At 69.7% G+C, this 57,671-nt stretch carries 43 protein-coding genes, 1 tRNA gene and 4 pseudogenes; 23 read left to right on the top strand and 25 right to left on the bottom strand.

The features are described from left to right. Positions 1–55 precede the first annotated feature (55 nt). The 4 genes from ABIA32_RS16820 to ABIA32_RS16805 all read left to right on the top strand — a co-directional run bounded on the left by ABIA32_RS16820 (position 56) and on the right by ABIA32_RS16805 (position 3,138). Positions 56–541 carry a PTS-dependent dihydroxyacetone kinase phosphotransferase subunit DhaM gene (locus ABIA32_RS16820; protein WP_370095837.1) on the top strand — a complete coding sequence of 162 codons (486 nt, stop codon included), beginning with the start codon at positions 56–58 and terminating at the stop codon, positions 539–541. 93 nt (positions 542–634) lie between these two features. Next, entirely contained in the window at positions 635–1,492 is an 858-nt protein-coding gene (tesB, locus tag ABIA32_RS16815) for an acyl-CoA thioesterase II (RefSeq protein ID WP_370095835.1), read from the top strand. A 111-nt stretch (positions 1,493–1,603) separates the two neighbouring features. After that, on the top strand, positions 1,604–2,947 hold the full coding sequence (locus tag ABIA32_RS16810) for an MFS transporter (RefSeq protein WP_370095832.1): 1,344 nt from the start codon (positions 1,604–1,606) through the stop codon (positions 2,945–2,947). A gap of 114 nt (positions 2,948–3,061) precedes the next feature. Continuing rightward, positions 3,062–3,138, top strand: a tRNA-Pro gene (locus ABIA32_RS16805). A gap of 112 nt (positions 3,139–3,250) precedes the next feature. Here the strand turns inward: ABIA32_RS16805 and ABIA32_RS16800 are convergent. After that, complete coding sequence (locus tag ABIA32_RS16800) at positions 3,251–3,505, bottom strand: hypothetical protein (RefSeq protein WP_370095830.1); 255 nt, start codon at positions 3,503–3,505, stop codon at positions 3,251–3,253. A gap of 273 nt (positions 3,506–3,778) precedes the next feature. On the opposite strand from ABIA32_RS16800, the gene ABIA32_RS16795 reads away from it, so the two are divergent. Further along, positions 3,779–4,867, top strand: coding sequence for a LacI family DNA-binding transcriptional regulator (locus ABIA32_RS16795; protein WP_370095828.1), 1,089 nt, complete (start codon positions 3,779–3,781; stop codon positions 4,865–4,867). Between the two features lie 7 nt (positions 4,868–4,874). Here ABIA32_RS16795 and ABIA32_RS16790 read toward each other — a convergent pair whose 3' ends face one another. The 5 genes from ABIA32_RS16790 to ABIA32_RS16770 form a co-directional block, all read right to left on the bottom strand. Continuing rightward, the gene (locus ABIA32_RS16790) at positions 4,875–6,545 is read right to left on the bottom strand and encodes a glycoside hydrolase family 13 protein (RefSeq protein WP_370095825.1); all 1,671 of its coding nucleotides are present in this window, start codon (positions 6,543–6,545) and stop codon (positions 4,875–4,877) included. A gap of 114 nt (positions 6,546–6,659) precedes the next feature. Beyond that, positions 6,660–9,293, bottom strand: coding sequence for a discoidin domain-containing protein (locus tag ABIA32_RS16785; RefSeq protein ID WP_370095823.1), 2,634 nt, complete (start codon positions 9,291–9,293; stop codon positions 6,660–6,662). A gap of 32 nt (positions 9,294–9,325) precedes the next feature. Continuing rightward, positions 9,326–10,225: a carbohydrate ABC transporter permease gene (locus ABIA32_RS16780; protein ID WP_370095821.1), complete on the bottom strand. Its 900-nt coding sequence runs from the start codon at positions 10,223–10,225 to the stop codon at positions 9,326–9,328. Positions 10,226–10,227: 2 nt separating this feature from the next. Continuing rightward, positions 10,228–11,181, bottom strand: a complete 954-nt coding sequence (locus ABIA32_RS16775) for a carbohydrate ABC transporter permease (protein ID WP_370095819.1) — start codon at positions 11,179–11,181, stop codon at positions 10,228–10,230. Between the two features lie 99 nt (positions 11,182–11,280). Beyond that, positions 11,281–12,669 carry an extracellular solute-binding protein gene (locus ABIA32_RS16770; protein ID WP_370095816.1) on the bottom strand — a complete coding sequence of 463 codons (1,389 nt, stop codon included), beginning with the start codon at positions 12,667–12,669 and terminating at the stop codon, positions 11,281–11,283. A 250-nt stretch (positions 12,670–12,919) separates the two neighbouring features. Between ABIA32_RS16770 and ABIA32_RS16765 the strand changes: the two genes are divergently transcribed. The 3 genes and pseudogenes from ABIA32_RS16765 to ABIA32_RS16755 form a co-directional block, all read left to right on the top strand. Beyond that, positions 12,920–13,924: a LacI family DNA-binding transcriptional regulator gene (locus ABIA32_RS16765; protein ID WP_370095814.1), complete on the top strand. Its 1,005-nt coding sequence runs from the start codon at positions 12,920–12,922 to the stop codon at positions 13,922–13,924. Between the two features lie 220 nt (positions 13,925–14,144). Further along, entirely contained in the window at positions 14,145–17,117 is a 2,973-nt protein-coding gene (locus ABIA32_RS16760; protein WP_370095811.1) for a CBM35 domain-containing protein, read from the top strand. A 243-nt stretch (positions 17,118–17,360) separates the two neighbouring features. Beyond that, positions 17,361–17,476, top strand: a pseudogene (locus ABIA32_RS16755) (WYL domain-containing protein); the annotation flags it as partial. Positions 17,477–17,537: 61 nt separating this feature from the next. Here ABIA32_RS16755 and ABIA32_RS16750 read toward each other — a convergent pair. The 3 genes and pseudogenes from ABIA32_RS16750 to ABIA32_RS16740 all read right to left on the bottom strand — a co-directional run bounded on the left by ABIA32_RS16750 (position 17,538) and on the right by ABIA32_RS16740 (position 19,385). Then, positions 17,538–18,509, bottom strand: a complete 972-nt coding sequence (locus ABIA32_RS16750) for a phosphotransferase family protein (protein WP_370095809.1) — start codon at positions 18,507–18,509, stop codon at positions 17,538–17,540. Between the two features lie 149 nt (positions 18,510–18,658). Then, a pseudogene (locus ABIA32_RS16745) lies at positions 18,659–18,796 on the bottom strand (ADP-ribosylglycohydrolase family protein); the annotation flags it as partial. A gap of 106 nt (positions 18,797–18,902) precedes the next feature. Continuing rightward, the gene (locus ABIA32_RS16740) at positions 18,903–19,385 is read right to left on the bottom strand and encodes a DUF1877 family protein (protein ID WP_370095806.1); all 483 of its coding nucleotides are present in this window, start codon (positions 19,383–19,385) and stop codon (positions 18,903–18,905) included. A gap of 74 nt (positions 19,386–19,459) precedes the next feature. Between ABIA32_RS16740 and ABIA32_RS16735 the strand changes: the two are divergent. Continuing rightward, positions 19,460–19,600 (top strand): annotated as a pseudogene (locus ABIA32_RS16735) (XRE family transcriptional regulator); the annotation flags it as partial. A 107-nt stretch (positions 19,601–19,707) separates the two neighbouring features. Here the strand turns inward: ABIA32_RS16735 and ABIA32_RS16730 are convergent. Further along, the gene (locus ABIA32_RS16730) at positions 19,708–20,382 is read right to left on the bottom strand and encodes a TetR/AcrR family transcriptional regulator (RefSeq protein WP_370095804.1); all 675 of its coding nucleotides are present in this window, start codon (positions 20,380–20,382) and stop codon (positions 19,708–19,710) included. 80 nt (positions 20,383–20,462) lie between these two features. On the opposite strand from ABIA32_RS16730, the gene ABIA32_RS16725 reads away from it, so the two are divergent. Then, complete coding sequence (locus tag ABIA32_RS16725) at positions 20,463–21,254, top strand: ABC transporter ATP-binding protein (RefSeq protein ID WP_370095801.1); 792 nt, start codon at positions 20,463–20,465, stop codon at positions 21,252–21,254. After that, on the top strand, positions 21,251–22,051 hold the full coding sequence (locus ABIA32_RS16720) for an ABC transporter permease (RefSeq protein WP_370095799.1): 801 nt from the start codon (positions 21,251–21,253) through the stop codon (positions 22,049–22,051). The genes ABIA32_RS16725 and ABIA32_RS16720 overlap by 4 nt, the downstream gene beginning before the upstream one ends. Before the next feature lie 304 nt (positions 22,052–22,355). Here the strand turns inward: ABIA32_RS16720 and ABIA32_RS16715 are convergent, their stop codons facing one another. Further along, positions 22,356–22,916, bottom strand: coding sequence for a TetR/AcrR family transcriptional regulator (locus tag ABIA32_RS16715; RefSeq protein WP_370095796.1), 561 nt, complete (start codon positions 22,914–22,916; stop codon positions 22,356–22,358). A gap of 124 nt (positions 22,917–23,040) precedes the next feature. Between ABIA32_RS16715 and ABIA32_RS16710 the strand changes: the two genes are divergently transcribed. From ABIA32_RS16710 to ABIA32_RS16695, 4 genes are all read left to right on the top strand, one after another. After that, positions 23,041–23,568: a cupin domain-containing protein gene (locus ABIA32_RS16710; RefSeq protein ID WP_370095794.1), complete on the top strand. Its 528-nt coding sequence runs from the start codon at positions 23,041–23,043 to the stop codon at positions 23,566–23,568. Positions 23,569–24,055: 487 nt separating this feature from the next. After that, positions 24,056–24,238 (top strand): hypothetical protein, encoded by a 183-nt coding sequence (locus ABIA32_RS16705; protein ID WP_370095792.1) that lies wholly within the window; start codon positions 24,056–24,058, stop codon positions 24,236–24,238. Then, on the top strand, positions 24,235–24,573 hold the full coding sequence (locus ABIA32_RS16700) for a hypothetical protein (RefSeq protein ID WP_370095789.1): 339 nt from the start codon (positions 24,235–24,237) through the stop codon (positions 24,571–24,573). Before ABIA32_RS16705 ends, ABIA32_RS16700 begins: the two co-directional genes overlap by 4 nt. Beyond that, positions 24,485–25,438, top strand: a complete 954-nt coding sequence (locus tag ABIA32_RS16695) for a prepilin peptidase (protein ID WP_370095786.1) — start codon at positions 24,485–24,487, stop codon at positions 25,436–25,438. The genes ABIA32_RS16700 and ABIA32_RS16695 overlap by 89 nt, the downstream gene beginning before the upstream one ends. 561 nt (positions 25,439–25,999) lie before the next feature. Here ABIA32_RS16695 and ABIA32_RS16690 read toward each other — a convergent pair. The 5 genes from ABIA32_RS16690 to ABIA32_RS16670 all read right to left on the bottom strand — a co-directional run bounded on the left by ABIA32_RS16690 (position 26,000) and on the right by ABIA32_RS16670 (position 31,534). Further along, positions 26,000–26,746: a GntR family transcriptional regulator gene (locus tag ABIA32_RS16690; RefSeq protein ID WP_370095783.1), complete on the bottom strand. Its 747-nt coding sequence runs from the start codon at positions 26,744–26,746 to the stop codon at positions 26,000–26,002. Between the two features lie 34 nt (positions 26,747–26,780). Beyond that, positions 26,781–28,328 (bottom strand): beta-N-acetylhexosaminidase, encoded by a 1,548-nt coding sequence (locus ABIA32_RS16685; RefSeq protein ID WP_370095780.1) that lies wholly within the window; start codon positions 28,326–28,328, stop codon positions 26,781–26,783. A 73-nt stretch (positions 28,329–28,401) separates the two neighbouring features. After that, positions 28,402–29,250, bottom strand: a complete 849-nt coding sequence (locus ABIA32_RS16680) for a carbohydrate ABC transporter permease (RefSeq protein WP_370095777.1) — start codon at positions 29,248–29,250, stop codon at positions 28,402–28,404. Beyond that, positions 29,247–30,224: a carbohydrate ABC transporter permease gene (locus tag ABIA32_RS16675; RefSeq protein ID WP_370095774.1), complete on the bottom strand. Its 978-nt coding sequence runs from the start codon at positions 30,222–30,224 to the stop codon at positions 29,247–29,249. The genes ABIA32_RS16680 and ABIA32_RS16675 overlap by 4 nt, the downstream gene beginning before the upstream one ends. Before the next feature lie 2 nt (positions 30,225–30,226). Then, positions 30,227–31,534, bottom strand: a complete 1,308-nt coding sequence (locus tag ABIA32_RS16670) for an extracellular solute-binding protein (protein ID WP_370095771.1) — start codon at positions 31,532–31,534, stop codon at positions 30,227–30,229. 296 nt (positions 31,535–31,830) lie between these two features. Between ABIA32_RS16670 and ABIA32_RS16665 the strand changes: the two genes are divergently transcribed. Together ABIA32_RS16665 and ABIA32_RS16660 are read left to right on the top strand one after the other, a co-directional pair. Then, entirely contained in the window at positions 31,831–33,285 is a 1,455-nt protein-coding gene (locus tag ABIA32_RS16665; RefSeq protein WP_370095769.1) for a cellulose binding domain-containing protein, read from the top strand. A gap of 360 nt (positions 33,286–33,645) precedes the next feature. Then, entirely contained in the window at positions 33,646–33,834 is a 189-nt protein-coding gene (locus ABIA32_RS16660) for a hypothetical protein (RefSeq protein ID WP_370095767.1), read from the top strand. Positions 33,835–34,033: 199 nt separating this feature from the next. On the opposite strand, the gene ABIA32_RS16655 is transcribed toward ABIA32_RS16660, so the two are convergent. Beyond that, positions 34,034–34,921, bottom strand: coding sequence for an NAD-dependent epimerase/dehydratase family protein (locus tag ABIA32_RS16655; RefSeq protein ID WP_370095765.1), 888 nt, complete (start codon positions 34,919–34,921; stop codon positions 34,034–34,036). A 510-nt stretch (positions 34,922–35,431) separates the two neighbouring features. On the opposite strand from ABIA32_RS16655, the gene ABIA32_RS16650 reads away from it, so the two are divergent. Beyond that, positions 35,432–36,667 (top strand): AI-2E family transporter, encoded by a 1,236-nt coding sequence (locus ABIA32_RS16650; RefSeq protein WP_370096168.1) that lies wholly within the window; start codon positions 35,432–35,434, stop codon positions 36,665–36,667. Positions 36,668–36,781: 114 nt separating this feature from the next. Next, the gene (locus ABIA32_RS16645) at positions 36,782–37,369 is read left to right on the top strand and encodes a GNAT family N-acetyltransferase (RefSeq protein WP_370096166.1); all 588 of its coding nucleotides are present in this window, start codon (positions 36,782–36,784) and stop codon (positions 37,367–37,369) included. Positions 37,370–37,600: 231 nt separating this feature from the next. On the opposite strand, the gene ABIA32_RS16640 is transcribed toward ABIA32_RS16645, so the two are convergent. From ABIA32_RS16640 to ABIA32_RS16610, 7 genes are all read right to left on the bottom strand, one after another. Continuing rightward, positions 37,601–40,921 carry a LamG domain-containing protein gene (locus ABIA32_RS16640; RefSeq protein ID WP_370095763.1) on the bottom strand — a complete coding sequence of 1,107 codons (3,321 nt, stop codon included), beginning with the start codon at positions 40,919–40,921 and terminating at the stop codon, positions 37,601–37,603. 140 nt (positions 40,922–41,061) lie between these two features. Further along, positions 41,062–41,982, bottom strand: a complete 921-nt coding sequence (locus ABIA32_RS16635; RefSeq protein WP_370095761.1) for an ROK family protein — start codon at positions 41,980–41,982, stop codon at positions 41,062–41,064. Further along, positions 41,979–43,682 (bottom strand): class I mannose-6-phosphate isomerase, encoded by a 1,704-nt coding sequence (locus tag ABIA32_RS16630; RefSeq protein ID WP_370095759.1) that lies wholly within the window; start codon positions 43,680–43,682, stop codon positions 41,979–41,981. The genes ABIA32_RS16635 and ABIA32_RS16630 overlap by 4 nt, the downstream gene beginning before the upstream one ends. 136 nt (positions 43,683–43,818) lie before the next feature. Continuing rightward, entirely contained in the window at positions 43,819–46,473 is a 2,655-nt protein-coding gene (locus tag ABIA32_RS16625; protein ID WP_370095757.1) for a hypothetical protein, read from the bottom strand. Then, on the bottom strand, positions 46,470–47,405 hold the full coding sequence (locus tag ABIA32_RS16620; protein WP_370095754.1) for a carbohydrate ABC transporter permease: 936 nt from the start codon (positions 47,403–47,405) through the stop codon (positions 46,470–46,472). Before ABIA32_RS16620 ends, ABIA32_RS16625 begins: the two co-directional genes overlap by 4 nt. Further along, positions 47,402–48,292 (bottom strand): carbohydrate ABC transporter permease, encoded by an 891-nt coding sequence (locus tag ABIA32_RS16615; RefSeq protein WP_370095752.1) that lies wholly within the window; start codon positions 48,290–48,292, stop codon positions 47,402–47,404. Before ABIA32_RS16615 ends, ABIA32_RS16620 begins: the two co-directional genes overlap by 4 nt. 73 nt (positions 48,293–48,365) lie before the next feature. Then, on the bottom strand, positions 48,366–49,640 hold the full coding sequence (locus ABIA32_RS16610) for an ABC transporter substrate-binding protein (protein WP_370095749.1): 1,275 nt from the start codon (positions 49,638–49,640) through the stop codon (positions 48,366–48,368). 164 nt (positions 49,641–49,804) lie between these two features. On the opposite strand from ABIA32_RS16610, the gene ABIA32_RS16605 reads away from it, so the two are divergent. The 4 genes from ABIA32_RS16605 to ABIA32_RS16590 all read left to right on the top strand — a co-directional run bounded on the left by ABIA32_RS16605 (position 49,805) and on the right by ABIA32_RS16590 (position 57,320). Continuing rightward, positions 49,805–50,827, top strand: coding sequence for a LacI family DNA-binding transcriptional regulator (locus ABIA32_RS16605; protein ID WP_370095747.1), 1,023 nt, complete (start codon positions 49,805–49,807; stop codon positions 50,825–50,827). 421 nt (positions 50,828–51,248) lie between these two features. Further along, positions 51,249–54,095 (top strand): hypothetical protein, encoded by a 2,847-nt coding sequence (locus ABIA32_RS16600; RefSeq protein WP_370095745.1) that lies wholly within the window; start codon positions 51,249–51,251, stop codon positions 54,093–54,095. A 31-nt stretch (positions 54,096–54,126) separates the two neighbouring features. Then, complete coding sequence (locus tag ABIA32_RS16595) at positions 54,127–55,938, top strand: CocE/NonD family hydrolase (RefSeq protein ID WP_370095743.1); 1,812 nt, start codon at positions 54,127–54,129, stop codon at positions 55,936–55,938. Then, on the top strand, positions 55,935–57,320 hold the full coding sequence (locus tag ABIA32_RS16590) for an L-fuconate dehydratase (RefSeq protein ID WP_370095741.1): 1,386 nt from the start codon (positions 55,935–55,937) through the stop codon (positions 57,318–57,320). Before ABIA32_RS16595 ends, ABIA32_RS16590 begins: the two co-directional genes overlap by 4 nt. Positions 57,321–57,433: 113 nt before the next feature. Here ABIA32_RS16590 and ABIA32_RS16585 read toward each other — a convergent pair. Continuing rightward, a pseudogene (locus ABIA32_RS16585) lies at positions 57,434–57,671 on the bottom strand (IS110 family transposase); the annotation flags it as partial.

Below are 57,671 nucleotides of genomic sequence, written 5' to 3'. Positions count from 1 at the left end.
CGAACACGCACGACCCGGCTTCGACATCGACGAGCCGCGAATCTAGCATCGCGGCATGACCGAGAGCAGCAACGCGCCCACCGATCGTGTCCGAGTTCTGTCTTCGAACGAAGAATCGGTCAGGAGGAGCGAAGAAGCCCGCAGACTCGTCGGACTGGTCCTCGTCTCGCACAGCTCGAAACTCGCCGCCGGTCTGCGCGAGCTGCTCGACCCGCTGGGCGGCGGACTCGTCCGCGTCGAGACGGCGGGCGGCTCGGAGGACGGCACGGCCGAGGGCGGGCTGGGAACCAGCTACGAACGGATCGAGGCCGCAGTCGCGGCGGCCGACGCCGGAGCCGGGGTGCTGCTCCTGCCGGACCTCGGCAGCTCGGTGCTGACCGCCCGGCTGGTGCTCGCCGATCTGGGTCGCGCCAACGCCCAACTGGTGGACGCTCCGTTCGTCGAAGGCGGCGTCGCGGCCGTCGTCGCGGCGTCGACCGGCGCGTCGCTCGCGGACGTGGCCGCGGCGGCACGCGAGGCGCGCACGGTCCCCAAGTTCTGAGCAGCCCGTTCGTTCGAAAGGCACACCGCCCCGCCCGCCTGGGACAATGAACCGAGCATCACACGGCAAGCCGAACAAGAGAGTGAGGGCTCCGTGGGCAGTCCCGTCGACCAGCTGGTGGACCTACTCGACCTCGAGCAGATCGAGGTCAACATCTTCCGCGGACGCAGCCCCGAGGAGTCGCTCCAGCGTGTCTTCGGCGGCCAGGTCGCCGGCCAGGCGCTGATCGCGGCCGGCCGCACCGTCGACCGCGACCGTCCGGTGCACTCGCTGCACGCCTACTTCCTGCGTCCCGGCATGCCCGGCGTCCCGATCGTCTACCAGGTCGACCGGATCCGCGACGGCCGGTCGTTCACCACCCGCCGCGTCCTCGGCGTGCAGCAGGGCCGCACGATCTTCGCGCTGACGGCCGACTTCCACCTGCCCGAGGAGTCCCCCTTCGAGCACCAGACGCCGATGCCGGAGGTCCCCTCGCCGGAGTCGGTGCCCTCGGCGCTGGACGAGGTCGGGTCGGTGCTGGGCGAGCTCCCGCCGTTCATCAGCCGCCGCCAGCCCTTCGACCTGCGCTACGTCGAGCGGCTGCGCTGGACCGAGGAGGAGCTCAAGGGCGTGGAGCCGCGCAGCGCGGTCTGGCTGCGCACCAACGGCACCCTCCCTGACGACCCACTGATCCACACCTGCGCGGTCACCTACGCGAGCGACATGACGCTGCTGGACTCCGTCCGCATCCCGGTCGAGCCGCTCTGGGGTAAGCGGCACTTCGACATGGCCTCGCTCGACCACGCCATGTGGTTCCACCGGCCGTTCCGCGCCGACGAGTGGCTGCTGTACCAGCAGGAGTCGCCCGTCGCGGTGGGCGGGCGCGGCCTCGCGCGCGGGCAGATCTTCGACCGGAGCGGGCAACTCGTGGTCTCCGTGATGCAGGAGGGGCTCTTCCGCCGCATCGCGTAACCGTCGTGGGCGGCGCGGGGGCGTGAGGCGCGACTCGGGGGCGGCTCGGGGGCGCGGGGGCGACTCGGGGGCGGCGTTCCCGTCTCCGGGAGGCGTGGGGGAAGATGCCACGTGCACATAGACCAGCAGTCCGATCCACCCGAGCCGCTGCTCAGCCCGGAGCCCGTCCAGACCGCCGCGCCGTCCGGGCGATCCGCGCGCCTGCTGCGCCGCCTCGGCGGGGCCGCCCGCTCCTCCCTCGCGGACACCACCCCGCTGCGCGAGCACCCGCACTACCGGCGGCTCTGGCTCGGCCAGTCGGTCTCGAGCATCGGCCAGCAGATGACGGCGCTGGCCGTCTCCGTGCAGGTCTACGCGCTGACCCGCTCCGCGTTCGCGACCGGCCTGATCGGGCTCTGCTCGCTGGTGCCGCTCGTCGCCTTCGGCCTGTACGGCGGAGCCATGGCGGACCGGATGGACCGCCGCACCCTCGGCCTGCTCGGCGCGAGCGGCGCGGCCGTTCTCTCCGTGGTCCTGGCCACGCAGGCCCTGCTCGGACTGCACGCGGTCGGCCTGCTCTACGGGGTCGTCGCCCTCCAGTCGGTCTGCTTCGCGCTCAACGCCCCGGCCCGCTCGTCCATGATCCCGCGCCTGGTCCCGCCCGAGCAGCTCCCGGCCGCGAACGCCCTGAACTCGGTCGGGATGACACTCGGCCTCACGGTCGGCCCGATGCTGGGCGGGCTCGCCATCGGGCTGTGGGGCTTCCAGGCCGCCTACCTGTTCGACGCGGTCGCCTTCACGGCCTCCCTCTACGCGATGTGGCGGCTCCCCTCGATGCGCCCGGAAGCGTCCGCGTCGGGGAAGCGCGCCTCGGTCCTGGACGGCCTGCGCTTCCTCCGCGACCGGCCCAACCTGCGGATGACCTTCCTCGCCGACATCGCCGCCATGGTGTTCGGCATGCCCCGCGCACTCTTCCCCGTCCTGGCCGCCACCCTCTACGGCGGCGGTGCGGGCACGGTCGGCCTGCTCACCGCCGCCCCGGCGGTCGGCGCGCTGGCCGGTGCGCTCTTCTCCGGCTGGGTCGTCCGGGTCCACCGCCAGGGCCTGGCGACCAGCCTCGCCGTCACCGCCTGGGGCCTGGCCATCGCGGGCTTCGGCCTGGTCCACCAGCTCTGGCTGGGCCTCCTGCTGCTCGCGGCCGCCGGCGCGGCGGACACCGTCTCCATGATCTTCCGCAACACGATGATGCAGGCCGCCGCCCCCGACGACATGCGCGGCCGCCTCCAGGGCGTCTTCATCGTCGTCGTCGCCGGCGGCCCCCGCCTCGGCGACTTCGAATCGGGCCTCGTCGCCCAGCTCTCCACCCCCTCCATCTCCGCCGCCTCCGGCGGCCTCGCCTGCCTGGCCTCCCTCCTCCTGCTCCTCGCCCGCTACCCCTCCTTCCTCCGCTACGACTCCCGCGCCCCAACGCCGTGACCTGCACGCATCCACACGTAAACCAGTGCACAAGCACGGGCCCGGGTGCTGTATTGTTCTTCCTGTGCCCGGGAGACCGGGGACAGACCGCAAAGCCGCAAGGCAGAGCAGTCTCGGGACGTGGCGCAGCTTGGTAGCGCACTTGACTGGGGGTCAAGGGGTCGCAGGTTCAAATCCTGTCGTCCCGACCAGCGTTTTCGCAGGTCGGAGGCCGTTTCCGCTGGATAGCGGGAGCGGCCTTTTCCGTTGGTGGTCGTATCGTGGTCGTCATGGCAGGTTCCAGCGGCTGATCCCATCTGATGCTCATTCAGGCTGCCTTGCCGTACTGGCCGGTGCCGCCCTGGCGGCGCAGGTCGGCTTGAGGTCGTACCGCCTCTCGGCATGGTCGAGCCCGGTGGCGATGGCGTTGACGGCCTGGCGCGCGGCAGGCCGGGTCAGGTGCTCATAGATGTTGGCCGTGGTCGAGACGGTCGAGTGGCGCAGCGTCTTGGAGACGATGGTCAGCTCGATGCCCCGGGTCTGCCTCGGGGAGACGCCTCCAGCTCCTCGCCCGAGCATCAGGGCACGGCCGCCTAGCAACTCGACCCGATCCAGCGACCCGCGCGACCTTCGTCACGGGCAGTCCGGACGTGTCGTCCTGCGGGGCCCGTGAGAGGCAGGAACGATCACCCGCCCCACCACCTCCGACCACGGCCGGGCCGCTGGAGTTGCAGACAGCAGAGGTCGACTCCTTGCGCAGCACAACGCAAAGAGAGCGCATAAACTCTATTTCTGAGCGTAATTGACGCTACAATCTATGCAACTCTGCGATGAGTGGAGATTATGCGAACCATGACTCGCAGACTCGCCGAAGTGGCCAGGAAAGTGGGCGTCAGCGAGGCGACGGTGAGCCGGGTCCTCAACGGCAAGCCCGGCGTCTCCGACAGCACCCGTCAGGCCGTGCTCACCGCCCTGGACGTGCTCGGCTACGAGCGTCCCACTCAGCTGCGCGGGGTACGGGCCCGCCTGGTCGGCCTGGTCGTGCCCGAGCTGCAGAATCCGATCTTCCCGGCGATCGCCGAAGGCGTCGGCGGGGCCCTGGTCCAGCTCGGCTTCACACCCGTCCTGTGCACCCGGACGGCGGGCGGGCTGACCGAGGCCGAGTACGTGACGATGCTGCTCGATCAGCAGGTCTCCGGCGTGGTCTTCTGCGGTGGGCTGAGCGCGGACGAGTACCAGCAACTGCTGGGCCGGGGCGTGCCCGTGGTACTCCTCAACGCGGCGGTCGACTACGCCGCCATTCCGGAGCGCTTCCTGGTCGACCCGCTGCGTGGCGCCAAGCTGGGTTTCCCGCAGGTCTCGACGGACGACGCGGCCGCGGTCGAGCAGGCGTTCAACCACCTGTGGGCCCTCGGCCACCGGCGGATCGGTCTGCTCGTCGGGCCCGCCGACCACACGCCCTCGCGTCGCAAGGCCGAGGCCTTCGGCCGCCTCTGCAACCGCACCGACGCAGACCCGCGTGGCCGGATCGGCCACGCGCTCTTCTCCTTCGAGGGCGGCCAGGCCGCCGCCGCCGATCTGCTCGGCTCCGGCTCGACCGCGCTGATCTGCGGGAGCGACATCCTGGCCCTCGGCGCGATCCGGGCGGCCAGGCGGGTGGGCCTCTCGGTGCCTGGGGACGTTTCGGTGGTCGGCTACGACGACTCCGCGTTCATGAACTACACGGATCCGCCGCTGACCACGCTGCGGCAGCCGATCGACGCGATGGCCCGCGCCGCGGTCACGCTGCTGGTCAACCAGATAGGCGGCAGCGCGCCCACACCGAAGGAACTGCTGCACGAACCCGAACTGGTGGTCCGCGGGTCCACCGGCCCGGCCCCCGCCGCGACGCCCCGCGCGAATGCGGAGGTCGCGACGCGACCGCGGCTGTCCCGGGTCTGAGCCTCGCTCAGGCCCGGAGCCAGACCGTCGTGTCCGGCGGCAGGTCCCGCCCGCTCTCGGACATCTCGGCACTGGCGAGCAGCAGCTCAGCACCCTCCGGCAGCCGGATCGGGTGTGCGGAGAGGTTGACGAGGCAGCGGAACCCGTCGCCCCGGTGGAAGTCGAGCAGCTCGTCGGCTGCCGTTTCGGTCCAGCCGAATTCCGCGCCGCCACGAAGGTCAGGCAGCTGACGCCGTAGTGACAGCGCCGTCCGGTAGAGCCGCAGGATCGAGTTCGGCTGCCCGTCCAGCGCCTCGGCGGTCTGCGTCGCCCAGGCTGCCGGCTGCGGCAGCCACGGCGCACCCGTCGCGCCGATCGGGCTGAAGCCGAACGGCGGCGCCTGGCCCGCCCACGGCAGCGGCACCCGGCAGCCGTCGCGCCCGGGGTCCGCGCCGCCGCTGCGGAAGAAGAACGGGTCCTGTCGCGCCTCCGCCGGGATGTCACTGACCTCCCAGAGCCCGAACTCCTCACCCTGGTAGAGGTAACAGGAGCCGGGCAGGGCCAGGTTGAGCAGCAGCGCCGCCCTGGCCCTGCGGGTGCCCAGGGCGAGGTCGGCCGGGGCGTCGTGCAGCTGCGGGCTGCGTCCCATGGAGGTGTCGGCGCGGCCGTACCGCGTCACGTGCCGGGTGACGTCGTGGTTGGAGAGCACCCAGGTCGCCGGCGCGCCGACGGGGGCGTGCGCGGCCAGGGTCTCGTCGACGACCGTGCGCAGCCGCCCGGCGTCCCAGGGGCAGTTGAGGTAGTCGAAGTTGAAGGCGGCGTGCATCTCGTCGGGCCGCAGGTAGGCGGCGAATCGCTCGGGATCGGCCAGCCAGACCTCGCCGATCAGCGCCTTGGGCTCGGGGTAGGAGTCGGCCACCAGCCGCCAGGCGCGGTAGATCTCGTGCACGTCGTCGCGGTCGACGAAGGGGTGCGGCTTCGGCGGCGCGGACTGGGTGAAGTCGGGGCCGAAGGAGGGCAGGGCCGGGTCCTTGGCGGGCATGGTCGCCGAGTCGATCCGGACGCCGTCCACGCCCCGGTCGAACCAGAACCGCAGCACCGACTCCAGTTCCTCGCGAACCTTGGCGTTGTTCCAGTTCAGGTCCGGCTGCTCGGCGGCGAAGAGATGCAGGTACCACGAGCCGGGGGTGCCGTCGGGGTTGGGGACCCGGGTCCAGGCGGGCCCGCCGAACTCGGACTTCCAGTCATTGGGCGGTAGTTCGCCGTCCGCCCCGCGTCCCGGCCGGAACCAGAACAGCTCGCGGGCGGCCGAACCCGGCCCCGAGGTCAGCGCCTCCTGGAACCAGGCATGCCGGTCGGAGACGTGGTTGGGCACGATGTCGACGATGATGCGCAGTCCCAGTGCGTGGGCCTCCTCGATCAGCGCCTCCGCCTCCGAGAGGTCGCCGAAGGCTGGGTCGATGCGGCGGTAGTCGGCGACGTCGTAGCCGGCGTCGGCCATGGGTGAGGCGTACCAGGGGTTGAACCAGAGCGCGTCGACGCCGAGCCCGGCCAGGTAGGGCAGTTTGGCGCGGACCCCGGCCAGGTCTCCGACGCCGTCGCCGTTCGCGTCGGCGAACGAGCGGACGTAGACCTGGTAGATCACGGCGGTGCGCCACCAGTGCTCGGCCGGGTCAGTGCTGCGTGTACGGACTGCCATGGGCTGGTGCTCCTCGTCGCGCGGTAGGGGGTGCGGTGTCCGGGACGCACGGTCAGGGTGCGCGTCCCGGACACCGGTTCGGGGAGGTGGCTGTCGACTGCTGCCGGGTGACTGCTAGTCGAAGATCTCGAACTCGGAGAGCTGGGCCGCCTGCCAGCCGGTGTTGTTGCTGACGGCGAGCTGCAGGTATCGCTCGCTGGTCCCGGCCGGAAGGGTGATGGTGACGACGTTGCCGTTCGCCGGGTCGAAGACGTAGCCGGCTGCTGGGACAAGGGTGGTGAAGGTGGCGCCGTCGTTCGAGCCGAGGAAGGCGAGAGTCTGGGTGCGGGTGCCCCAGTTCGAGGGCAGGGTGAGCTTGACCGTCCGTTCCTGCTGTGTCGCGCCGAGGTCGGCGGTGAGCGTCTGCGGGAAGCCGGCGCTGTCCTGGCTCTCCCAGTAGGAGCCGTCGTTGCCGTCGTTGGCGTTGGACGCGGGGAAGCCGGCCAGGGCGCTGCTCGCAGTCAGCGTGGCGCTGAGCGCCAGGTTGCTGGGCGGGGCCACGCCGCCGTCGCCGCCGAGCGGGTCGGTGCTGCCGACGAGCTGCACGGTGGTCGGTGCGCCGCCCTGGTCGCTGGGCAGGGTGAGCGTGCCCTGGGTGATCCCGGCGGCTGTTGGGGTGAAGCCGACGTCGAGGACGCACCAGGTTGCCGTGTCGGTCGGCGCTGCGGCGTCCAGGGTGGGGCCACAGGGGTGAACCGGGTCGGGTGCGACGGTGAAGCCGGAGCTGACTGTCGCCGCGTCGAGGGTGGCAGCCCGGGCGGCGGTGTTCATCACGACGACCTTCTGCACCGGTGTGGCCTGGCCGACCGTCGCGGCCTCGAAGGTGGTCGTGCCGGGATAGGCCCACAGCGGCGCACGCTCGGGCAGGCCGCAGGCGGTACTGTGCTGCCAGCCGGAGTTGCCGCCGCCGTCCTTGAGCGCGAAGCCCGCACCACAGCTGAAGACGCCGGCCAAGCCGACGTCGCTCGCGTGCGTCCCTGAGACGTTGACCTCGCCGGGGGCCTGGTCCTGGAAGACGTAGCTGCCGACGCCGCGCACCCGGTTGTCGTCGAAGCTGACGTTGCTGACCGGGTTGCCGCTGCTCGGCGGGGTGGTCACGGCCGGGCCGACGTAGGCGTTGGAGTTCTGGAACATGAAGGCCGAGTAGGGGCTGTCCAGGATGGTGTTGTCGCGGATCTCGGTGGGCGCGGTCATCGGGCCCTGCTGCGGGTCGAACCAGATCGCGCCGACGCCGTAGTCCCAGCCGGGGTCCCACTGGCCGGTGCGGACCAGGGTGTTGCCGGTGATGCGCAGCGGCCCGCTCATGCGAACCGAGCCGAAGCGTTGCCCGATGCCGATGCCGCCGCCCCGGGTGACGGTGTCCTGGAGCAGGTTGTCGCTGATGACGTCGTCCGCGCCGGAGCCGTAGACGCCGATGTTGTTGGCCAGGCCCGGCGAGTCGACGGTGTTGTGGCTGAGCGTGTCCTGGGTGTCGCCGTAGTTCTGCGACCACAGGGCCAGGCCGTCGTCGCCGGTGTTGCGCAGGAAGTTCTGGGTGATCAGCGTGTGGGTGACCGGTCCGGCGTAGGCGTCGAGGTTGACGCCGTCGGCGGTGGTGTCCTGGATCCGCAGGTGGTCCAGGGTCAGTCCGGTGCTGGGGCCGACGATCCAGGCGCCGACCTTCTCGTTCTGGATCCAGACGTGGGAGATGCGCGAGTCGCTGAAGCCGCCGTTGAAGCCGGTGTCGGCGCTGTTGCTGTCGTCGCGGACGTCGACGTTGCCGAAGACCGCCAGGCCGGAGATGTCGACGTGGGTGCTGGGCGGGTTCTGCCTGCCGGCGAAGGAGACGTTGTGGCCGGTCAGGACGGTGTACCACTCCCCCGCGCCAGCGATGGTGACCTGGTCGACGTTGAGCGGGCGGCTGAGCGCGTAGGTCCCCGGCGGCAGGTAGAGGCCCTGTCCGGACGCCGACGCCGCGTCGATGGCCGCCTGCAGCGCGGTGGTGGTGTCGGTGGAGCCGGTGTTGTCCACCGCGTACGGCGCGGCCGTGGCGTCGAGGAAGCCGGCCGGCTTGGCGGTCGGGGCGGCAACCTGCTCGAAGTCGGCGGTGTTGACGACGTACCAGGGCGCGTTGTCGCCCGCGTCGATCTGGAGCTTCACCACCGTGCCTGCGGGCAGGGTGCGTCCGAACTGGTAGCGGACGTCGTTGTAGAAGTCGTGCGGGACCTGGCCGTCCGGCTTGCCCACCCAGGGGTTGTTGCTGAAGGGGTAGTTGCCGTAGAGCCAGCTGAACTGCGAGGTGAGCTGGAGCGCGGTCTCGTGTCTGCCGTCGACGTACAGGTCCAGCGGCGCGTTGATGCCGCCGCCGTGCAGGGAGTCGGGGAGCGCGTAGTGGAAGTCCACGGCGTTCGCGGGCCGGGTGAGGGTGAAGCTGACGTACCTCCCCTGCCCGGCCAACTGCACGGCGGTCCGGCCGGTGGCCTCGGCGGCGAGGGTGCCGTAGTGGAAGTCGGGTCCGAGCACGGTGCCGTTGGTGCGGGCGTGCGGGCTGGTGGCGGCGTTCTGCTCGGTGAAGGGGACGGCGGCCCCCGCCTCGGGCCTAGCGGGCTCGTCGGCGGCGGCGCGGGCGGCCCCGGCAGGGAGCAGCACCAGCGGTGCGGCCAGCAGCAGTGCGGCGAGCGCGGGCAGGTCGGTTCTGCGCCGCCGACCGGCGGCGCTTCGGAGTGTCATCGCTGTGGGCTCCTTGTGGCGGGAGGCGGGGGTCAGCCCTTCATCGCGCCGGCGGTGAGTCCGGACATGATGTTGCGCTGGAAGATGAGGAAGAACACGATCGTCGGCACGCTGGCGATGGCCAGGGCCGCGACCAGCACGTTGAGCGGGATGCCGACGCTGAGCTGTCGCAGACCGGTGTTGACCGTCTGGGCCGAGTCGTCCGTCAGGACCAGCAGCGGCCACAGGAAGTCCTTCCAGACCCCGACCACCGCGAAGATGGACACCACGCCGAGAATAGGGCGGGACATCGGCAGCACCACCGACCAGAGCGTGCGCAGCGGGCCGGCCCCGTCGATCTCGGCGGCCGCGAGCAGTTCGCCGGGGATGGAGTCGAAGAAGCGCTTCAGCAGGAAGATGTTGAACGCGTTGGTGACCGACGGCAGCCAGATCGCCCAGGGGGTGTTGAGCAGGCTGATGTGCAGGAAGGGGAGGTCGTTGGCGGTGAGGTACTCGGGCAGCGCGATGACGGCGGTGGGGATCATCAGCGTGGCCAGCATCGCGAAGAGCACGACGTTGCCGAACAGGGGGCGGAGTTTGGAGAACGCGTAGGCCGCCGCGACGTCGAAGACCAGCTGGAAGCCGAGCGCTCCCAGTGCGTAGCCGGTGGTGTTGAGGATGAGCCTGGCGAGGTTGGCGTCGTTCCAGGCGGTCACGAAGTTGTGCAGGTTGGTCCCGGGCGTCAGCGAGGGTGGGGTCTGGATGATCTGCTGCGGGGATTTCAGGCCGCCGCTGACCATCCAGTACAGAGGGAAGAGGAAGACGAGCGCGAACAGCGCCACCAGGCCCCAGAAGCTGACCCAGTACAGGGTCCGGCCCAGTGGGCGAGCCAGCTGCGCCTGGGAGATCAGGGTGCGGGGGGCCGCCTGGAGGGACGGGTTCTTGGTGCGCATCTCTACTCCTCCTCGCCGGTGCGACGGCTCAGCCACATGTAGCCGGCGGCGAATCCGATCAGAACCAGCAGGAGCACCACGCCCAGTGCGGAGGCGCTGCCGTAGTTGTTGTAGTTGAAGGCGTACTGGTAGATGAGGAAGACCACGGAGGTGGTGTCGTTCGAGCCGCCCGTCATGACGTACGGCTCCATGAAGACCTGGGTCGTGCCGATGATCTGCAGGAGCAGCATCAGCGAGAGGATCAGGCGGGTCTGCGGGATGGTGACGTGCCAGATCCGCCGCCACAGGCCGGCTCCGTCTATCTCGGCTGCCTCGTACAGTTCGCCGGGGATGCCCTGCAGGGAGGCGAGGTAGATGAGCACGGTGCTGCCCATGTTGATCCAGGTGGAGAACGCGACCAGGCAGATCACCGCGGTGGTGTGAGAGGACTGCAGCCACTGCACGGTGGGGAGGTGCACGGCGTGCAGGGCGGCGTTGAACAGGCCGCTCTGGTCAGGGGTGTAGAACCACTTCCACAGGAATGCGGCGGCGACCGGCGGCAGCATCACCGGAAGGTAGACCAGGAGCCTGAAGTACGACCTGGCGTGCCGCATCTCGTTGATCAACACGGCGGTGAAGAACGGCACCGCGTACCCGAAGACCACCGCGATCAGGGTGAACAGTCCGGTGGTCCGCCAGGAGCTCCAGAAGTCGGGGTCGTTGAAGACCCGCTGGTAGTTGCGCAGTCCCACCCAGCTCGTCTGCCCCGCGAAGTTCGTCTTCTGGAAGCTCATGATCACTTCCCGGATCATGGGGTACCAGGAGAACAGCGCGAAACAGACGATCGCCCCTGCCAGGAACAGATAGGCCGTCGCGTTGCTGCGGACCCTCCTGCCCACCGCCCCACGCGGCCGCGGTGCGGCTGCGGCCGGTACCGGGCCGGCGGCTCGGTCCGGGCTGAGATTGGTCGTCACCATGTCGAACTTCTTCTGGGTCGGGCCCCTGGCCGGGGCGGCTGGGCCCCGCCGTCGCCTGTCGCGGCGGCGCGGCTTCTTGGCCGGTGACGCGGAGCGGGATTACTGGGCGTTGGCCAGGATGCCGTTGGCGCTGCTCTTGAAGGTGTCCAGGAGCTGCTGGAGGTTCGCGTTCGGGTCGGTCAGCGCGGCGAAGACAGCCTTGTCGCCCTGGGCGTAGAGGGCCTGCGCCTGCGGCGGCTCGACGAGCAGCTTCATGGACGGCAGGGCGGCGACGTAGGCGGCGAAGTTCTGCACGGGCAGGTTGGCGAACTTGGCCATCGCGGTCGCGTCAGCCGATGCGGTGGCGCCCGTCCAGAGGTCCGGCTCGGGCAGGCCGACCGGCTCCTTCTGGTCGGCCCGGCGCGGGTAGTTGAAGTTCAGGCCCTGGCCGGAGGTGAGGAACTCGTAGTTGAGGAACTTGATGCCGGCCTGGATCTGGGCCGGGGTGTCCTTCTTGTTGAACATGTAGCCGTCGCCGCCGACCAGGGTGGCCTGCTGTCCGGGCATCGGGCCGACGGCCATGGTGTCGTAGGAGACGTGGTACTGGTCGTGGATGGTGGTCAGGGTGACCGGGTCGCCGACGTACATGCCGAGCTTGCCGGTGGCCATCATCTGCAGCAGGTCGTTGTACTGCAGGCCCTGCTTGGTGCCCATGACGTTGTCGGTGAACCGCATCTTGTGCAGGAACTGCAGCACGGCCAGGCCGCCTGCGTCGTCGAAGTTCGCGGACTTGCCGTCCGGGGTGACCATGGTGCCGCCGCGCGAGTAGAGCTCGGCGGTGAAGTGCCAGCCGCCGGTGTTGGCCGCGCTGTAGTCGGCGTAGCCGACGTTGCCGCCGCCCAGCTTGCTGATGGCGATGGCGTCGGCCTCGACCTGGTCCCAGGTGGTCGGCGGCTTGTTCGGGTCCAGGCCGGCCTTCTGGAACAGGGTCTTGTTGTAGACGAGGCCCAGGCTGTAGTTGCCCTTGGGGATGCCGTAGAGGTGGCCCGAGTCGGTGCCGCCCTGGCGGTAGATGTTCAGCAGCGCCGGCTGGATGTCGGACAGCCCGTGGATCTGGCTCGCGTACTGCTGGATGTCGGCGGCCTGCCCGGACGCCACAACGTTCGCGCCGTCGGTGAAGTAGCTGTAGAAGACATCGTCCATCTTCCCGCTGGCCAGCTTGGCGTTGAAGGTGGCCGGGTCGTCGCAGGGAGCGGTGTCGTCGCCCTTGACGGTGATGGTCGGGTTGAGCTTCTCGAACGCCGCGACGTCCGCTATCCAGTTGGCGCGCGGCTGCGCCTGGGTGGTGGGCGGCATGCAACCGACGGTAATGGTGACCGGACCGTCGGCGGTGCCGGTGGGGGTGGCGCCGCCGGAGCTGCCGCAGGCGGTGGCGGTGAGAGCCAGGCCGGTCGCGAGGGCGACCGCCGCGGCGGTGCGGGCTCTGCCGGCTGCTCTGATTCCATTCATCTTCGGTCCCTGAAGGTGAGGTTATGATGCGGGGGTGGCCGTGCTGCTGGGCGTGCTGCGTACAAGAAGAGGCAGGTCAGGGCCGCGCTCCTCAGCGAGAGCGGCGGTCCCGGCCCGGTGTGCAGCACAAGCTACGGGCGACCGAGATCGCACGCAATAGAGAAACTTATATGCGCAAAAAATAGACATCCTGCCGAAAGTTGATGTCGCATCAGCGCAATCCCGCGCAAAGATATGACATAGTGCCCGCATGACTCGCAGACTCGCGGAAGTGGCCCGAAAGGTCGGCGTCAGCGAGGCGACGGTGAGCCGGGTCCTCAACGGCAAGCCGGGCGTCTCGGACAGCACCCGCCAGGCCGTGCTCACCGCCCTGGACGTGCTCGGCTACGAGCGTCCCACCCAACTGCGCGGCGTGCGGGCTCGGTTGGTCGGCCTGGTGCTGCCGGAGCTGCAGAACCCGATCTTCCCCGCGCTCGCGGAGATGGTCGGCGGCGCGCTGGTCCAGCTCGGCTTCACCCCCGTCCTGTGCACCCGCTCGGCGGGCGGGCTCACCGAGGCCGAGTACGTGACGATGCTGCTCGACCAGCAGGTTTCCGGGGTGGTCTTCTGCGGCGGCCTGAGCCTGGAGGAGCACGGCCACCTGCTGGAGCGCGGCGTCCCCGTCGTGCTGCTCAACGCGGCCGTGGACTGGGCCGGCTTCCCGCAGGTCTCCACCGACGACGGGGTCGCCGTCGAGCAGGCGTTCAACCACTTGTACGCGCTCGGCCACCGCCGGATCGGCCTGCTGGTCGGCCCGGCCGACCACATCCCCTCGCAGCGCAAGAGCGAGGCCTTCGCCGTGCTGGCCCGGCGCCACCGGACGGACCCGGCCGACCTGGTCGGCCACGCGCTCTTCTCCTTCGAGGGCGGCCAGGCCACGGCCGGCGACCTGATCCGGGCCGGGGCGACGGCGCTGATCTGCGGCAGCGACATCCTCGCGCTGGGCGCTGTGCGCGCGGCCCGGCGGGCCGGTCTTGAGGTGCCGCGGGACTTCTCCGTGATCGGCTTCGACGACTCCGCCTTCATGAACTACACCGATCCGCCGCTGACCACGCTGCGCCAGCCGATCGACGCGATGGCCCGCGCCGCGGTGCAGCTGCTCGTCAACCAGATCGAGGGCAACGCGCCGACCCCCAAGGAGCTGCTGCACGAGCCGGAGCTGGTGGTGCGCGGATCCACCGGGGTCTGCCGCCGGCCGGGTGTGCAAGAGGCGTAGCAAGGAAACGACGGAATTCCGGCGGGAATTTCACGACGTGCACGGAGTTCCTCCCTGCGGCCCGTCGAAACCAGCAGCTCAGCAGTAATTGCAAGAGTTGTCGGGCGAGTTGACAGCACATCAGCCGTTTTCTTCGGCCGGTGCGCTGTTCATTGTGCGGAATTGTCGGCGGGACTACCGTGCGGTCCATTCACCCGGCTCCTCCCCACCCTGGAGCGACATGCCTGCCACTCCCCTCGGGCTCCGGCGCGCCCGCGTGCTTCCCGCCGCCGTGCTCGCCGTCCTCGCCCTGCTGCTGACGCTAGCTGTCAGCTGGTCCGCCCCACCCGCGCACGCCGCGGCCACGGTCTACGAGGCCGAGAACGCCGCCCTCTCCGGCGGCGCCGTCGTCGCCACCGACCACACCGGCTACACCGGCACCGGCTTCGTCGGCGGCTACACCGACAGCAACAAGGGCACAGCCGACACCGTCTTCACGGTCAACGCGACCGCCACCGGCAGCTACACCTCGACGCTGCGCTACGCGAACGGCACCGGTTCGCCGATGACGCTCTCCGTCTACGTCAACGGCACCAAGCTCGGGCAGATCTCGCTGCCCGCCACCGCCGACTGGAACACCTGGGGCACGGTCGCCACCACGGTGAGCCTGACCAGCGGCAGCGACACCATCGGCTACAAGTTCGACTCCACCGACAGCGGCAACGTCAACCTCGACAACACCACTCTCGCCCCGGTACCCGCTCCCCCGCCCGGCCAGTACGAGGCCGAGAACGCCGCCCTCTCCGGCGGCGCCGTCATCGCCACCGACCACACCGGCTACACCGGCACCGGCTTCGTCGGCGGCTACACCGACAGCAACAAGGGGACAGCCGACACCGTCTTCACCGTGACGTCCTCGGCGGCCGGGGCCACCCCCGTGACGCTCCGTTACGCCAACGGCACCGGCTCAGCGAAGACGCTGTCCGTCTACGTCAACGGTGTCAAGGCTCAGCAGGACCAGCTCCCGGCCACTGCGGACTGGAACACCTGGGGCACCGTCGTCGACACGCTCACACTCACGGCGGGCAGCAACACCATCGGCTACAAGTTCGACTCCACCGACAGCGGCAACGTCAACATCGACAACATCACCGTCGGCAGCCCGGCGTCCAACAGTCCGTCACCGACGCCCAGCCCGACCGGCACCGGCACCGGCGGTGGCTCCGCGCAGGTCTACCAGGCGGCCACCGCGTTCTGGACCGGCGGGCCGACGCTCGCCACCAGCCTCGCCGGCTACACCGGCGGCGGCTACCTGACCGGGTTCTCGGCAACGGGGGCGGTGGTGGACTTCACCAGCGACGTGCCGAGCGCCGGCAGCTACCCGATCGCGCTCTCGTACTCCAACGCCACGGGCTCGACCCAAACCATCTCGCTCTACCTCAACGGCGTGAAGAGCAGCCAGATCTCCCTCCCCGGCGGAACCGGTTGGCTCAGCGCCACCCAGAACGTCACGCTGCGGTCGGGCCTGAATCTCGTCGCCTATCGGACCGACTCCGGTGACAGCGGGAACATCGCGATCAACAGCCTGGCCGTGACCGGTGGCACAGCGCTCGCCGCGCAGGGTGCGACTCTGCCCTACACCGAATACGCCGCCGCATCCGCCCAGACCAACGGATCCGTACTGCCCTACAGCACCAGCTACCCGAGCCTGCAAGCCGAGTCCACCGGCCGCCAGGCCGTCCAGCTCACCGCGACCGGCCAGTACGTACAGTTCACCCTGACCAAGCCCACCAACGCGGTGGTCCTGCGCTACTCCATCCCCGCCAACGCCGACGGCTCCACCGCCACCGCGCCACTCGCCCTGTACGCCAATGGCAGCAAGCTGCAGGACCTGAGCCTGACCAGCCAGTACTCCTGGCTCTACGGCGGCGGCTACACCGACACCCACACACCCAGCAACGGCGTCGCCCACCACTTCTACGACGAGACCCGCGCCCTGATCGGCAACTGGCCCGCCGGCACCGTCCTCAAGCTCCAGAAGGACGCCGCCGACACCGCTGCCTCCTACACCATCGACGTGCTGGACGCGGAGCAGATCGATCCCGCTTTCACGATGCCCGCCACCGGCTACACCTCCGTCACCAACTACGGTGTCACGCCGAACAGCGGCGCGGACGACACCGCCGCGATCAACAACGCCCTCAGCGCGCTGTCCGGCACCGGCACCGGCCTGTGGTTCCCGTCGGGCACGTACCTGATCTCCGGGCGGATCAACTTCGCCAACGTCAGCATCCGTGGCGCGGGCGAGTGGTACACCACGATCACGTCCACGGCCGTCAACGGCGCGGGCGGCCTCTACGCGACGGGCGGCAGCAGCCAGATCGCCGACCTGACCATCGCCGGTGACCAGACCTCCCGCAACAACGACTCCGGTGCCGCCGGCATCGAGGGCACCTTCGGCTCCGGCTCGCTGATCTACGACGTGTGGATCGAGCACGCCAAGGTCGGCATCTGGGCCGTCCCAGGCAACGGCCTCTACGTCGTCGGCGATCGGATCCGCGACGTCTTCGCGGACGGCCTGCACGTCCACGGCGGCAGCAGCAACACCCGCGTCGACCAGACCGAGGTGCGCAACACCGGCGACGACGAACTCGCGCTCGACACCGAGGGCGGCAACGTCACCGGCTGCGCCCTGACGAACAACACCGTCAGCAGCCCGATCCAGGCCAACGGAATCGGCGTCTACGGCGGCGGGAACAACACCGTCTCCGGCAACCTGGTCTCCGACACGGTCGCCTTCGGCTCCGGGATCACTATCAGCACCCGCTTCGGGGCCGGATTCACCGGCCCCACCACCGTGAACGGCAACGCCCTGGTCCGGGCGGGCTCGTACAACACCAACTGGGGCTCGGCGATGGGCGCCCTGTGGATCTACGCCAACCTCTACGACATGACACAACCCGTCACCGTCAGCAACAACAGCATCAGCAACGCCAGTTACCAGGGCGTCCTGCTCAGCTACGCGAAGCAGATCAGCAACCTCACCCTGGACCACCTGTCCATCAACGGAGCCGGGACCTACGGCATCGACATCTCCAGCGTCACCGGCAGCATGACCGCCGACAACGTCACCGTCACCGGAGCCGCCTCCGGCGGCCTGAACAACCCCGGCGGCTACACCATCAACCGGGGACCGGGCGACAGCGGCTTCTGACCCGGGGCGCCATGCGGCGGGGTGACATGTCCAGATGCCGCCGACCAACCAGCACAGCCGCTGTACGGTCCCCGAGGTCGTGGCCATTGCTGCGCTGTTCGGTCTCAGCGACCACGCCGACTGCCGAGCGGTGACTGCCTGGCTCAGAGCGGGGCCGGACGTCCGGGAGCGATCCCGGCCGTCCGGCTCCTGCGCACGTCCAGCCGGCTCTCCGCCGTCGTCACCACCCACGTGACGTTTGGCCATCGCCGACCGGTCTCGATCAGGTACCCGACCGCGACGGCCAGCGCAGCGAGCGCAGGCTGCACCCGTACGGGATCGTCGCCCATTCGGGCCGGTGGTACGTCACGGCCACGGACCGGCATCAGGTGACCAGCATGGTCTTCTCGTAGTCGGGGCCGCGTCCCGGACCGCCTTGGCTCAGCCCAGCGCGTGCATCAGGGAGGTGACATAGGCATCCAGCCGCTCCTCCACGGCTCGGGTCGTCAGCTCGGTCCGTCCTGCCTCCCGCCACGGCTTCGCCACCCACTGCACTTCCTCCGAGAACGCCAGCGGCTCCCGCACCTGCCAGTACAGCCGCTCGTCCGCGGCCGCGGCCAGCATCCCGCCGGCCTCCTGGTACGCCTCGATGAAGCGCAGGCCCCACGCAGGGCCATGCAGCAGCGCGAGATTGGTGGAGCAGTGCGCCACGTCGAGGTCCGCCGGGCCCCAGGAGGCCGCCGCCCAGTCGACGACGCCGGTGATCCGGGCACCGGCGGCGCCGGCGGGGTCCTCGGGCGGCAGGTCGAACAGCACGTTGCCGGGCTGGAAGTCCCGGTGCAGGAACCGCCCTTCGTAGCGCGGCGCGGGCTTGCGGATCACGTCGATCGCGGCGGCCCAGACCGCGGCGTCGGCGCCCTCGGGGGTCACGACCGTGTCGGCGGTCGTCAGCGCCACGTACTCCCGGGGCCGGACGGCCGGCCGCACCGCGTGGACTGCCACGAGTTGACGGGCCAGCAGGGGCAGACGCGTCTCGAGCCCCTCGTCGTCGAGGACCGTCCGGCCCGGCAGGTGGGTCATGAGGAGCGAGGGGTACTCGCAGTGCGCGGCGGTCGGATCGACGGCGACGAGTCCGGGAGCCGGCACGCCGGTGCCGGTAAGCGTGGTCAGGGCGTCGGCTTCCCTGTGCAGGAGGTCCTCGGCCGGCCCCTGCCGGGTCGGGTCGACGAAGGAGCGCAGCACCAGGTGCCGGGTACCTCCGTCCCGCGTGCCGATGGCCAGCCTCCGCATCTCGGCGGTGGCCCCGCCGTGCAGCGCCTCGGCTCCGACGATCCGCTCGCCGGCCACCAGATGCCGGCTCACCCAGGCCCGTGTCAACGGTCGGACAGTCGCCGCCTCATCATGATTGGTCACCGTGCCACCTCATCATCCGGACGGCGGCACACGCGAACCCTTACGGGCCAGAGCCCTGTCACCGCGCGACCGGCCGCGACCGCCGCGAGGCACGCTGTACGGCCGTTGCGCTCATGTACGGGTGGACGCTCCCGCTGCCACCGCGCCGTTCACGGTGACGAGGTCACGGAGGCGTCGAGCCGCGCCGCGAGCCCGAGCAGGTCCGTCAGGTACAGCACGCGTCCGCCGGAGCCCGGCAGGGGCACGTGCAGCGGGGCGGTCCAGCGGTCCGGGATCGCGTGCAGTCCGTCAGCGCCGGCTGCACACGATCGAGGGGCGGTCCCACCAAGACCGCTCCTGACGCGCCACCTAGGCCGTGTCCGGCGAATCGCTGTCGGGACAGCTGGACGGAGGTCAGTACCAGAACGCCTTGATGACGGCCTGGCCGGCTCCAGCAGCTGCTCGGTAGAAGCGGACGAGACCTTCGTGGTGGCTCAGGCAGATCTCTCGGGCGAGTGTTGGGTTGCCCCAGCTTGCAGAGATCGCGGCACCTGAGGCCTCCCAGAGTGTGAAGAAGGAGGCGGCGTCCAAGAAGGCCGCCGTTTCTCCGACGTGCTGCGGCCGCAGGATCAGGAACGAGGGGCCGTCCTCGCGGGGAACGAGTTCACCGCCGAAGATCGGCAGTCCGCTCGGGATCCCAGGGTCGGTGGGGCCGTCAGGGGTGCCGGTGTAGAGGTGGTTGACGCCCGCGAAATCCTTCTCGATCGAGTCGGCGATCCCTGCGGTGTACTCCTCCTGGTGGTCGGCCCAGGCCGCCAGCATGAAGGACTCGACCCACGCGCTGTCCGGGTGGATCTCCTCTGGTGGGGCAGCCCGAAGGTGCATGTGGAAGCTCACTGGGTTCGCCTTCGTAAGGTGGTCCGGTTCGACGCCCGGAACCTATCGGAGAGCCCTGACAAGCGATGCCCTGGCTGCTGACGCCGCACCTGGCCCGGCTGGTCGGTCACGACAGTCTGTTGCTGCACCTGCGCCGCGCCGAGGACAGCGGACTGTTCGACCGGTTCCGAGACCACGCCGAGGAGCTGTGGGAGCGCGGCACACCGATCGCGTGAGGCGTGTTGAGGGCGCGGAGCCGCGACGAGACGACGTGCGGCGACGCAAGGGCCCCGTGGACGGCGTCCACGGGGCCCCAACAGGTAGCGGGCATCCCGTGGTGCTGTTACCGCGCGGGGCGTTGGGCGTAGGTGAGGACCGTGTCGCTCAGCAGCGTGCGCATCTGGGCCAGCAGGTCGGCCGAGTCCCGGGCGACCTGCGCGGGCGGGTGTCCGGCGACCATGCCGCGGCTGATCGACTCCAGCAGGGTCGAGTGCACCCAGCCGAGCTGGCCGGCCACCAGACCGGGCAGGCGAGCGGCTCGGATCTGGTCATCCGTCGTGACAGCAGCCGGCGTCGCCTCGGACTCGGCATGCAGGGTGGCTTCCAGATCGGCGACGGACTCCTGGCGCAGGTGCGACAGGGCGGATTTGAGTGTCGGTGAGGCGTCCACCACCTTGGCGAATCGCCCGTAGCCGCCGACCAGCCCCAGCTCGGGCGCGCCCGCGCCCACCGCCTCGCCGAGCCCGCGCAGGACAGCTTCCGCGGCCGACTCGCCCACCCCGCGTTCCCGCACCATGCGCGACATCCGTGTGACGCTGCGGCGAGTGCGCTCGAGGAAGAGGTCCTCTTTGGCCGGGAAGTAGTTGTAGACGGTGTTGACCGAGACGTCGGCCGCCGCAGCGATCTCCGCCATCGTCACCGCGTCGAAGCCGCGGTCCAGGAAAAGGCCCGCGGCCGTCTCCGTGATGTGCTGCCTGGCCTGCCGCTTCTTTCGCTCCCTGAGTCCTTCTGCCGCCATGCACCCAGCATAGCTTTCCTGGGGTCCCAGAAAGTTTGGTGTAGTTGCAAAATTTCAATGACTCTGTTTTTCTGGACAGCATGGCACTCATCGAGACCTCCGGGCTCACCCGGACCTTCCGCACCAAACGCGGGCCCGTGCATGCGGTCCGGGGCATCGACCTGACGGTCCCCGCAGGCGAGATCCTCGGCTTCCTCGGCCCCAACGGAGCCGGCAAGACCACGACCTTGCGCATGCTCACCACACTGCTCCCGCCGACCGGCGGAACCGCCCGCGTCGTCGGCTGTGACCTGGCCGCCGACCCGGGCGCGGTGCGCCGCCGGATCGGCTACGTCGCCCAGTCCAGCGGAGTGGATCCGCACACCTCCGTCCTCGAGGAACTGGTCACCCAGGCCCGGCTCTACCGGCTGAGCAAGGCCGACGCCCTCGCCAGGGCCGAGGAACTGCTCCACGACCTCGACCTCACCGAGCTGGCGGAGCGCCGCACCGGCGCACTCTCGGGCGGCCAGCGGCGCCGGCTCGACATCGCGATGGCGCTCACCCACCGCCCGGCACTGCTCTTCCTGGACGAGCCCACCACCGGGCTCGACCCGCGCAGCCGGGCCGAACTGTGGCAGCTGGTCCGCCGTCTGCGCGACGAGCACGGCACCACCGTCTTCCTCACCACCCACTACCTCGACGAGGCCGACGCCCTCGCCGACCGCATCGTGGTGGTGGACCGGGGCGTCATCAGCGCCGAGGGCACCCCGACCGCGCTCAAGGCCCGCTACGGCAGCTCCGCCGGCGCCACGCTCCAGGACGCCTTCCTCGCCATTACCGGCCACGACTTCACCGCCGAAACCGTCCCCCGACCGACAAGGAGCCGTGTATGAGCGCCGCCGTCATCCCCCTCGCCCCGCAGGCCGACCCACCGCGTTCCTCGCTCACCGCCGACACCGCCCTGATCTTCAGCCGCTACGCGCGCCAGACCCTGCGCTCCCGCTACCAGATGGTCTTCGGCGTCCTGCAGCCGCTGCTCTACCTGGTCTTCTTCGGCCCCCTGCTCACCGGCATCCACCTCGGCTCCACCGGCAGCTCCTGGCAGGTCCTCGTCCCCGGCCTGCTGCTCCAACTCAGTCTCTTCGGCTCCGCGTTCACCGGATTCTCGATCATCATCGAGAAGAACCACGGCATCGTCGAACGCATGCGGGTCACCCCCGTCAGCCGCCTCGCCCTCCTGCTCGGCCGCGTCCTGCGGGACGCCTGCCTCTTCGTCACCCAGGGCGTCCTGCTCGTCCTGGCCGCCCTCGCCATGGGACTGCACGCACCCCTGCCCGGCGTCCTGATCGGTTTCGCCTTCGTCGGACTGCTGACGCTCTCGCTGGCCTCGCTCTCCTACGCCGTCGCGCTCAACGTCGACCGGCCCCAGGAGTACGGACCGCTGGTCAACGCCTTCACCATGCCGTCCATGCTGCTCTCCGGCCTCATGCTGCCGATGACCTTGGCCCCGGGCTGGCTGAACGCACTCTCCCACCTGGTGCCCTTCCGCTACCTCGTCGACGCCATGCGCGACGCCTACCTCGGCCACTACGCGACACCCGCCGTCCTCGAAGGCGCCGCCGTCGCCCTCGCCCTCGCCGCCCTCTCGCTCACCATCGGCACCCGGGTCTTCCGCAAGGCAGGTGCCTGAAGCAGGCCCGACGCACCGTCGACCGGGTCTGCGCCCCAATGAGGGCAGCCGTTTCCCGACGTGACTCGCCGGGGCGGCGAATGAATCGGAGCCGGCCCGCTGAGACCAGCTGGGGGCGCCCAAGTGCCAGCCGGGGGTGGACGGGGTGGACGACAGGCCGGGGTGGCGAAGGGCAAACCAACACCATCCGGCCGCCACGGTTCGTGTACCCGGCCTCCTTCGCGCAGAACTTCCCTGATCGGCACGCCCTTCCAGCCGCGCGTGTTGCCGGGGTGTTCCTGCGGCACCGCCCCTTCCTGACCCGTCAGTTGCCGACCGCTCCCACCAACGTGACCATGACCCTGACCGCTTCACGGTCCGTCAGCTCCTGTTCCCGGCAGAGCGAAAGCCAGGTCGAGAACGCCGCCGCATGGCCGATCACCGCCCGCCGGACGGGCTCAGCCGCCGTCGGCCACGCATCGGCCAGCACCTCGAGGTAGCGCCTGTCCCTCGCCTCCCAGGCCTCGCGAATCGGGTCGGGCGCCGCGTGCAGGTCGCGGCTCACCAGCGTCAGCATCCGCTCGCCCGCGCGGTAGAAGCGGTAGAGGTCGGCGAGCCCGGCCGTCAGCCGTTCGACCGGATCCTCGATCGCGCCCCACTCCTCGGGCTGGGGCAGCTGCTGCCGCGACAGCCAGTGCCCCGAGCAGGCCTGGAACAGCGCGGTCTCGTCGGGGAAGTGCCGGTAGACGGTCAGCCGGGTGACCCCAGCGCGCTCGGCGATCGCCGCGATGCTGGTCGACGCCGGTCCCGTGGTGCCGTGCAGATGCACGGCGGCTTCGACGATGCGCTGCCGCGTCCGGCCCACGTCCTCGGCACGCTTGCGCATCTCGTAGCCACGCGTTTTCGATGAACGCTGCTTCTCACTCACCTGTTGACGCCCTGCGATCCGAGACGGACACTTTTTAGGAGAACGCCAGTGTATCTCCAAATTGCATGGAGGAGTGATCACCATGACAGAGCCGCTGGCACCGCCGCTCACCATCGTCCGCCCCGGCGAGGGAGGTGAGGGCTACCTCGGCTCGATCGGGGTCGCCTTCAAGCTCTGGGGCGCCGACACCAACGGCGCGGTCTCCGTCGTCGAACACCCCTTCCCGGTCGGGGCGTTGGTGCCGCCGCACCTGCACACCCGGGAGGACGAATACTCGATCGTCACCGAGGGTGAGATCGGCTTCCGTTCCGGCGACCGAGAAGTCGTCCTGGGCGCCGGCGGCTACATCACCAAGCCGCGCGGGGAGCTGCACACGATGTGGAACGCCGGTCCTGTCCCGGCTCGGATGATCGAGATCATCAGTCCGGCCGGCTTCGAACACTGCTTCCGCGAACTGGCCGAGATGCTCGCCGACGGGCCTCCGCCGACCGAGGACGCGATACCGGAGCTCGCCGCCAGGTACGGGCTCCAGTTCGGGCAACCCGACTGGCTGCCCGACCTCATCGCGCGGTACGGCCTGACCCCGCCGTTCGGCGCCCGACCGAGCTGACGACCCGGTCTACTCGCCTGGGCCCGGGGCTCGGCCCGGCCCGCTGACACGGGCAGGCGTGGAGAGGACCGGATCCTAGTGCGGTGCCGCGTTGATCCTTCGGGGCGGCCGGGTTGGTCGGGGTGGTCGGGGTGTTTGCGGGAGCGGACGGTGATCCCGGTCTTCTCGTCCACGCTGAGCACCACGGCGTTCGGCGGACGGTTGCGGTACAGGTCACACACATCGGCCGCGCGAACGAAGAACTCCGGGTCGGCCGGGCGGGTCAGCCAGCCGCGCACCAGATGTGGTGTGAGGTCGACTGAGTCGAGAATGCGCCCGACCTGGGAGGCGGAGACCGCGAGCCCGCCCAGGCGCAACTGCCTGGCCAGCAGCCTGTGGGTCCAGGGCTCTCCGGGGTCGGCGGCGTCTCTGCCGATGATCTCGCGGTCGGCACCGGTCCGGTGCACCGGTGCCGACCGCTGCCGCCGGGTCGGGCAAGATAGGCGTCATGGCCAGACCGAGCGCCGCCAAGGCGGCGGCCCTGCACCAGCGCCTGACCACTTATGCTCGACGCTGGCCGCAAATCTCTGAGATCAAGGTCCGCTACCGGGCCGGATACGCCTACATCGACTCCACCGTCGAGGACGAGGACCGCGACATGAGGCCGAGGACGGAACGCTCGCGGCCATGATGGCCACCAGCAGTTACCCGCAGCCGGTCGCCGGCGACCTGGTCAACACCGACGCCTTGCTCGGCCAGGACGGATTCGTCGGCATGAAGACGGGCTCCGATGACGCGGCAGGGGCTGCTTCATGTTCCGGTCCCAGCTACCCACCGAGCGGCGGCGTAACGGTGATCGGCGTGGTGCTCGGGCAGCGAGGACGCGACCTGATCGCCGAAGGACTGTCCGCGTCGAACAGACGAGGAGTAGGTAACGATGCACAACCAGGAACAGCCCATCGCGACCCAAACGCGCTCCGACGCCGCGTCGGCGGGGCTGAATGCCGGATCGGGTCGTCGAAATGAGTCGGCCTCGCTCCACGGGCGGGTCACCCGACTGAAACCGGCCCTGTGGTTCCTGCTCGCGCTCGCCGGCCTCTACGGCCTCGCGGTCTGGAGCGTGATCGGGCAGTCAACGGAGAACGCGCTGGTCGCCGGGCAGACCGGCCGGGCGTCGATCCTCCACTGGAGCCTGGCAGCCGGCCTGCCGCCGCTGAAGCGGGGGTCGGCGGCGATGGCCGCGGGCGTCGTCCTGATCGCGGCGGTAGCGCTGCTACGCCGACGTTGGCGCGAGGGCGTCGCCGGGATCGGGATCGCGGTGGCCACCGTAGCGACCGCGACGACGTTGCACGCCGTCCTGCCCCGGCCCGGGCTCGTCTCAGCGTCGCAGGGACTCACCGGCGCGAGTTTCCCCAGCGGTACCACCGCCATCACGGCCGGACTCGCTCTCGGGGCCGCAGTCGTCGTTTCCCCAAGTGCCCGACCGTACGTCGCGGCCCTCGGCGCACTCTGGCTCGCCGTCACCGCCGGCGCCGTGCAAGCACTCTCCTGGCACCGGCCCAGCGACGTCCTCGGCGCCACCCTGCTGGCCTGCGTCTGCCACGCCACGGCCACCGCCCTGCTCCCACGCGGCGAGCAGGGTGAGCGGGGCGAACGTGGCGAGCGGGGCGGCACAGGCCGCTCCCGCGCGTTGCCGCCGCTGGCCCTCGCCGCGGCAGCAGCGCTGCCGGCGAGCGGGCGCGAGGATTCCATCGCGCACCCGCTGGTGTTCGCCGGTGTGGCCTTCACGTGCGCGGCGCTCGTCTGGATCACCGCGACGGGACACTCCTCCCGACCCGGCCGCAGGACAGAATCCACGAAGCCTGATACCGCGGCCGGTTCGAGCCTGTGACATCCTCCCGCCCGGGGTTGCGGGCGAGCACCGTCGCACGTGGAGCGGGTCGGCAAGGGCTGTCCGGTACCGGTCGGAGTCCGGAGCCTGAACGGGGAAACACTTCCGGCCTCGGCCCGGGCACTGGCAACATCCGGATGGTTTAGAGCAAGGTCCGCTACCGGGCCTTCGGCACCCCCGCATCCGCCCTCGACGGCACCGCCGGACTCTACCTCGGGGACCCACCCGCCTCACCGATCAGACGCCTGAGGGATCAACGCGGCGCTGCACCAGGGGGCCGCCCTGAGCCGTCACCTGGCGGCCGAGGGCATCGTCGTGAGTGACGTGAACCGTCCCGATCGGGCCACTCGCCGCCGGGTCGGCAAGAGTGACGCCGCCGATGCCGAGGCCGCCGCCCGCGCCGGGCTCGGGGGCCGGGCAACGGTGTCGCCGAGGAGCAAGGACGGCCCGGTGGAGGACCTGCGGGTGCTCAGGGTTGTTCGAGGTCGTCAAGGACTCCGCGGTCCGTTCCCGGACCCAGGCCATCAACCACCAGCTCAAGGCCGTCCTCGCGGCCGCGCCTCAGCCCGAGTCCGCGTCGAAGCGGAGCTTGGAGGTGATGCGGTAGCGGTCTCCGCGGTAGAAAGCCTGGGCGAATTCGACGGTGCGTCCCTGGGTGTCCCTGGTCGTGCGCTCGACCTGGAGCAGAGGCGCGTAGACCGGGCAGTCGAGGAGATCGGCCTGGTCAGGGTTGGCGACGGTCGGTTCCAGGGTCTGGACGGCGTCCATGACGGTGATCTGGAAACGGTCGCGCAGGAGCCGGTAGAAGTTGCCGGATTCCACGTCGCGCGGCTGCAGGCCGTGGACCAGTTCGGCCGGCAGTTCCAGGCTTTCGATGGACATCGGTTCGTCGTCGACGATCCGCACCCGGGTGATCCGCAGCACCAGGTCTGTCAGGGCGAGCCCGAGGCGGGCGGCCCGCGTGTGGCCCGCCGGGGCGGTGGTGAAGGAGATCACGCGGCTGCTCCACTCCCCCTCGGCGGGGGGCACCGCCAGCGCGTTGGTGGTGGTGCCGGTCATCTCCTGGGTGACCTTGTGGGGGGCGGTGAAGGTGCCGCGGCCGTGTTGGCGGACCAGCAGGCCGCTGCGGATCAGGTCCTCGACGGCCGCGCGGATGGTGGGGCGGGACACGCCGAGTTCCTGCGCGAGGTCGCGTTCGGCCGCGAGGCTGGTGCCGGGCCCCGACTGCTCAATGACGTCGAGGAGGTGGGCGCGCACCAGGTCGCGCTTGGCGGTCGCGCGGGTGGCTGGTCTGCCGTTGCTGGTCATGGTCCTATCGTCCCGGAAAGGTGAGGATGGGTCGTCATCGCGCGGCGGCGGGCAGGCGTCCGACGGGGACGCCGAGGGCGCGCAGGCGGTGGCGGTGGTGGTCGAGGCGGCCCAGGAATTCCTCGAGCTCGCGCGGGCCGGTGGACCAGGCGGTTTCGGCGAGCGCGCAGAGCCGAGGGTAGGCGAGGTAGTCGGTGTGCGCGGGGGTGGGCGCGTACTCGGTCCACAGCTGTGCCTGGACGCCGAGCACCCCCGGGGCCATTCCGGCGGGGTCGCCGACGGGGAGGGCGCCGCCGCCGAGGGGGTCGAAGGCGTGGACGTCCTCGAGGGTGACGATCTCCCCGGGCTGGCCCTGCGGCTCTTCCGGCTGGGTGCTCTGCGGGTAGTCGAGGTAGGTGGAGGTGTGCGGGGCCATGATGACCTGGTGGCCGTGGGCCACGGCCCGGGCGCCGTGGTCGGGATCGCGCCAGGCGGTCAGTGCCATCGCTTCCGGGAGTCGGCCGGCGCTGTGGCCGGTCTCGTCCCAGCAGGCTGCCCGGCGGTCGTGGGCGGCGAGGAAGTCGTGCATCTGCCGCAGGAACCATCCGTGCAGTTCGTCCACTCCGCGGAAGCCGAGGCGTGCCGCCCGGCGGCGGGCTTCGGGGCTGGTGTGCCATGCGGTGGTGGGGCACTCGTCGCCGCCGATGTGCACGTAGCGGGCGGGGAAGACGCTCATGGTCTGGGCCAGGACCTGGCGGCAGAAGTCGAGGGTGTGGTCGTCGACGGAGAGGATGTCCTCGCTGATGCCCCATCGGGTCCAGACCGGCAGGGTGCGGTCGGGATGGTTGCCCAGGTTGGGGTAGGCGGCGAGGGCGGCGCGGGTGTGGCCGGGCATCTCGATCTCGGGGACGATCGTGACGCCCCGGGCGGCGGCGTGGGCGACCAGGGCGCGCAGTTCGCGCTGGCTGTAGTAGCCGCCGTGCGCGGTGCCATCGAGGTGGAAATCGCCGGGAGGGCCGATCTGGGACTCGGTGCGCCAGGCGCCGATGTCGGTCAGTCTGGGCAGGCCGTCGACCTCGATGCGCCAGCCCTGGTCGTCGGTCAGGTGGAGGTGCAGGACGTTGAGTTTGTGCAGGGCCAGGCGGTCCACGGTCTCGAAGAGGTAGTCCAGGGGCATGAAGTGCCGGGCGACGTCCAGGAGGAGTCCGCGCCAGGCCAGGCGTGGCCGGTCGCGGATGCTGATGCAGGGCCACCACCACGCGTCGGCCGGGGCGGTGTCGGCGGCGAGTGCCGCGGGCGGCAGGAGCTGGCGCAGGGTCTGCACGCCGTTGAGCAGGCCGGCCTCGGCGGGCGCGGTCAGTTCCACGCGTCGGGGCCGGATGTCCAGTCGGTAGCCTTCGGCGCCGAGCTCCAGCTGGTGGGAGGGGTCCAGGCCGAGCCGGATCACCGGGCCGGCGTGGGTGCGGGCCCGGCCCGGCCCGAGGTAGCCGGCCAGCAGGTCGGCGGCGGGTTCCGCACCCGGTCCGGGTTCAAGGCGCAGGGCAGAGCCGATGACGAACCGTCCGGGATGAGGGGTCAGTTCGCTGGGTCGGGGGATGATCACGTGGGCCTTTCGGTACGGAAGCCGGGGGCGACGGGATACTCCGCGCGGCGGGGTGCCCGCGGGCGGCGAGGGGTCAGTCCTTGACGGCGCCGGCGGTCATGCCGGCGACCAAACGGCGTTGGATGAGCATGAAGAAGACGATGACCGGGAGCGCGGACAGAGTGGACGCGGCGATCAGGCCGCCGTAGTCGGTGCCGGTGGCGGTGCTGAAGGAGACCAGCCAGACCGGGAGGGTCTCGTGGGCCTGGTCCTTCATCAGGACATTCGCGAAGAGGTAGTCGTTCCAGGCGGTGATGAACGCGAAGACGCTGGTGGCGATCACGCCGGGCATGACCAGGGGCAGCAGGATCCGTCGGGTGATCGTCATCCGCCCGGCGCCGTCGACCATGGCGGCTTCTTCCAGTTCGACCGGGATACCGTGAAGGAAGCCGCGCAAGGTCCAAATGGTGAAGGGCAGCACGATGGCCGCGTAGGTGAGGACGAGGGCCAGCAGGTTGTCGAGCAGGTGGGCGCTCTTCAGGCTCAGGAAGACAGGGATGACCAGGGCGGGGAGCGGCACCATCTGCACGACCAGCACGGCGATCAGGAAGGTGCGGCGGCCGGCGAAGCGCAGCCGGGTGAGCGCCACGGCCGCGAAGAACGCGACGACGACCGCGAGGACGACCACGGCGGCGGTGACGACCAGGCTGTTGCGCAGGTCGGTGAGGAAGCCGGGCTTGCCGATGGCGTCGGCGAAGTTCGCGAAGCTGAGGGGGAACGGCAGGAACTGCGGGGCGGGGCTGAGGATGTCCCCGTAGGGCTTGAAGGCGGTGTTCACCATCCAGTACACCGGGAAGATCCACAGCAGGCAGAACAGCGCGGCGGCCGCGTTCAGCGGGACTCTCCGCAGCGTGGGTCGCCCGGAGGCGCCGAAGGGGGTCACAAGTCTTCTCCCGAGCGCACCAGTCGGCGCACGTAGTAGAGCGTGAGGACCAGGAGCAGCAGGACCGAGACCACCGCGATCGCGGCGCCCTGCCCGAAGGAGTTGCCGCTGAACGCCTTGGTGAAGGACCAGATCCCGAGCGTGGTCGTGCCGCCGCCGGGGCCGCCCTGGGTGAGGATCCAGATCTGGGTGAAGATGTTGAAGTCCCAGATCACCGACAGGATCGTGACCAGGACCAGGATCGGCCGCAGGAACGGCAGGGTGATCACCCGGAACACCGTCCAGGCGCCCGCACCGTCGATCGCCGCCGCCTCGTAGTAGCTGCGCGGGATCTGCGAAAGCCCCGCGTACAAGGTGAGCGCGACGAAGGGGACGGACTGCCACACCACCAGCAGCCACACGATCGCGAAGGCGGAGAGTGCCGAGGTGGTCCAGTCGTGCTGGGTCAGGTCGCCGAAGAGTCCGGTCTGCGTGAGCAGCCAGTTGACGACGCCGTAGACGGGCTGGAACAGCCACTGCCACACCAGGGTGGCCGCGACCGGCGGCATGGCCCATGAGGTGATCAGGCACAGCGTGACGGCTGTCCGCATCCGCGGGCCGAGCCGGGCCATCATCAGCGCCACGAGCAGTCCGATGACCAGGGTGCCCGCGACCAGCGCGGCGCAGAACGCGCCGGTCCGCGCGAGGACCGGCAGCAGTTGCGGGTCCTGCCACACGGCTTGGTAGTTCGCGAGTCCGGCCCAGGTGATGACGCCGGTGAACAGGGCGCGCAGGCCGTAGTCCTGGAAGGAGATGATCACCAGCCGGACCAGCGGGTAGCCCAGGACCAGCGCGAGCACGGCGGTGGCGGGGAGCAACAGGAGGTAGGGCAGGGCGTGGCCGTGCCGGCGCGGTCGCCGGGCGCGACGGGGCGGGCGGGCCGCCGCCCCGGTGGGGGCGGGCGGCGCGGTGTGCGATTCGGTGGTGGTCGCCATGGTCACGAGGCGGCGTTGAGGGCCTGGTCGAGGTGGGCGTCGAAGTCCTTGGCAGCCTGGGCGACGCTCTTACGGCCGGTGGCGATGTCGGCGAAGAACTGGTTGATCGACAGGTCGCTCTCGATGGTGGCCCAGCCGGGGGTGGCCGGGGTGCCGACGCTGTTCTTGGCGGCGTCGAAGAATGCGGCGGAGGTCGGCGGGAGCAGGCTCTGGGTGGAGTCCAGCAGTTGGGTGGAGACCGGCGTCCAGTGGTCGGTGCCGACGATCGCGCTGGTCTGCACGGTCTGGCTGGTGGCGGCCTTGAGGTAGGCCTGGGCCAGTTGCTGGTTGGGGCTCTTGGCGGCGACGGCCAGATCCGAGCCGCCGAGGAAGACCGGCTGGGTGGCGCCCGCGGTGGCGACGCTGGGGAAGGCGAAGGTCCCTAGCCGGCCCTGAAGTGACGGGTTGTCCTTCAGGATGGTGTTGATGCTGGTGTCGACGAGGGTGGCGGTCTTGCCCTGGGCGAACATCGCCGCCTGGTCGGGGGTCTTGTTGTCGGTGTTGCGGGAAGCGACCGAGGAGTAGGTGTTCTGGAAGCTCTTCCAGGCTGTCAGGCCCTGCTGAGCGGCTGGGGATTCCAGCTGACCGGTCCACTTGCCGCCGGCGTCCTTGGTGGCGAGCTGCCCGCCGGCGTCCCAGACGAACTGCAGGGCGGCGTACCAGTAGCGGCCGGGCAGGTTCATCGCGGAGAAACCGGGGGCGGTGTCGTTCGCCTTGATCTTGTTGAGGTCCTGGGTGAACTCGGCGAAGCTGGCCGGCGGGGCGGTGATGCCGGCTTTGGCCCAGACGGTCTTGTTGTAGATCACGGCGCGGTTTCCGGCGAACAGCGGTGCGGCGAAGACCTTGCCGTCGACGGTGGCCGGGCCGACCAGGCCCGGCAACCAGGTCTGGCCGGCGGACAGGTCAGAGCGCTGGGCGGTGATGTCGGCGAGGGCGCCGGTGGCGGCGAAGAGCGGGACGTCGGTGTTGCCGATCTCCAGCACATCCGGCGGGTTGTCCTGGGCCAGCGCCGTGCTGATCCTCGTGTTGATGTTGGCCCACTCCTGGATCTGGACCTTGACCCTGGCACCGGTGGCCTTCTCGAAGGCCGTGTTGATGGCGTTCGTGGCCTGCGTGCTGAGATCGCCGTCCATCATCCACACCGTCAGCGTCCGCGTCCCGCCGGAGGCGCCACCGGTGGCGGCGGAAGAGCTGGAGCTGCTGCCGCAGGCAGCGGTCAGCAGAGCTGTCGACACAGCACAGGAGACGGCTGCCAGAGATCTGATGCGCACGGGAGTCCTCCTTGGGACAGGGTGGCGGCTGATGGATGCAGAGACTCACACATGACCATTGGTTAGGTCAAGTGGTCTGCGCCGCATCGCCGGCACCGACCCGGCATGCCGTCAGGACTAGACCAGTCTTGGCCAACTGTCTGCACATTCGGGGCCTTGACAAGTGATTGACGACGCATCACTTTTGACGACGACAGCCCGCACGGCTACTTACCAGTGGTAATTCACGGCGATGCCCACGGGCCCCGAAGCCGTGCGCCGATGCCCCCCTTTCCCCTTCCCCACAAGGAGAACCGATGGCTCACATCCACCCCCACCAGCGCATGGGCCGCAGGCGCCTCGCACTGCTCTGCGCCGCCTCGCTCGCCGGTGTCGCAACGATGCTCTATCCCGCGGTCCACCAGGCCCACGCCGACACCGTCCCGGCCATCACCGTGGACTACAGGACGACCACCACGTCCGCCTCCGCGAGCGAGATCGACCCCTGGCTCGAGGTCGTCAACTCCGGCACCGGAAACGTCGACCTGAGCGCCGTCACGTTGCGCTACTACTTCACCGCCGACACCACCGGCTCGTACACCTTCCAGTGCGCGTGGGCCCATGTCGGCTGCGCCGAGCTCACCGGCACCGTCGTCGCGATGGCCAACCCCACCGCCACCGCCGACCACTACCTGCAGATCAGCTTCTCCGCCAACGCTGGCAGCCTCGCGCCCGGCGCCAACACCCAGGATCTGCAACTGCGGCTGTACCGGGCGGACTGGCAGAACGTGAACCAGGCCAACGACTACTCGTTCAACCCCGCCGACACCGCCTACACCCCGTGGAACCAGGTCACCGGCTACGTCAACGGCAACCTCGCCTGGGGCATCGAGCCCGGCGGCGGCTCCACCCCCAGCGCCAGCGCCTCCGCGAGCGCGAGCCCGTCGGCGTCCGCGAGCGCCTCGCCCAGCAGCTCGGCCACCAGCACACCGCCGCCCGGCGGCGCCCTGTTCGACGACTTCACCTACACCGGCCCCACCGACCCGAGCCTGGGAACCCACGGCTGGTCGGTGCGCACCGGCTCCGGCGGCCCCGGCGTCCAGAACAGCTGGTCGGCCGACGGCATCAGCTTCCCGGCCGACACCACGGCGCAGGGCGGGCACGCGATGGACCTGACCGCCAGCACCGACGGCACAAGTGCGGGCACCAAGCAGGCCGAACTGGACACCAAGGCCCAGAAGTTCTTCGAGGGCACCTATGCCGCGCGGGTGTACTTCAACGACAAGCCGACCACCGGCGCCAACGGCGATCACGTCAACGAGACGTTCTACGCCATCACTCCGGACAACTCGCTCTACAGCGAGAACGACTTCGAGTACCTGCCCAACGGCGGCTGGGGCGGCCCGGCGAACTCGATGTACACGACCACCTGGTACAGCGCCGACGCCATGGACCGCGTCACCACCGACACGATGGGCAGCCTGCAGGGTTGGCACAACCTGGTAGCCACCGTCATGGGCGGCACAGTCACCTACTACATCGACGGCAAGCAGGTCTTCTCCAGCACCGGCAAGTACTACCCGCGCCAGCCGATGACCATCGATTTCAACGAGTGGTTCATCGACCTGCCCTTCACCGGCGCCCGCAGCTGGGACCAGAAGGTCAACTGGGTGTACTTCGCGAAGAACGTCGCCCAGTCCCCTGCCGACGTGCAGAACGCCGTCAACAGCTACTACACCAACGGCACCCACTTCACTGACACCGTCCAGTAACCCCGATTACCGACCTCGCCGGGGGTCGAGGGGCCGCAGGTTCAAATCCTGTCGTCCCGACCGCGTTTTCGCAGGTCGGAGGCCGCTTCCACCGAATGGTTGAGGCGGCCTCCTCCCTTGGTGGTCGTCTTGTGGTCGTGCACGCTCTCAGCGTGGTCCACCTCGGGTGGAGACGGTCGACTGGCGCAGCGTCTTGGACACGATGCCGTCCAGACCTGGCCCGGCCCCTTACTCGCCTGCCAAGTGCGCCGACGGCGACCTTCAGATTCTGGGTGCAGTGAACCTGCGGCCGCCCTCGCGCGTAGGAGGCGGTGGAACGTGCCGGGCAGTCAGCAACCGTGCAGCGCTGGAGGGTGCGAGATGTGGATCCTGAGGATCATCGGAGCGGTCCTGGTGGTGCTCGGCGGGGTGTGGATCGCGCAAGGGATCGGGGCGTTGCACGGTTCCATGATGACTGGGCACCCCGGGTACGCGGTGCTGGGGGCCGTGGCCGTGGTGGTCGGGCTGGTCCTGCTCGCCCTGGGCTGGATTCGCCGCCGACGGGAGTGACGTAACTCTGGTTGACGGTCCTCGGCCCGTCGACCAGGTCGGGCCGACTGCTCAGGCCGTAGGGGTGATCGCCCTCGCGATCAGCATGTACATCGCCGGCCTCGGCGCGTTCGTGGTCGCCGGGATCAGCGCGCTGACTGCCCGTCACGGCACGTCGGCCGGGTGCCCCTGGCGGGACGAACGCCGACCATGCCGCCCGCTAGGACGGTGCGCCTGCCTCTTCCGTGACGCCCACTTCGTCGCGCCATGAGTGCTCGGGTGTGAAGCCGAGCAGCCGACGTGCCTTATCAATGGAGAACAGACTCTCGTTCCCTTCGATCTCGCGGCGTAGCGGCAGGTCCGGATAGGCCGCGGTGATCAGGTCCTTGGTGGGCCGGGTCATGACCGTGTCGGGGCTAGCGATCAGGAAGACATCCATGCCGGTCGCGGTGTACTCCAGTGCCTTGCGGACCGCCTGTGCGCCATCTCGGGCGTCGATGTAGGACCACAGGTTCCAGCGGCGCCGGTCGATGTCGCTCTCGAAGGAAGGGAAGGCCGCGTAGTCGGCGACCTCCATGACGTTGGAGAAGCGCAAGCCGATCATCTTCAGCTCCGGGTCCCAGCGGCAGAACTGAGCCGCCATCTGCTCCTCCAGCACCTTGCCCAGCGAGTAGGTGCTCTCCGGGCTCGGCGGGTACTCCTCGTCGGCGGGCAAGTACGGCGGCGGGGTCTCGAACGGCAGGCCAAGGACGGTCTCGCTGGACGCCCAGACCACGTTGCGGATCCCCGCCTGGCGGGCGGCGGCGAAGACGTTGTAGGTGGCGGGGACGTTGTTGCGGAACGTCGCGGCGTTGGTGGTCAGCCCCGGAGCGGGGATCGCCGCCAGATGGACCACGGCGTCGAGCCCGCGGTGCCGGTCGTCCACCGCGGTCAATGCCTCCACGGTCTGGCCGTAGTCTCCGAGGTCGACCCGCACGAACGGGCAGAGCGGCTCGGCAGGCGCCACGGCGTCGAGGACGACCACCGACCAGCCGTTCTCCACAAGATCTCGTACACAGGCCCGGCCCAGCTTGCCGCTCCCGCCGGTCACGGCCACACGACGCGTCATCCGTCTCCGCCTCTTTTCCCTGCCGTCCTACACCAACGGGCTCACGCCTCAACTCGGCGACAGACTACTCGCGACGCCGCCACGTGGCGGGTGCGGTGAGCGTTGGCTGCCCGCGACGCCTGTGCGGACCTGCAGGCCGTGGCCGTGGTCGGGCGGAGCTCTCCGGCGGGGGCCGTCAGGGGCGGGACCGGCTCGGTGACGTGCTGGATCCCAGGAGAGTCGACGCGATCCGTCGCTGCGCGCGTGGCGTCGGCTCAGTCCGCTGTCGGACCGTGGGGGCCCCGCGCCACGGTCGTCCGAGGGGAAGCATCCGCCGCGAAGCTCCGGCCGCTTCAGGTCGTCGCGGCGCATATCCGCATATCCCCCGAGTGCGCGATCGTGCGCGGCATGCGTCACCCGAGTTGCTTCGTATCATCAGAAACACGGACCAAGAATCGGCCTTGAGCACTGCCGCGACAGGAAGCGGGACGGCGTGCCCCGCTCAGGGCCCTGGAGACGGCGGTGGCCAGGGTGAGTAGCGGTTCGGGGCGGGCCCCAGGCGGAGCAGGCCGCAGACGAGGGCGAGCGGTCCCCGGCGGCGGTCGGTCCCGGCAGGCGGTACTGGGGAGCCGTCCGCGGCGGGCACCGCGTCCTGTGGTTCGGGTCACCCGGCTGGAGAGCGGCGGCCGGGTGGACGACGACCGGGTGACGGTCCGGCAGGGTGAGCAGGTGCGCCGGGGCGTGCGGATTTCGGCGGCGTACTCCTGGCGGCTGCTGGCGGTGGGTGCGCTGGTGTACGCGATCTACACGATCGTGGTGCGCTTCCAGCTCGTCGCCGTGGCCGTGTTCGTCGCTCTGGTGCTGACCGCGCTGCTGCGCCCGTTGGCCGGCCTGCTGGCTCGTCGGCTGCCACGCCCGATCGCGGTGGTCGGCTCGTACCTCGGCGCGCTGGTGATGCTCGCGGCGCTGGGGTCCTTGGTCGGCAACTCGGTGGCCGGGGAGTCGGCCAGACTGGGCCAGGAGTTCCGCGGCGGACTGCGTCGGATCGAGAACTGGCTGGAGGGCGCCCCCTTCCACGTTCGGCCGAGCGCGCTGACCGGGCTGCAGGGCAAGATCGGGTCATTCATCGGGCAGCACCGTTCGCTGCTGATCAGCCAAGCGCTGAGCAGCGCGGGCCAGGTCGTCGCGGTGGTCACCGGACTTGCTCTGGCCCTGTTCTGCTCGGTGTTCTTCATCCACTCGGGCGAGGGGATGTGGCGCTGGCTCCGCGATCAACTGCCACCGGCCGTCCGCGGCCGCTGGGACCGCGCGGGCCGGGCGGCGTGGCGGACCTTCGCCGGCTACACCCGGGGGCTGATCATCGTCGCCGCCGTCAACGCGGTGATGGTGGGCATCGCCCTGCACTTCCTCGGCGTCCCGCTGGCCCTCCCGTTGACCGTCCTGGTCTTCTTCGCGAGCTTCGTCCCCCTGGTGGGATCCCCTATCGCGCTCGCGGTGGCCACCGTGGTCGCGCTGGCCGGGAAGGGGCCGGTCACCGCGCTGATCGTGCTCGCGCTCATCGTCGGGGTCGGCCAGATCGAGGGACATCTGCTGCACCCGCTGGTGATGAGCTGGGCCGTCCGGCTTCATCCCGTCGCCGTCGCCGTGTCGGTCATCGCGGGCAGCATCGTCGCGGGGGTCATCGGGGCGGTGGTGGCGGTACCGCTGGTGTCGGTCGTCTGGGCGGTGCTCGGCGAACTGCGTTCCGAGCCCCGCCACACCGAGTGAACCCGAGCGGTGCTGGCCGCCCGGGAGAGGTTCACGCAGACCGGTTCACGCGGACCGGACCGGGATCGGATATTCGGTGTTCTGCCCGCCCCAGGAGGACGCAACATGGTGCGCATGACTTTGGCCACTCCCATACTGCACACCGCTCGCCTGCGCCTGCGCCCCTTCACCGACGCCGACGCGGATGTCCTCTTCGCGCTGCACAGCAGCACCTACGTGATGCGCTACTGGGATTCCCCGCCGTGGAACGAACGGGCTCGCGCCGATCGCTTCATTGCGATGTGCCGGAAGATGGCGGACGAAGGTACCGGGGCGCGCGTGGCCATCGACCGTGCTTCTGACGGGGCCTTCGTCGGCTGGTGCGGTCTGACCGGATGGAACCCGGACTACCGCAGCGCGTCCTTGGGCTACGTCCTCGACGAAGCGATGTGGGGCCACGGCTACGCGACGGAGACCGCGCACGCCCTGCTGCAGTGGGCATTCGACACACTGGACCTGAATCGAGTTCAGGCCGAGACCGATACGCGCAACGTGGCATCTGCCCGGGTTCTGGAGAAGATCGGATTCGTGCGGGAAGGGACGTTGCGGGAAGACTGCGTCGTGAACGGCGAGGTATCCGATTCGTGGGTGTTCGGGTTGATCAGGCGAGAGTGGCCGGTCGGTGGCCGTGCCGATCCCCAGGTAGGCGGCCTGGTCGGCTAGGGCGACGGGGGCGCCGTTCTGCCGGGTAGGACGGTGAACACGGCCCCACGTGGGCGGGGCCGAACCGCCGCCACGGATCACCGTGATCTCCGTGGCGGGGCTCGGCTTCAGGTTGGGACGCCGCAGTCGGCGGAACCCTGATCCGCTGTCAGCGTTGTGCGGCCGAGCTCGTTTGGTGAGCCCGGTTCGCCGGGGCCGCCCGTAGCTCCTCCTCGAAAGCGGTTCCGGAGGTCACCCGATCGTCAGGCCGTTCGACCCGCTGGTGATGGTGTAGCTGCGCCCGCTGAACGACAGTCCGGAGAGCGTTCCGTTGATGCCCCGGGCGATGCCGGGGTCCCTCAGCCCGGTCTGCTGGCCGTCGGGGGCGTATCCGAAGAGATCGGTGATGATGACTCCGGCGAACGCTCCGCCCTCCGTGCCGTTGTAGACCTGGGGGTCGTCGCCGGCGATGAGTCCGACGTCGGGCGCCGTGGAGCTCGGGCCGGTCACCGGCTGGTACCAGAGCTTCAGGGCGGGATCGGAGTGGGCGGCGAAGGTGTTGCCTGAGGCGTAGATCCCGGAGAGCTCGGTCGAGGACAGCGCCCGGCTGTAGATCCGCGCGTCGACGATCGTGCCGACGAACTGGCGCGTCATGTCCGACGCGCAGTTGCCGACCATCGCGCCGAGGCCGGTCGACGGCGCGATCGTCCCGGTCTGCGCCTTGGCGGCCTGTTGGACTCCGTCGACGAAGATGCTCATCGTCGAGCCGTTGAAGGTGGCCGCGACGTGGTGCCACCCGGAGGGCACCGGGTTGGTCGTCGTCAGCTCGGACCAGTTTCCGCCGCCGGTGTAGAGGAGGAACGACAGCCGGCCCCCCGCGCCGCCGCGGAAGGCGTATCCCGCGTTGGCCCCGAAGGACTCCTTGTTGATGATGCTGCCCTCCCAGATGTTCGACGGCCAGGAGGAGGCATTGATCCAGGCCGCCAGGCTGATCGCGCTGGTCGGGTTCAGCGCTGGACTGTCCGGAACGGGGCTCGGCAGTCCGAGCTGCATCGGTACGTGCAGCACCATGGCGGGGTCGTCGCCGGCGAAGGGGTCGCCCGCGGCGTGGGCGGCGGAGATCTCGGTGGCCGACAGCGCCCTGCCGTAGACCTGGGCTCCGTGGATCGCACCGTGGAACTGCCGCGTCGTGTCCGAGGGGCAGTTGCCGACGATCAGGTCGACGTTCGACGGGGTGATCGTCCCGGTCTGCGCCTTGCTCGCCTGCTGGACGCCGTCGACGTAGATGATCATCGTCGAGCCGTTGTAGGTCGCCGCGACGTGGTGCCACCCGGGCGACACCGGGCTTGTCGTCGCCAGCTCCGTCCAGGTGCCGCCCGTGTAGAGGACGAGCGACAGCAGACCGCCGGCGCCCCCGCGGAAGACGTATCCGGCTTCGGCCTCGAAGGCGTCCTTGCCGATGATGCTGCCCTGCCAGACGTTCGTCGGCCAGGAGGAGGCATTGATCCAGGCCGCCAGCGTGATCGCGCCGGTCGGGTTCAGCGACGGTCGGTCGACCACGCGTTGGCCGAACCGTCCCGGCACCAGTTGGTGCGCCTGCCCGAACGGGCCCTGGCTGGTGACGCCGCTGAAGGTGTTGAGCTGGGACAGCGCCGAGGCGTAGTCGCCGAAGCGGGCGAAGGTCTGCGCGGTCAGGGCGGGCCAGGATTCGTAGGCGCCGGTCGAGCCGTGGTCGGGACGGGAGATGGGTGCTTCGCTGTCCTGCAACGACAGGGCGCGCATCCAGTTCCCGTCGAGCAGCTCGTTGTTCACGAACGCCTTCATTTCGTTCTTCTGTGTCTGGCTCAGGTCACCGGCCAGCGCGTTGGACCCGATGCAGAAGTCGACGACGGTGCGCACCGGGACGAGCGTCCCGTCGGAGTGCCGGCAGCTCCACACGCCCTGACCCGATACGTAGAGCGCGAGGACGTTCGGCAGCAGGTTGCCGGCCGCTGTCGTCAACGAGCCGGCCTGGCCGGGGTTGTTGGACCGCGTCTGGAGGTCGGCGATCTGACGCATCAGCCACACGTTGCCGGCGTTCAGCGAGGCAACCTGGTTGGTGTACTTCGGCAGGACTTCGAGCAGGTTGATCGGGGCTCCGTAGTCGGCCAGTTGCTGTCCGCTCGGTACGAAGTTCTTCCAGTACGTGGCGGCGGAGGTGAGCAGTTGCAGGACCGAACTGGTCCCGACCGTCGCGCTGAGATAGGCCCAGTCCCCGGTGAGCTTCACGTAGTTGAGCGCGGTGCTGGAGACGGTCAGGTCGTTGGCGCTGTAGTAGTTCCCGACCTTGTTCCCGGTGAGGGTGTCGATGCCGTAGCAGGTGTGGATGTCCTGGGTCAGGAAGTACGAGGTGATGGCCTTGAGCATGGCCGGGTCCAGCAGGGCCAGCAGCGCCGAGCAGTACGACGTGTCCCAGAAGAACATGGTCGTCCCGCCGAATTCGTTTGCGCCGGTGGTGTAGATCCGGTCGAAGCCGGAGAACCCGCCGGAGGGACGCCCGAGGAAGCTGTTGAACGCGGGCCCGAGGTTGGTGCGTTCGGCGGCCAGCACCGACATGACGCTCATGTAGTAGAGCCGGTCGATGGCCGGGTGGTCGGTCGCCAGCGTCGGCAGGGAACCGGAGTAGTGGGAGTTCCCGGGGGTGAAGGCGTCGTTCCAGCGGTTCGACCAGCCGGTCTCGGCCGCGCCGAAGACGCTCGCGAACGAGTTGATCGACGCGTTGGCGGCGGACAGGGTGGCGCTCGCGTCGGAGGAGTTGGTGAGCGGATTGCCGGTCGAGGTATCGCCGATCGCGATGGCGACGCGGAGCGTGGTGACGGCGCCGGCGGCGATCGTCAGGTTCCAGGAGGCCGTGCCGCCGATGCCGCTGACCGAAAGTCCTTGAGGCGACGGGGACAGCGCGACCGCCGTGACGGCCGGCCCGGTCTTGTCCGACACGAGCAGGTTCTGGTTCGGCGCGGCGCCGACGAGCTGGGCGGTGAAATTCTGGTCCGACGGTCTCGGGATCTGCCAGTTCCACCCGGTCGTGTATTTGCGGATGAGGGGGTTGAGGGCCAGCGAGACGGTCGTCGAGAGCTGGGCTGCGGTCGGGTTCGTGATGTCGATCGTGATCAGCACCTGGTTGGCTTCGAAGGCCATCCGGGTTCCGGACTGGACGCGCAGGCCGGCGGCCGTCTCGGCGAGCCGGTGGATCTGGTAGGGATACCAGCGCACGAACTCCGAGGCCAGGGCCGCCCCGTCGAAGGTCAGGTCGAATGCGGAGCCGCCCTGCGAGTAGGGCGCCATGGTCAGGCGCTGAAATCCGGTGACGTTGGAATCCGCTTCCAGGCCACCCCAGAAGTTACTGGTCTCGGGCTGGTGAACGGTCCCGCTGACCGGCAGCCAGTCACCGGCCATCGAGTCGAGGCTCGGTGGCGATCCCGGCGATGCTGCCCGGGCTACGGACGTCAGTCCGGGCAGCAGGTTGGCGGCGAGAACAGCCAGCGCCCCGGCTGCGCTGCTCCCCAGGAATGTCCGACGGCTCAGTTCCGACATCAGGATTGCTCCTCGACTCGATGGTCTGTGGCGGGTGGAGCGCAGGCTGTCGGGATCCGACCTGAAGGGTCGGTCCCTTACCCGCCGCCGGATGCGGCGGCGGGTACGGCGGGCGGGTACGACGGGTGGGTACGACGGGTTCAGCCCGTCCCGATCGGGGCCGTTACGAGATAGGCCGCGCCGAGCAGTGGCGCCTCGTCCGGGAGCTGGGCGGGCTGCAGGGCGATGCGGTCGGTTCGGGCGGGCTCGGATTGGGCGAGTCCTGTTCGCAGCGGCTCGGCAATGAGGTCCCAGGACGCCGCGATGGAGCCGCCGACGACGAGAACTGTCGGTTCGAAAGCTCCGAGCACCGGTCCGAGCGCTGTTCCCAGCGCGCGGAAGGTCTGGCTGAAGACGTCGGCCGCGGCACGGTCGCCCTGCCGCGCCCGGTGTGCGATCTCCCGGACGTCCGGCGGTGGGACGTCACCTGTGGCCTGGGCGTAGGCCCGCCGCAGGGCACGTCGGGACACGGTCTCTTCGAGGGGCTTGTCTGCGTACCGCAGGAGGTGGACCCGACCGTCGGGCGGAACTCCGGGACCGTGCCGAATGGATCGGCCGTCTCGCATGAAGCAGGAGCCCACGCCCGTGCCGAGGGTGATCCCCACGGCTGTGCGGTGCCCCCGCGCTCCCCCGGCCCACCACTCGCCGAGCGCGAACGCGTCCGCGTCGTTGCAGAAGCTCACGCTGGGGAGGCCGGGCAGCAACGGCGTCAGGGCGGCGCGGAGATCGAAACCACGGAGCGCGTCGAACTTGCCGACGCCTTCATATCGCCCGATGCCGTCGTCGTAGTCGAAAGGTCCTGGCAGCGCGATGGCCCAACGGTTGCCACGCTGCGCCGGCAGGCGCCCGCCGCAACGGGCGATGGCCGACACGATCTCTTCGGCACTGCCGTCGCCGTCCAGCGGCTCGCGAATGGATCGGCCGAGCGGGAGGCTGCGGGTCTGCAGGTCCACGATCGCCGCGGTCACGTGGGTGCCGCCGACGTCCATGACCGATATGACGGTCCCGTTGCCCGGGTTCATCGCACGAGGGCCTTGACGTAGCGGACCGGGGCCGTGCCCAGGGCACGCACGCGGTAGGCGCCGACCGAGGCGGGAATGGTCAAGGTCTCGGCGTAGGCCAGCACGTGGCGGTGTCCGCTGGTCGTCTCCAGCGCGATGCCGTCGCCTTCCACGACGTTGATGACATGGAACCGGCCGTCCGTGGCGTCGTCCACGGCGGCGTCGGCGGCCAGTTGGAGGCGCCGGACCTCGAAGAACATCTCCGGCAGTCGGCCGATGACGTCCTCACGCCAGCCGTCGCCCGAGCGCAGCGTCCGCGGTTGCTGGACCAGATCGCGAGCCACGGCCTCCCCCGACCGGGCGGGGTCGAGATTCTCGAACGCGTGGCCGACGTGGACCGGGCGCTGATTGCCCTCGCGGTCCTTCCGCAGCCAGTCGTAGAACCGGAGGCTGTACAGGTAGGGCGTCGCACTGATCTCGAGAACGACGTTGCCCTCGCCGCTGCCGTGCGGGGTTCCGCCCGGGATGAGGAAGAGCTGATGCTGCTCGGCGGGAAAGGTCTGGACGTACCGCTCGATGTCGAAGGGCTCGCCGTCGTGAACCGCCCGGTCCGCTTCGCGCCGGAAGGCGTCGAGGTCGGCGTTCCCGTGCAGGCCGAGGAACACCTGACGGTCCGGTCCGCCGACCATCATGTAGTAGGTCTCGTGTTGCGTGTAGGGCCAGCCGAAGACCCGCCGCATGTAGTCCGGTTGCGGGTGGCAGTGGACGGACAGGTTACCGCCGCCGAGGGTGTCCAGGTAGTCGAACCGGATCGGGAACGACGTGCCGAACGTGGCGTGCACGGACTCCCCGAGGACCTCCTCGGGGTGCAGGGCGACCAGTGCCTGCAGCGGGACCTCGACTCGCGCGCCGTCCGAGGCGCCGACGAGGATACCGCTCTCCGGAGCGATGAGCTCGTAGCCCAGAGCGGTGTTGGCGGCTCCGTTGTTGAAGCCGAGTCGGTCCTGGGCCCAGTGTCCGCCCCAGGAGGTGGTGTTGAAGGTGGGCCGGGTTCGGAACGGCCGGGCGGCCAGGTCGACCAGCGCGGCGCGCAGCGTCGGCCCGTCCAACCAGGCCGGTTCCTCGGGGTCCTGGGTGTCCAGCCACAGGTCGATGTCGCCGATGACCGCGTCGCGATGCCGGTCCAGCACCGGCCAGTCGATGTAGAACAGGCGGCGCGTGGTACCCGCCCCGGTGCCGGCCGGCTGTCCGAGATTGCGGCCCGTCCCGGCCGTCACCTGCACCTCGGCATACCGCTTGGGCAGATCCGCGTACCAGAGCCGGTCGTGCGGGACCAGGGCCGCCCCCGGCCCGAACACCACGCTCACAGCGTGGGGAGCGGCCACGACGTCCGGCGTGCCCGCGAAGAAGTCGGCCAGCCCTGCCTGGGAGAGCGGGGCGAAGTCGGGGTCGTCGGGCAGCACCGCTGACGCGGTGAAGTCGAGGATGTCCTGCCATGCGGCGAAGTGCCCGCGCATGTCGGTCTGCTTCGCCGGGAGCTCGCGGGCGGCCAGAGCGTCACAGATCCGGGCAGCGACCACCTCCCAGTCGACGGCCACCGGCCCGTCGACGGCCAGGACCTGACCTGCTACGAGTCCGGCAACAGCCTGCCGGTATCCGACGCCGACCTCTCCGGTGATGCCGTGACAGGGTTCGGGTTCGTAGCCATGAACTGGCGACATGGCGATGTCAGCCTTTCTTCGATGATTGCCAAGGTGTTCCATGGGGCCGTCCGGTGCGCCGAGCGGTCCGGCCGGCCGACGTCCTGTGTCCGCGCGGCCGGGCGTCCGCGTGACCGGGCGCCCTCGGTCGCGCCGATCAGGCGGCGGGGCCGAGATCGGTGAGTGTCCCGACCCCGTCGACGGTCAACGTGCCGGGCAGTGCGGCAGGCCCGCCGGCGGCGAACGACGGGTTGACCCCGAACAGGGCGGACAGCACCGCTTCGGCGCCGGCGGCGCCCGCGATGCAGTCGCGATTCGACACGGCGCGCTCGGCGACCTGGGCGCGGGGCTGTCCGCCCGGGCCGGTGACGATCTCCATGGCCTGACCCCACACCCCGCCCGACGCTGCGGACGAGAGGTCGCGCAGGAGCGCGATGGCTCGGTCGCGGTAGCCGAGGCGCGCCAGGCCGTGGGCGGTGACGCCGGGCCAGGCACAGAATGCGCCGGCCGCGCCGTGGTCGGGGCGGTCGGAGGCGGCGGCGATCGGATCGTCGGGGCTCAGTGCCCGCATCCATCCGCCCACCAGCAGGCGGTCGGTGACGAAGTCGGCCATCTCGCGCCGTGCGTCGTCGCTGAGGTCGCGGTACAGGGCCGCAGAGACGAGGCCGAAGTCGAGGCAGTGCCCGATGGTGTCGGTCCCGTCCGGGCGACGTACCTGCCAGCGGCCCGATCCGGCGTACAGGTCCAGCACGGCGTCCGCCAGCACCCGGGCCTCGGCTTCGGCCCGGTCGGCGTCCTCGTGGCGGCCGCGCTGCCGGTACAGGGCGGCCAGCGAGCGCGTCGCACCGACGTAGGCCCCGTTGAAGGAGGCGACGACCCCGGTGTAGGAGGGGACGCATTCCAGCAGGCTCCACGGATCGTCACCGAAGTCGGCGAGCACGCCTCCGGTCGCCGGCCTGCGCTTGTCGCGCCAGCCGAACCCGAGGCGCTCCAGGTGTTCGAAGACGGTCGCTCCGCCGGTCGACTCGTCGAGGAAGGCGGTGTCGCCGGTGATGCAGACGTAGTGCTCCAGCAGCCGGAACAGCGCGTAGTCGTTCGCGCTGTAGGCGTTGCCCAGGGGCCCGCCGCTGCGGGCCTCGATGCCGAAGGAGTCCCGGTAGGGACCGGCCAGGACGCGCAGCAGCCAGGAGCGCAGCCCGGCCGGTTCCAGCAGGGCGTACATCCGGCTCCACTCGCTGTGGTCCCAGAAGTACGTGGTGGTCGGTCCGAGCCGGGGGCCGCCGGTGAGGAACACCGGCTCGCCGGGGCGGATACGGATGTTGCGCATGTACAGGGCCTGCAGCGCGCCCAGGTAGTACGTGTTCGCGAGGCCGATGTCGTCGGTGGTGAAGGTCGGCAGGTGCCCGGAGAAGTCGGGGTTGCCCGGGGTGAACATGTTGGTCCAGTGCTGCCGCCAGCCGTCCTCCCCCGCGCGCATCGCCGTCTCGAAGTCCTCGGCCGCGGCGCGGGCCTCGGCTTCGACGATGTGGGCATCGGTTCCGTAGGCGCACACGATTCCGATGGTCACGCTCTGGCCGGGTTCGATCCGGGAGGTCCAGGTGGCGCGGCCTCCGGCGCCTGCGACCTCGAGGCTGGACGGCGCCCCGGCGAAGGCGTAGACGGCGCGCGCCGATGACCGGGTGTCCGCGATGCTGACCGTGCCGTCTTCCGGGCGGGACGTCCAACGGCGCGAATCGGTCCAGTGTCGGGTACGTGCGATGTCGTCGTCGCCGAGGCGCAGCACGACGTGGTCGGCTTCGACGTACGCGCTGACGCGGTGCCAGTCCCCGGCGGAGAGCTCGGTGTCGGAGCACTCCCGCTCCCCGGTGATGCCGACCCACAGGCGGCCGTTCTCGACGCCGATCTGCAGGGAGTCGGGGTGGTTGCCGTGGGTGAGGACGGTTCCGGACTGCCCGGCCGAGTCGAGCCGCAGGTCGAAGGCGATCGTCAGACCGGGTGCGAGGGCGAAGGTGTCCAGATTCGCCTCGCCCTCGGGGGTCAACGCGATCGCCTCATCGGCCCGTAGGACCACGCGGCCGTCCGCGGCCTCACCCCGCAGCGCACGGACCGTCGCCGCCACACCGATCCGCCGCTCCGGCTCCTTGTCGTGGCTGACGTGCGCCGGGAGCGCGTCGTCCAGGAGCATCGGGCCCAGGTCCTCGTCGCGCTGGATCCCCGGGACGCGCGGCTTGCCGAGTCGGAGCCGCCGCGATGCCGGAGACAGCAGGTAGGACTCGCCGTGTCCGCGGGTGGTGGCGCGGATGCGCTCCAGCGCCATGAAGTCGTGGTGGTCGCCGTGGTTCCACGGCACGTCGTACAGCCAGCCGAAGCCGACCTCGGTGTGGGCCGCCATCGCGAACAGGTCCTGGGACAGGTCGACCGTCCTGACTTCGCGGCCCTCGTTGGTGACCACGATGCGCCACAGCAGCAGATCCCGCGACAGTGCCATCCGGGTGTCGGTGCTGAGCAGCAGCCCGTCGCCGCGGTGCTCGCGGATGACGCCCCAGGGCCTCCACAGGAAGCGCTGTGCGGCGGGGGTCCGGCCGTCCACGCGCAGCTCGCCGGTGTGGTACCCGAAGGTGAACGGCGGCGCGACCAGCCAGGACATGGAGCTCAGATCGTAGTTGACATGGCCCTGGCCCTGCTGGTTGCGCAGTGACGGCAGGTGCGCGATCTCGTCCAGGCCGACCCAGTGTCCGGCGACGTCGTCCAGGTCGGGGATGCCGGCCTTGGCGACGGCGTCCTCGGATCCGGCGGCGGTCTGCGTGGTCACTTGGAGGCTCCCGAGGTGAGTCCGGCGATGAACTGCTTCTGCAGGGCGAGGTAGCCGGCGACGGGGATGACCGCTGCCAGCAGCATCACGCCGAACAGCTGGGCGTAGTTGGTGGAGTACTGGCCGACCGAGAGGTAGAGCCCCGTGGTGATGGTCTGGCCGCGCAACGGGCCGAGGATGAACTGCGGATTCATGAAGTCGTTCCAGATCCACAGCGACAGGAAGATCGCGACGGTCGCGGTGGCCGGTCGGAGCAGCGGCATGACGATCGTCCACCAGATCCGCAGTGACCCGGCGCCGTCCACGGTCGCGGCCTCGATGATCTCGCCGGGAATCGAACGCAGAAAACCGGAGTAGACGAAGACCGCGAAGGAGAGGTATCCGCCGCCGACGTTGGCCAGGACGAGCCCAGGATAGGTGTGGTCCAGGTGCAGGAACGTCAGGATGCGGATCGTGGGCAGCAGGACCACTGCGGGCGGGATCATCAGGCCCGCCGCGAAGCCGGCCAGGACGATCCGCCGGAAGCGGGCCGAGCGGCGGGACAGCCAGAAGCTGAAGGCCGCGCCGAGCGGGATGATCAGGAGCACCGAGGCGATGACGGTGACCGCGGAGTTGGTCAGGCCGATCTCGATGATGCGGTCGGGTCGGGCCAGAGCGTCCGTCAGGTTGTGCAGGGTCGGCGGTGCGGGCGGGGCCGCCGGGTTCCGGATGATCTGGTCCTGCGTCTTGAAGGCGTTGACGAGGGTGAGGTAGATCGGACTGACGAGGGCCAGCGTCAGCAGTCCGGCCGCGACGAGGTGACTCCTGGCGGCCCAGGCGCGTCGGTTGGCGCGCGGCGCGGGGGCGGGGCGGGCGGCGGTTCGGCTCTGCGATGTCGCTTGCTGGGATGTCTCTCGCGGCGATGTCGGCCGATGCGAGGTCGATGCGGTCACAGTTCCACCTCCCGGCGGCGGAGCAGGCCGGTCACGGACAGCGCGATGACGGCGGAGACGGCCAGGAGCAGCATGGCCACGGCCGAGGCGTAGCCGTAGCGGTCGTCGGTGAAGGCGAGCTGGATGATGTAGAGGGCGGTGGACTGCGTGGAGTCGGCCGGGCCGCCCGAGGTGAGCACCGCGATGATGTCGTAGAGCTTCAGCATCGTGATCAGTGAGATGGTGACGCTGATGGTGGTGCCCGGGGCCAGCATCGGGAAGGTGATCTGCCGGAACCGCTGCCAGCGGCCGGCTCCGTCCACCATCGCGGCCTGGTAGAGCTCGACCGGGATCGACTGCAGCGCGGCCAGGTGCACGACGGTGGTGAAGCCCGTCAGTACCCAGGCGGCGACGAGGCCGACCGAGAACATGGCCAGGTGCGGACTGCCGAGCCAGGTGATCGGCTTGCCGATGATCCCGGTGGAGACCAGGACGTTGTTGAGGATGCCGTCCTGGGCCAGGATGTAGCGCCAGACGAAGCCGACGATGACACCGGAGAGCACCTGCGGCAGGAAGGCGACGGTGCGCATCATCCGGAAGCTCAGGGACGTCTTGTTGAGGAGCATCGCGAATCCGATGCCGGCGGCGTTGGCGACGACCGTCACCGCGCCTGCCAGCACGAGCGTGAAGCCGAGGCTGGCGGCCAGGGCGCTGTCGTGCGTCATCTCCGTGTAGTTGGCGACGCCGACGAAACGGGCCTGCGCCAGGAGCGGGTTCTCGTCTGTCAGGCTCTGCCAGGCGCTCATGATCACCGGAACGAGGATGAACAGGACGTACAGGCCCAGCGCGAGAACGGCGATCGTACCGAGGGCGGGGTCGCCGCGGCGTGGTCGGACTCGGGTGGTCATGGTTCTTCCCTTGGGGGAGGTCTGTGGGACGGAGACCGGCACCGGGCGTCCCGCCCGGCGCCGGTCCTGGAGGTTACTTGGTCGCCGTGTCCCAGGCGGCATCGAGCTTGGCCATCTGCCCGTGGACGTCGTCGGAGGTGAAGAGCGCCTGGCTGGCCGCGTAGAAGGCGTCGTTCAGTCCCGAGGGCATGGAGTCGTCGTTGGTCGCCCAGCCGAACGCCGAGACCTTCGTGTTCTGGTTGGTGACGTAGGCGTAGGAGTCCTTGAAGACCTGGGTGACGTTGACGTTGTAGTCGGCCAGGGTCTTGCCCTTGAGCATCGGGAACGCGCCGTCGCCCTCGATCAGGGCCTTGTAGTTGGCCGGGTCCAGGGACCAGGCCTCGGCGAACGCGGTCGCCTTGGCCGGGTCCGAGGTCTTGGCGCTGATCGCCATGGATCCGCCGACCGCGAACGGCACCACGAGCGACCCGTCCTCGGTGGGGGTGAGGAAGGCACCGAAGTCGTCGGCGTGGTCCTTGGGCACCGAGCCGAGGAACCAGCTGCCCATCATGTACATCGCCGTCTTGCCGGCGGTGAAGTTCGTGATCGAGTCGGCGTACTTGACCCCCAGCGCGCCGTCCTCGAAGTACCCGTCCTTGGCCATCGTCCGGTACTTGGTGGCCGCCGCCTCGACGTTGGCGTCCGTGAACTTGACCTTGCCGGCGTATCGCTCCTGCAGCCAGTTCGGGTCCTTGCCCAGCACGTCCGCGGACAGGATCCCGACCAGCGGCATCGACGCGGCGAACGGATCACCGCCGCCCAGCTCGATCGGGGTGATGCCGGCCGCCTTGAGCTTGGCGCACACCGCCATGAACTCCGACCACGTCCTGGGCGGCGCGGTGATGCCCGCCTTGGCGAACAACTTCTTGTTGAAGAACACCTCGGGGATGATCTGGGAGTTGGTCGGCGGGATGTAGACCTTACCCTTGTAGGCGTTGCCCAGCGGGAGCATGAAGTTGGCGTTGACCCAACTCTGGTCGTACGGCTTGAGCAGCCCCGCCGTCGCGAACGTCGACGGCGTGATCGACTGGAGGAGGTCCGGGAACTGTCCGGATGCCTGCAACTGCTTCGCATAGGCGTCCCGGTCGGTGCTCGGAGCCACGATCTTCTTCACGGTGACGCCGGGGACCTGCTTCTCGGCGTTGGCGATCGAGGTGTCCCAGAACTTCGCGGTGAGGCTGGGAGTCTCGAAGGTCAGGTAGTTCAGAGTGGTGCCACCCGTCGTACCGCCGGTCGACGCGGCAGAGCATCCGGTGAGCAGGGCGAGCCCCGTGGCGAGGCAGACAGCGGTCAGACGGTGGTGCCGCATGGAAATCTCCTGGGGGTGATCTGACCCGATGGGTGGGGCGGATCGGAGTGGATCGACGCCGGGCCACCTTCGAGATAACGTTATCGCGAGGATAGGCTCGCGTTGCGGGAATGTGTCAAGAGTCGATCTGATAACGGTGCACTGTTACCACGAGGAGAAGCCGGATGAGCCAGGCACGGGGCGGGAACGGGGGGCGACCCAAGCGGCCGACGATGGTCGACGTCGCGCGCGAGGCCGGGGTGGCCCTGCGCACGGTCTCGCGGGTGGTCAACAACGACCCGACAGTGGGGCCCGAGTACCTCGCCAAGGTCGAGGCTGCGATCGCGGCGCTGAACTACCATCCGGACGAGCGCGCCCGGCAGCTGCGCACCGGAGTTGCCGGAACGATAGGCGCGGCGGTCCGCCGAATCGCCGAGGTCAACCCGGAGCTGGCCGCCATCGAGCGGACGGCCCGCGCCTCGGGATTGACCCTCCTGGCCGCGTCGACGGACTTCGACGAGGCCAGGGAGCGCGAGATCCTGATCTCCATGTGCCGGCAGCGGCTCGACGGCATCATCGTCGAGCCGTTCGGCGAGAACCACGGCTATCTGCAGCCGGAGCTGGAGGCGGGCATGCCGCTGGTGGCCATGGACCGGCCGATGAGCGGGATCTCGGTGGACTGCGTCATGTCCGACAACGCCGCCGGCATCGGCATGGCCTTCCATCACCTGCACCAGCACGGGCACCGCCGGATCGCCTACATCGGCGACAGCGAGCGCGTCTACTCCGGCCGGGATCGCGCGGCGGCCTTCCGCGCGGCCCTGGGGGCCCACGGCGAGCCGGTCGAGGGCCTGGTGCACCCCGGCGACATCTCCGCAGAGCGGGTGGCCGCGGCGCTGGACACCGCGCTGCACGGCCCGGATCCGGCGACCGCGCTGGTCACGGGCAACATGGACAGCACCCTGGCGGTGCTGCGATGCCTTGGGCCGGAGGCTGCCTCACGATTGGCGATCGTCGGCTTCGACGAGGTGCCGCTCGCCGATCTGCTCCAGCCCGCGCTCACCGTGGTCGCACAGGAGACCTCCAAGATCGGCCAAACGGCCGTCGAACTGCTCCGAGCCCGCATGGCCGACCCGGCCCGCCCGGTGCAGACCGTGATCGTCCCGGTCACCTTGAAGGTCCGCGGCTCCGGCGAGGTGAAGGCCTGAGTTTCCGGCCGGTTACTACCCCGTGACGACCTCTTGACAGACGCCCAGGACTCCCGCGATCGTTCGCGATAACGTTATTTCGACGCGGCCGGCCATCCCGTCGATTCCGCCAATCGCGCGAGGGGTGTGAATCGTGTTGCTCCGGCTCGCGTCACCACTGCCCGGAAGTGCCGCACCGTCGGCAGGCGCCCGGGAGCGCCGACTCCCTGGCCGACTCCCTCGCTGACGGCCCCGACCAACGGCTCGATCGCATGCGCGCCGTTGGTCGGCATGCCCTCTTCCGGTGCCGCGCCCTGGCGTCACTGCGCTCCGGTGTGCCCGGAAGACGTGTCGCCTGGGCCCGGAGGGGCTTCCGTCTCGCCACCCACCCACTGCCGTTTCTGGATGAGAGGTCCGATCAATGAGGCTCGAGGTCCGGTTCATGAAGCTCAGAGTTCAGCCCAGACGGTTCACCAGCGTCGCCACCGTCCTGGCCCTTGCAGGCGCCATGGTGACCACGGCGTTCTCCAGTCCCGCCGTTGCGGACTCGGTCACCGCCAACCAGGCCTGGCGGATCGCCCAGCAGTACACCGGCGTGTGGACGAGCCCGCCCACGCAGCTGACCAGCGGCGAGACCGTCGACGCGCCGCTGATCGGCAATGGCGACCTCGGCGTCGCCGTCGGGGGGTCGATCGCGAACCAGACCATGTACATCGGGAAGAACGACTTCTTCTCCTCCACCAGCCATGCGATCAAGCCTCTCGGTCGGATCGTCATCAACGCCCCCGGGCTGAGCGGCTCGTCGTACAACGTGGTGCAGGACATCGCCCACGCCGAGGTCGACGGCACCTACAGCCTCAACGGTCAGACCATGACCACGTCCAGCTGGGTGGACGCGAACGCGGGCCTGGTGGTCACCTCGTTCGCTCTCGCCGGAGGCAGCGCACAGAACATCGGCATCACGCTCCAGAACGGCTCGGGCGGCACTCCGAGCGTCTCCACCACCGGCAACGACCTCGACGCCGACGTGGTCGCCGACACCGGGACCGGCAGCGATCCGCACGCCCGGATGGCTGCCCGCGTCATCGGCCAGACCCAGACGATCTCCGGCAACACCATCAACATGACCGTGCAGCCCGGCACCACGGCCACCCTGGTCACCGGGATCATCTCCAGCATCGACAGCTCCTCCTGGCAGTCCAGCGCCGACTCCCTGGTCGGCGCCCTCACCCAGCAGGACGTGAACAACCACAACGCCTCGCACCGCGCCTGGTGGCAGAACTACTGGTCGCAGTCGTACGTCGAGATCCCGGACAAGGCCGTGGAGAAGAGCTGGTACGGCTCGCTCTACCTGCTTGCCTCCGCCTCGCGATCCGGCAAGTACGCCCCCGGGCTCTGGGGCAACTGGATCACCGGGGCGATGAACTGGAACGGTGACTACCACACCAACTACAACTACGAGGCCCCGTTCTACGCGGCCCTGTCCACCAACCACATAGCCCAGATGACCGCCTACGACCAGCCGGTACTCGACTGGCAGTCGGCCGGCCAGTCGCTGGCGACCTCGAACGGGTACACCGGCGTGCTCTACCCGGTGGGCCTCTCACCGAAGGGCACCAGCGCCGACACCAACCTGCACAACCAGAAGTCCAACGCGGCCAACCTCGCCAGCGACATGGTGATGCGCTTCGAGTACACCGGCGACACCTCGTACGCGAGCACCGTCTACCCGTGGCTCAAGCAGGTCGGCCTGTTCTGGCAGAACTACCTGACCTGGGACGCCGCCAACAACCGGTACGTCATCACCAACGACGCCCCGCACGAGGACCAGAGCTACCCGCAGACCAACGCCGGCCTGTCCCTCGGCCTGGTCCACCTGCTCTTCCAGGGTCTGATCGACATGAGCACCGCGCTGAACCAGGACGCGAGCACCCGCACGACCTGGCAGAACATCGCCTCGCACCTCAGCGCCCTGCCCACGATGACCCTGAACGGCCAGACCATCCTGCGCGAGACCGAGGTCGGCAGCGACTTCTACAACGACGGGAACGACCTCGACTCCCAGGCCATCTACCCGGGCGGCCTCGTCGGCCTGGACAGCGCCACGTCGCTGCTGACGACCGCGCAGAACACGGTCGGCGCGCTGACCAACGCCTGGCACGGCGGGAACGCGCCGGCGACCTTCTACGCCGCGGCGGCCCGCGTCGGCTACAACCCCAGCACCGTCCTGACCAACCTGCACGACGAGGCCACGAACCAGAGCTTCCCCAACATGGCCATCCACCACAACGGCGGCGGCATCGAGAACATCAACGTCACCACCTCGGGCCTCGACGAGATGCTGTTGCAGTCCTTCCAGAGCGACGTCAAGTTGTTCCCGGACTGGCCGGCGAACACGAACGCGAAGTTCGGCGACCTGCTCGCCTACGGCGACTTCCTGGTCTCCAGCAGCAAGGCGGCGAACGCCGTGCAGTACGTGAGGGTCGTCAGCCAGAAGGGCGGCAACTTCACCTTCACGAACCCCTGGTCCGGCAGCGTCGAGGTCTACCGCAACGGCACCGACACCGGCGCGGTGTCCGGCTCGAAGATCACGATCGCCACCTCGGCCAACGACACCCTCGACCTCGCCCCCGCCGGGACCGCGCTCTCGACGATCCAGACCGAACTGACTCAGCCGCTGCAGACCAGCACCAGCAGCAGCTTCAGCTCCGGCTTCGAGTCCAGCGACCCCGCGTTGACCTGGACCGACACGGTGGACACGACCGGCGGCGGCCTCTCGTCCGTGACCGGGCTCTGCTGCGGGCTGACCAGCCCTGAGGCGGGGGTGCGCACCGGGGAGACCTCGCACACGGGCTCCGGTTCCCTGATGTACTCCGGGTCCGGGCAGGGGGGCAGCAATGTTCACGCCTACATGAAGATCTACGACCTCAGCGGCGGACCGCTGGCGATCGGGACGAGCAAGACCCTGAGCTACTGGATCTATCCGCAGAGCAACGCCACCAGCAGCTACGTGCCCGCAGGGTCCAGTAACAGCACCTGCGTCGCCATCGACATGGTCTTCACCGACGGCAGCACCCTGAGGGACTCCGGCGCGGTCGACCAGAACGGCAACGGCATTCACCCTGCCCACCAGTGCGGACACCTGACGCTTGACGCCTGGAATCACGTCACCGTCAACCTGGCCACCAACAACGCCAACAAGCAGATCAGCCGACTCATCGTCGGCTACGACAACCCCAACTCCACCGGAGGTTACCGGGGTTACATCGACGACCTGTCCATCGGCTGACCGGCCGTAACAAGGACGCGTAGGAGGTGCCGTGGCGTATCAGAAGGCTTTCGAGATCGAAATCGAGACAGAGGTCGAGGTCGAGGTCGATGTCGAAGCCCCCATGCGCGACGGCACTGTCCTGCGCGCCGACACCTACCGGCCGGCCACCGGCGGACCGTGGCCGGTGTTGTTGGCCCGCTCGCCCTACGGCAAGCAGGACCCCGGCGTGCTCGCCCGCCTCGATCCGTTCGGCGCCGCCCGCCGCGGCTACCTGGTCGTCATCCAGGACTGCCGCGGGCGGTTCCGCTCGGAAGGCCATTGGCAACCGCTCGTGCAGGAGAGCGCCGACGGATACGACACGGTCGAGTGGGCGGCCCGCCTGCCCGGGTCCGACGGACGTGTCGGCATGTACGGACCGAGCTATCTCGGGTACGCCCAACGGGCCGCCATGGCGGCGCGGCCCCCGCACCTGTACGCCGCCGTCCCCGAACTCACCTGGTCGGACCCGGATGACGGCCTGGTCTCCCGCGGCGGCGCGTTCGAGCTCGGGCTGTTGACCCACTGGACACTGACTCTGGGCTTCAACGTGCTGGAGCGCCGGTACGCCGACAGTCCCGTTGAACTGCAACGGCAACTCGCCGCGCTGAACACGGCGCTCGACGACCTGATCACGCACACGTACTGGGAGCTCCCCGCTCACCCCTCCCCCACGCTGCGCCGCCTCGGCCTGCCGACGCCGGCCTCCGGCCCTCCCCCGGTCGCCGACCCGCCCGATCCCGCGAGTGGTCTCCCGCGCGCCGCTGTCCCCTCGCTGACCGTCGCAGGCTGGTTCGACTGCTTCCTCCAGGGCAGCCTCGACAACTTCGTCCGGGCACGCCATGCCGGGACACCGGCGGCCCTGATCGTCGGACCTTGGACACACACCAACCTGTCCAGCCGCATCGGCGACACCGACTTCGGCGCAATCGCCGACGCCGCGGGAATCGACGGCGCAGAGTCACTGCTCGAGCGCGAACTGGACTGGTTCGGCCGGCATCTCAAGCAGGAACAGGCCCCCTCTGTGCCACCCACGCCGCCCGAAGCGGCGGTTCTGCTGTTCGTCATGGGCAGCAACCGGTGGCGCCGCCTCGACACCTGGCCCCCGAAGTCCATCGAGGTTCCCTGGCATCTGCACGGCGACGGCCGACTGTCACGCGACGCCCCCGAACCGCTTTCGCCACCGGATGAATTCCGCCACGACCCGAACAACCCGGTCCCGACCTGCGGGGGCACGGTCCTCATGGCTCCCGAGTTCCCCGCCGGGCCCTTCGACCAGCACGAGGTCGAGAAGCGCGACGACGTCCTCTTGTACACCAGCGAACCAATGGAAGCACCGCTGGAGGTCATCGGCCGGATCAGGGTCTGCCTGTTCGCCGACTCCACCGCAGGCCCGACCGACTGGGTGGCCCGACTGTGCGACGTCGGCACCGACGGAGTCTCACGAAACATCACGGACGGCATCCTGCGGACTGATCCGGCACTCCCGAACACCGGGCATGGGCAACGGCCACCGGAGCTTCTGGTCGACCTGTGGTCCACGGCCCATGTGTTCCTGCCGGGACATCGCGTGCGCCTGCATATCGCATCCAGTTGCTTCCCCCGCTGGGACCGCAATCCCGGTGACCCCATGTTGGCCGACACCCGCAGCGCAGGCCCGGTGCCACCGGGGTCGCCGACAACCACCTCGCGCCAGTCCGTCTACCACGACTCAGCGAGACCGTCGCGACTGATCCTTCCCGTCATGTCGCCGAAGGCCGCGGTCGCCCCCGGCTGCCCGACCGGCCGTACCGGCGCCCAACGTCAGCTCTTGTCCCACGTATGAAAGGCACTCAGTTGTCGACCCTCCTGTCTCCGGGCACCGCGCGCATCACCGGCCTCGACACCTACGACATCCGCTTCCCCACCTCCCGCGAGCTGGACGGCTCGGACGCGATGAATCCCGACCCGGACTACTCCGCCGCCTACCTGGTGCTGCGCACCGACGCGGGCGATGGTCTGGAGGGCCACGGGTTCACCTTCACCATCGGTCGCGGCAACGACGTCCAGGTGGCCGCGATCGAGTCGCTGCGCTCGTATGTCGTCGGCCGTCCACTCTTGGAGGTCTGCGCCGACCCGGGTTCTGTCTACCGCGACCTGAACGGCGACAGCCAGCTGCGCTGGCTCGGTCCGGAGAAGGGGGTGATGCACATGGCGGTCGGCGCCGTGGTCAACGCCGTGTGGGACCTGGCCGCGAAGCGTGCGGGGTTGCCGCTGTGGCGGCTCCTGGCCGAGGCCGAGCCGGAGTGGCTGGTCTCCCAGGTCGACTTCCGCTACATCATCGACGCCCTCACCCCTGAGCAGGCACTGGAACTGCTGCAGCGCGGCAAGGAGGGCGCGACGGAACGCGCGACCGAGCTGTCCCGGCGCGGCTACCCCGCCTACACCACCTCGCCGGGCTGGCTCGGCTACTCCGACGAGAAGCTCGTCCGTCTCGCCAACCAGGCGCTCGCCGACGGCTTCCGCCAGATCAAGCTCAAGGTCGGCGCGGATCTGCAGGACGACATCCGCCGCTGTCGCACGGCGCGCGCCACCATCGGACCGGACATCCGGATGGCCATCGACGCCAACCAGCGCTGGAACGTGGACGAGGCCGTCGCCTGGACCAGCGCTCTCGCCGAGTTCGACCCCTACTGGATCGAAGAGCCGACAAGCCCGGACGACGTCCTCGGCCACGCGGCGATCCGCGAACGCGTGGCCCCGATCCGCGTGGCCACCGGCGAGCACGTGCAGAACCGCGTCGTCTTCAAGCAGTTGCTACAGGCGGGCGCCATCGACGTGCTGCAACTGGACTCCACGCGGGTCGGCGGCGTGAACGAGAACCTCGCGATCCTGCTGCTCGCGGCCCGGTTCGGCGTCCCGGTCTGCCCGCACGCGGGCGGGGTGGGGCTGTGTGAACTGGTCCGCCACCTGTCGATGTTCGACTACGTCGCGCTCTCGGGCACGACCGAGGGCAGGGCCATCGAGTTCGCCGATCATCTGCATGAGCACTTCGTCGACCCGGCCGTGATCGAAGGCGGCCACTACACGGCCCCCAGCCTGCCAGGGTTCTCCGCGGCCCTGCACCCCGAAGCCGTCGAGACCTACCGCTTCCCCGACGGAACCTTCTGGGCAGCCGACCTGGCACACACTCACAACGCGACGACGACACCGGAGGTCGCGGTATGACCGGGCTCGCCGATCGTCGACCCGGTCCGCCCCCTGGAGAGGACGTCGGACCGACCGACTTCGCGACCGCTACCTCGTCCGGCCGCTGAAAGACATCTCACGTGCCTAACAAGTCAAGCAGCGACGGCCAGATCTGCCGGGACGGAGGTGAAAGCGTGCTGTTCGTCGAAGAGCTGCCTGGTCTGCAGGCAGTGGTAGAGCTGGCCGATCATGCGGTTGAACAGGTGCCGCTGGGCCTGGGCATGCCAGTCGCCGCGTTCACGTCGACCGCGGTAGTGGGTGGCGGCCCCCGGCGAGGCTGTGAGGGCGGCGAAGGCCCACTGGTGACCAGCGTTGGTCAGGCGGTTGTTC

It is taken from the genome of Streptacidiphilus sp. MAP12-20 (assembly GCF_041262525.1).
Taxonomy (GTDB): domain Bacteria; phylum Actinomycetota; class Actinomycetes; order Streptomycetales; family Streptomycetaceae; genus Streptacidiphilus.
The sequence above is the reverse complement of the archived record's forward strand: the minus strand, read 5'-3'. Positions and strand labels throughout refer to the sequence as shown.

What these genes read in the sequence shown, in the direction of transcription:
- ABIA32_RS16820 (WP_370095837.1), top strand. Translation starts at nt 56, where the DNA reads ATGACCGAGAGCAGCAACGCGCCCACCGATCGTGTCCGAGTTCTGTCT.
- ABIA32_RS16800 (WP_370095830.1), bottom strand. Translation starts at nt 3,505, where the DNA reads ATGCTCGGGCGAGGAGCTGGAGGCGTCTCCCCGAGGCAGACCCGGGGC.
- ABIA32_RS16795 (WP_370095828.1), top strand. Translation starts at nt 3,779, where the DNA reads ATGACTCGCAGACTCGCCGAAGTGGCCAGGAAAGTGGGCGTCAGCGAG.
- ABIA32_RS16790 (WP_370095825.1), bottom strand. Translation starts at nt 6,545, where the DNA reads ATGGCAGTCCGTACACGCAGCACTGACCCGGCCGAGCACTGGTGGCGC.
- ABIA32_RS16785 (WP_370095823.1), bottom strand. Translation starts at nt 9,293, where the DNA reads ATGACACTCCGAAGCGCCGCCGGTCGGCGGCGCAGAACCGACCTGCCC.
- ABIA32_RS16780 (WP_370095821.1), bottom strand. Translation starts at nt 10,225, where the DNA reads ATGCGCACCAAGAACCCGTCCCTCCAGGCGGCCCCCCGCACCCTGATC.
- ABIA32_RS16775 (WP_370095819.1), bottom strand. Translation starts at nt 11,181, where the DNA reads ATGGTGACGACCAATCTCAGCCCGGACCGAGCCGCCGGCCCGGTACCG.
- ABIA32_RS16770 (WP_370095816.1), bottom strand. Translation starts at nt 12,669, where the DNA reads ATGAATGGAATCAGAGCAGCCGGCAGAGCCCGCACCGCCGCGGCGGTC.
- ABIA32_RS16765 (WP_370095814.1), top strand. Translation starts at nt 12,920, where the DNA reads ATGACTCGCAGACTCGCGGAAGTGGCCCGAAAGGTCGGCGTCAGCGAG.
- ABIA32_RS16760 (WP_370095811.1), top strand. Translation starts at nt 14,145, where the DNA reads ATGCCTGCCACTCCCCTCGGGCTCCGGCGCGCCCGCGTGCTTCCCGCC.
- ABIA32_RS16730 (WP_370095804.1), bottom strand. Translation starts at nt 20,382, where the DNA reads ATGGCGGCAGAAGGACTCAGGGAGCGAAAGAAGCGGCAGGCCAGGCAG.
- ABIA32_RS16725 (WP_370095801.1), top strand. Translation starts at nt 20,463, where the DNA reads ATGGCACTCATCGAGACCTCCGGGCTCACCCGGACCTTCCGCACCAAA.
- ABIA32_RS16720 (WP_370095799.1), top strand. Translation starts at nt 21,251, where the DNA reads ATGAGCGCCGCCGTCATCCCCCTCGCCCCGCAGGCCGACCCACCGCGT.
- ABIA32_RS16715 (WP_370095796.1), bottom strand. Translation starts at nt 22,916, where the DNA reads ATGCGCAAGCGTGCCGAGGACGTGGGCCGGACGCGGCAGCGCATCGTC.
- ABIA32_RS16710 (WP_370095794.1), top strand. Translation starts at nt 23,041, where the DNA reads ATGACAGAGCCGCTGGCACCGCCGCTCACCATCGTCCGCCCCGGCGAG.
- ABIA32_RS16705 (WP_370095792.1), top strand. Translation starts at nt 24,056, where the DNA reads ATGGCCAGACCGAGCGCCGCCAAGGCGGCGGCCCTGCACCAGCGCCTG.
- ABIA32_RS16700 (WP_370095789.1), top strand. Translation starts at nt 24,235, where the DNA reads ATGATGGCCACCAGCAGTTACCCGCAGCCGGTCGCCGGCGACCTGGTC.
- ABIA32_RS16695 (WP_370095786.1), top strand. Translation starts at nt 24,485, where the DNA reads ATGCACAACCAGGAACAGCCCATCGCGACCCAAACGCGCTCCGACGCC.
- ABIA32_RS16690 (WP_370095783.1), bottom strand. Translation starts at nt 26,746, where the DNA reads ATGACCAGCAACGGCAGACCAGCCACCCGCGCGACCGCCAAGCGCGAC.
- ABIA32_RS16675 (WP_370095774.1), bottom strand. Translation starts at nt 30,224, where the DNA reads ATGGCGACCACCACCGAATCGCACACCGCGCCGCCCGCCCCCACCGGG.
- ABIA32_RS16665 (WP_370095769.1), top strand. Translation starts at nt 31,831, where the DNA reads ATGGCTCACATCCACCCCCACCAGCGCATGGGCCGCAGGCGCCTCGCA.
- ABIA32_RS16660 (WP_370095767.1), top strand. Translation starts at nt 33,646, where the DNA reads ATGTGGATCCTGAGGATCATCGGAGCGGTCCTGGTGGTGCTCGGCGGG.
- ABIA32_RS16655 (WP_370095765.1), bottom strand. Translation starts at nt 34,921, where the DNA reads ATGACGCGTCGTGTGGCCGTGACCGGCGGGAGCGGCAAGCTGGGCCGG.
- ABIA32_RS16645 (WP_370096166.1), top strand. Translation starts at nt 36,782, where the DNA reads ATGACTTTGGCCACTCCCATACTGCACACCGCTCGCCTGCGCCTGCGC.
- ABIA32_RS16640 (WP_370095763.1), bottom strand. Translation starts at nt 40,921, where the DNA reads ATGTCGGAACTGAGCCGTCGGACATTCCTGGGGAGCAGCGCAGCCGGG.
- ABIA32_RS16635 (WP_370095761.1), bottom strand. Translation starts at nt 41,982, where the DNA reads ATGAACCCGGGCAACGGGACCGTCATATCGGTCATGGACGTCGGCGGC.
- ABIA32_RS16630 (WP_370095759.1), bottom strand. Translation starts at nt 43,682, where the DNA reads ATGTCGCCAGTTCATGGCTACGAACCCGAACCCTGTCACGGCATCACC.
- ABIA32_RS16615 (WP_370095752.1), bottom strand. Translation starts at nt 48,292, where the DNA reads ATGACCACCCGAGTCCGACCACGCCGCGGCGACCCCGCCCTCGGTACG.
- ABIA32_RS16610 (WP_370095749.1), bottom strand. Translation starts at nt 49,640, where the DNA reads ATGCGGCACCACCGTCTGACCGCTGTCTGCCTCGCCACGGGGCTCGCC.
- ABIA32_RS16605 (WP_370095747.1), top strand. Translation starts at nt 49,805, where the DNA reads ATGAGCCAGGCACGGGGCGGGAACGGGGGGCGACCCAAGCGGCCGACG.
- ABIA32_RS16600 (WP_370095745.1), top strand. Translation starts at nt 51,249, where the DNA reads ATGAAGCTCAGAGTTCAGCCCAGACGGTTCACCAGCGTCGCCACCGTC.
- ABIA32_RS16590 (WP_370095741.1), top strand. Translation starts at nt 55,935, where the DNA reads ATGAAAGGCACTCAGTTGTCGACCCTCCTGTCTCCGGGCACCGCGCGC.